General features: G+C 65.2%; 48 protein-coding genes (1 of these 48 running past the window's edge). 28 read left to right on the forward strand and 20 right to left on the reverse strand.

Going from position 1 to position 56,834, the window contains the following annotated elements:
* The 7 genes from LQT98_RS04105 to accD form a co-directional block, all read left to right on the forward strand.
* Positions 1-392: FimV/HubP family polar landmark protein (locus LQT98_RS04105; protein ID WP_331282523.1), on the forward strand; the 392-nt coding region annotated here is incomplete at its 5' end.
* 278 nt (positions 393-670) lie between these two features.
* Complete coding sequence (locus LQT98_RS04110) at positions 671-3,079, forward strand: type IV pilus assembly protein FimV (RefSeq protein ID WP_231461217.1); 2,409 nt, start codon at positions 671-673, stop codon at positions 3,077-3,079.
* A gap of 263 nt (positions 3,080-3,342) precedes the next feature.
* On the forward strand, positions 3,343-4,134 hold the full coding sequence (truA, locus tag LQT98_RS04115; protein WP_048411472.1) for a tRNA pseudouridine(38-40) synthase TruA: 792 nt from the start codon (positions 3,343-3,345) through the stop codon (positions 4,132-4,134).
* 2 nt (positions 4,135-4,136) lie between these two features.
* On the forward strand, positions 4,137-4,766 hold the full coding sequence (locus LQT98_RS04120; RefSeq protein ID WP_231461218.1) for a phosphoribosylanthranilate isomerase: 630 nt from the start codon (positions 4,137-4,139) through the stop codon (positions 4,764-4,766).
* A complete protein-coding gene (trpB, locus tag LQT98_RS04125) occupies positions 4,753-5,955 on the forward strand; it encodes a tryptophan synthase subunit beta (RefSeq protein WP_048411474.1) in 1,203 nt (400 codons plus the stop codon). The genes LQT98_RS04120 and trpB overlap by 14 nt, the downstream gene beginning before the upstream one ends.
* Before the next feature lie 9 nt (positions 5,956-5,964).
* Positions 5,965-6,753, forward strand: a complete 789-nt coding sequence (trpA, locus tag LQT98_RS04130; RefSeq protein ID WP_231461219.1) for a tryptophan synthase subunit alpha — start codon at positions 5,965-5,967, stop codon at positions 6,751-6,753.
* A gap of 74 nt (positions 6,754-6,827) precedes the next feature.
* Positions 6,828-7,697 carry an acetyl-CoA carboxylase, carboxyltransferase subunit beta gene (gene accD, locus LQT98_RS04135; RefSeq protein WP_231461220.1) on the forward strand — a complete coding sequence of 290 codons (870 nt, stop codon included), beginning with the start codon at positions 6,828-6,830 and terminating at the stop codon, positions 7,695-7,697.
* Positions 7,698-7,743: 46 nt separating this feature from the next.
* Here accD and LQT98_RS04140 read toward each other — a convergent pair whose 3' ends face one another.
* The 3 genes from LQT98_RS04140 to tsaD form a co-directional block, all read right to left on the reverse strand.
* A complete protein-coding gene (locus LQT98_RS04140) occupies positions 7,744-8,418 on the reverse strand; it encodes a substrate-binding periplasmic protein (RefSeq protein WP_231461221.1) in 675 nt (224 codons plus the stop codon).
* Between the two features lie 292 nt (positions 8,419-8,710).
* Complete coding sequence (locus LQT98_RS04145) at positions 8,711-10,615, reverse strand: ATP-binding cassette domain-containing protein (protein ID WP_231461222.1); 1,905 nt, start codon at positions 10,613-10,615, stop codon at positions 8,711-8,713.
* 55 nt (positions 10,616-10,670) lie between these two features.
* Positions 10,671-11,699 (reverse strand): tRNA (adenosine(37)-N6)-threonylcarbamoyltransferase complex transferase subunit TsaD, encoded by a 1,029-nt coding sequence (gene tsaD, locus LQT98_RS04150; protein ID WP_231461223.1) that lies wholly within the window; start codon positions 11,697-11,699, stop codon positions 10,671-10,673.
* 121 nt (positions 11,700-11,820) lie between these two features.
* On the opposite strand from tsaD, the gene LQT98_RS04155 reads away from it, so the two are divergent.
* Positions 11,821-12,237 carry an OsmC family protein gene (locus tag LQT98_RS04155; protein WP_231461224.1) on the forward strand — a complete coding sequence of 139 codons (417 nt, stop codon included), beginning with the start codon at positions 11,821-11,823 and terminating at the stop codon, positions 12,235-12,237.
* Here LQT98_RS04155 and LQT98_RS04160 read toward each other — a convergent pair.
* On the reverse strand, positions 12,206-12,664 hold the full coding sequence (locus LQT98_RS04160) for a hypothetical protein (RefSeq protein WP_231461225.1): 459 nt from the start codon (positions 12,662-12,664) through the stop codon (positions 12,206-12,208). The two genes, LQT98_RS04155 and LQT98_RS04160, sit on opposite strands and share 32 nt — an antisense overlap.
* A 192-nt stretch (positions 12,665-12,856) precedes the next feature.
* Between LQT98_RS04160 and LQT98_RS04165 the strand changes: the two genes are divergently transcribed.
* The 3 genes from LQT98_RS04165 (at position 12,857) to LQT98_RS04175 (ending at position 17,221) form a co-directional block, all read left to right on the forward strand.
* On the forward strand, positions 12,857-13,453 hold the full coding sequence (locus LQT98_RS04165) for an Ntn hydrolase family protein (protein WP_231461226.1): 597 nt from the start codon (positions 12,857-12,859) through the stop codon (positions 13,451-13,453).
* Entirely contained in the window at positions 13,450-14,331 is an 882-nt protein-coding gene (gene hslO, locus LQT98_RS04170) for an Hsp33 family molecular chaperone HslO (protein WP_231461227.1), read from the forward strand. Before LQT98_RS04165 ends, hslO begins: the two co-directional genes overlap by 4 nt.
* Before the next feature lie 223 nt (positions 14,332-14,554).
* Complete coding sequence (locus LQT98_RS04175) at positions 14,555-17,221, forward strand: collagenase (protein WP_231461228.1); 2,667 nt, start codon at positions 14,555-14,557, stop codon at positions 17,219-17,221.
* Between the two features lie 54 nt (positions 17,222-17,275).
* Here the strand turns inward: LQT98_RS04175 and LQT98_RS04180 are convergent, their stop codons facing one another.
* Positions 17,276-18,424, reverse strand: coding sequence for a hypothetical protein (locus LQT98_RS04180; protein WP_231461229.1), 1,149 nt, complete (start codon positions 18,422-18,424; stop codon positions 17,276-17,278).
* Between the two features lie 38 nt (positions 18,425-18,462).
* On the opposite strand from LQT98_RS04180, the gene LQT98_RS04185 reads away from it, so the two are divergent.
* Positions 18,463-19,188: a GAF domain-containing protein gene (locus LQT98_RS04185; RefSeq protein WP_231461230.1), complete on the forward strand. Its 726-nt coding sequence runs from the start codon at positions 18,463-18,465 to the stop codon at positions 19,186-19,188.
* A 96-nt stretch (positions 19,189-19,284) separates the two neighbouring features.
* Positions 19,285-19,866 carry a GTP cyclohydrolase II gene (gene ribA / locus LQT98_RS04190; protein ID WP_048411485.1) on the forward strand — a complete coding sequence of 194 codons (582 nt, stop codon included), beginning with the start codon at positions 19,285-19,287 and terminating at the stop codon, positions 19,864-19,866.
* A 61-nt stretch (positions 19,867-19,927) separates the two neighbouring features.
* Here ribA and LQT98_RS04195 read toward each other — a convergent pair whose 3' ends face one another.
* From LQT98_RS04195 to lptF, 5 genes are all read right to left on the reverse strand, one after another.
* A complete protein-coding gene (locus tag LQT98_RS04195; RefSeq protein WP_231461231.1) occupies positions 19,928-20,572 on the reverse strand; it encodes a HugZ family pyridoxamine 5'-phosphate oxidase in 645 nt (214 codons plus the stop codon).
* A gap of 99 nt (positions 20,573-20,671) precedes the next feature.
* Positions 20,672-22,300: a S53 family peptidase gene (locus LQT98_RS04200; RefSeq protein WP_231461232.1), complete on the reverse strand. Its 1,629-nt coding sequence runs from the start codon at positions 22,298-22,300 to the stop codon at positions 20,672-20,674.
* A 443-nt stretch (positions 22,301-22,743) separates the two neighbouring features.
* Positions 22,744-25,317 carry a [protein-PII] uridylyltransferase gene (locus LQT98_RS04205; RefSeq protein WP_231461233.1) on the reverse strand — a complete coding sequence of 858 codons (2,574 nt, stop codon included), beginning with the start codon at positions 25,315-25,317 and terminating at the stop codon, positions 22,744-22,746.
* Between the two features lies 1 nt (position 25,318).
* A complete protein-coding gene (gene lptG / locus LQT98_RS04210) occupies positions 25,319-26,395 on the reverse strand; it encodes an LPS export ABC transporter permease LptG (protein ID WP_231461234.1) in 1,077 nt (358 codons plus the stop codon).
* Between the two features lie 7 nt (positions 26,396-26,402).
* On the reverse strand, positions 26,403-27,503 hold the full coding sequence (gene lptF / locus LQT98_RS04215) for an LPS export ABC transporter permease LptF (protein ID WP_048411490.1): 1,101 nt from the start codon (positions 27,501-27,503) through the stop codon (positions 26,403-26,405).
* 201 nt (positions 27,504-27,704) lie between these two features.
* On the opposite strand from lptF, the gene LQT98_RS04220 reads away from it, so the two are divergent.
* From LQT98_RS04220 to LQT98_RS04235, 4 genes are read left to right on the forward strand one after another with little or no spacing between them, the layout of a single operon-like run.
* The gene (locus LQT98_RS04220) at positions 27,705-29,270 is read left to right on the forward strand and encodes a leucyl aminopeptidase (protein ID WP_048411491.1); all 1,566 of its coding nucleotides are present in this window, start codon (positions 27,705-27,707) and stop codon (positions 29,268-29,270) included.
* On the forward strand, positions 29,257-29,679 hold the full coding sequence (locus tag LQT98_RS04225) for a DNA polymerase III subunit chi (RefSeq protein ID WP_048411492.1): 423 nt from the start codon (positions 29,257-29,259) through the stop codon (positions 29,677-29,679). The genes LQT98_RS04220 and LQT98_RS04225 overlap by 14 nt, the downstream gene beginning before the upstream one ends.
* Before the next feature lie 2 nt (positions 29,680-29,681).
* Positions 29,682-32,159 carry a hypothetical protein gene (locus LQT98_RS04230; protein WP_231461235.1) on the forward strand — a complete coding sequence of 826 codons (2,478 nt, stop codon included), beginning with the start codon at positions 29,682-29,684 and terminating at the stop codon, positions 32,157-32,159.
* Positions 32,152-32,712, forward strand: coding sequence for a cob(I)yrinic acid a,c-diamide adenosyltransferase (locus LQT98_RS04235; protein ID WP_048408591.1), 561 nt, complete (start codon positions 32,152-32,154; stop codon positions 32,710-32,712). Before LQT98_RS04230 ends, LQT98_RS04235 begins: the two co-directional genes overlap by 8 nt.
* A 75-nt stretch (positions 32,713-32,787) precedes the next feature.
* Here the strand turns inward: LQT98_RS04235 and LQT98_RS04240 are convergent, their stop codons facing one another.
* The 6 genes from LQT98_RS04240 to glnE all read right to left on the reverse strand — a co-directional run bounded on the left by LQT98_RS04240 (position 32,788) and on the right by glnE (position 39,280).
* Complete coding sequence (locus tag LQT98_RS04240) at positions 32,788-33,399, reverse strand: hypothetical protein (protein ID WP_231461236.1); 612 nt, start codon at positions 33,397-33,399, stop codon at positions 32,788-32,790.
* A gap of 123 nt (positions 33,400-33,522) precedes the next feature.
* Positions 33,523-34,071 (reverse strand): TetR/AcrR family transcriptional regulator, encoded by a 549-nt coding sequence (locus LQT98_RS04245; RefSeq protein WP_231461237.1) that lies wholly within the window; start codon positions 34,069-34,071, stop codon positions 33,523-33,525.
* A gap of 82 nt (positions 34,072-34,153) precedes the next feature.
* Positions 34,154-35,167, reverse strand: a complete 1,014-nt coding sequence (waaF, locus tag LQT98_RS04250) for a lipopolysaccharide heptosyltransferase II (RefSeq protein WP_231461238.1) — start codon at positions 35,165-35,167, stop codon at positions 34,154-34,156.
* A gap of 138 nt (positions 35,168-35,305) precedes the next feature.
* Positions 35,306-35,506, reverse strand: coding sequence for a zinc-finger domain-containing protein (locus LQT98_RS04255; protein WP_048408587.1), 201 nt, complete (start codon positions 35,504-35,506; stop codon positions 35,306-35,308).
* A gap of 48 nt (positions 35,507-35,554) precedes the next feature.
* Positions 35,555-36,478: a branched-chain amino acid transaminase gene (locus tag LQT98_RS04260; RefSeq protein ID WP_048408586.1), complete on the reverse strand. Its 924-nt coding sequence runs from the start codon at positions 36,476-36,478 to the stop codon at positions 35,555-35,557.
* Positions 36,479-36,583: 105 nt separating this feature from the next.
* Positions 36,584-39,280 carry a bifunctional [glutamate--ammonia ligase]-adenylyl-L-tyrosine phosphorylase/[glutamate--ammonia-ligase] adenylyltransferase gene (gene glnE, locus LQT98_RS04265; protein WP_231461239.1) on the reverse strand — a complete coding sequence of 899 codons (2,697 nt, stop codon included), beginning with the start codon at positions 39,278-39,280 and terminating at the stop codon, positions 36,584-36,586.
* Positions 39,281-39,337: 57 nt separating this feature from the next.
* On the opposite strand from glnE, the gene LQT98_RS04270 reads away from it, so the two are divergent.
* From LQT98_RS04270 to LQT98_RS04295, 6 genes are all read left to right on the forward strand, one after another.
* Positions 39,338-43,198, forward strand: a complete 3,861-nt coding sequence (locus LQT98_RS04270) for a YhdP family protein (protein ID WP_231461240.1) — start codon at positions 39,338-39,340, stop codon at positions 43,196-43,198.
* Positions 43,195-44,004 carry a carbon-nitrogen hydrolase family protein gene (locus tag LQT98_RS04275; protein ID WP_231461241.1) on the forward strand — a complete coding sequence of 270 codons (810 nt, stop codon included), beginning with the start codon at positions 43,195-43,197 and terminating at the stop codon, positions 44,002-44,004. Before LQT98_RS04270 ends, LQT98_RS04275 begins: the two co-directional genes overlap by 4 nt.
* A 14-nt stretch (positions 44,005-44,018) precedes the next feature.
* Complete coding sequence (gene tldD / locus LQT98_RS04280) at positions 44,019-45,461, forward strand: metalloprotease TldD (protein WP_048408583.1); 1,443 nt, start codon at positions 44,019-44,021, stop codon at positions 45,459-45,461.
* Between the two features lie 328 nt (positions 45,462-45,789).
* The gene (locus LQT98_RS04285) at positions 45,790-46,314 is read left to right on the forward strand and encodes an ester cyclase (protein ID WP_231461242.1); all 525 of its coding nucleotides are present in this window, start codon (positions 45,790-45,792) and stop codon (positions 46,312-46,314) included.
* Complete coding sequence (locus tag LQT98_RS04290; RefSeq protein WP_231461243.1) at positions 46,311-47,018, forward strand: SDR family oxidoreductase; 708 nt, start codon at positions 46,311-46,313, stop codon at positions 47,016-47,018. The genes LQT98_RS04285 and LQT98_RS04290 overlap by 4 nt, the downstream gene beginning before the upstream one ends.
* 26 nt (positions 47,019-47,044) lie before the next feature.
* Entirely contained in the window at positions 47,045-48,016 is a 972-nt protein-coding gene (locus LQT98_RS04295) for a polysaccharide deacetylase family protein (RefSeq protein WP_231461244.1), read from the forward strand.
* A 199-nt stretch (positions 48,017-48,215) separates the two neighbouring features.
* Here LQT98_RS04295 and LQT98_RS04300 read toward each other — a convergent pair whose 3' ends face one another.
* Both LQT98_RS04300 and LQT98_RS04305 read right to left on the reverse strand, forming a co-directional pair.
* Positions 48,216-49,148, reverse strand: coding sequence for a LysR family transcriptional regulator (locus LQT98_RS04300; protein WP_231461245.1), 933 nt, complete (start codon positions 49,146-49,148; stop codon positions 48,216-48,218).
* Between the two features lie 41 nt (positions 49,149-49,189).
* A complete protein-coding gene (locus tag LQT98_RS04305) occupies positions 49,190-50,977 on the reverse strand; it encodes an aminopeptidase P family protein (protein WP_231461265.1) in 1,788 nt (595 codons plus the stop codon).
* A gap of 128 nt (positions 50,978-51,105) precedes the next feature.
* On the opposite strand from LQT98_RS04305, the gene LQT98_RS04310 reads away from it, so the two are divergent.
* Positions 51,106-51,300, forward strand: a complete 195-nt coding sequence (locus LQT98_RS04310) for a hypothetical protein (RefSeq protein ID WP_231461246.1) — start codon at positions 51,106-51,108, stop codon at positions 51,298-51,300.
* 296 nt (positions 51,301-51,596) lie between these two features.
* Entirely contained in the window at positions 51,597-51,962 is a 366-nt protein-coding gene (locus LQT98_RS04315; protein WP_048410823.1) for a DOPA 4,5-dioxygenase family protein, read from the forward strand.
* A 71-nt stretch (positions 51,963-52,033) separates the two neighbouring features.
* On the opposite strand, the gene LQT98_RS04320 is transcribed toward LQT98_RS04315, so the two are convergent.
* Both LQT98_RS04320 and LQT98_RS04325 read right to left on the reverse strand, forming a co-directional pair.
* The gene (locus LQT98_RS04320) at positions 52,034-53,212 is read right to left on the reverse strand and encodes an acetyl-CoA C-acetyltransferase (RefSeq protein WP_231461247.1); all 1,179 of its coding nucleotides are present in this window, start codon (positions 53,210-53,212) and stop codon (positions 52,034-52,036) included.
* 312 nt (positions 53,213-53,524) lie between these two features.
* The gene (locus LQT98_RS04325; protein ID WP_374420726.1) at positions 53,525-55,225 is read right to left on the reverse strand and encodes a PHA/PHB synthase family protein; all 1,701 of its coding nucleotides are present in this window, start codon (positions 55,223-55,225) and stop codon (positions 53,525-53,527) included.
* A 343-nt stretch (positions 55,226-55,568) separates the two neighbouring features.
* Here LQT98_RS04325 and LQT98_RS04330 point away from each other — a divergent pair, with 343 nt between their 5' ends.
* The 3 genes from LQT98_RS04330 to LQT98_RS04340 form a co-directional block, all read left to right on the forward strand.
* Positions 55,569-56,225, forward strand: coding sequence for a fumarylacetoacetate hydrolase family protein (locus tag LQT98_RS04330; RefSeq protein ID WP_231461249.1), 657 nt, complete (start codon positions 55,569-55,571; stop codon positions 56,223-56,225).
* Complete coding sequence (locus LQT98_RS04335; protein WP_231461250.1) at positions 56,225-56,626, forward strand: RNA-binding S4 domain-containing protein; 402 nt, start codon at positions 56,225-56,227, stop codon at positions 56,624-56,626. Before LQT98_RS04330 ends, LQT98_RS04335 begins: the two co-directional genes overlap by 1 nt.
* Before the next feature lie 80 nt (positions 56,627-56,706).
* Positions 56,707-56,834 carry the 5' portion of an MFS transporter gene (locus LQT98_RS04340; protein WP_231461251.1) on the forward strand. It continues 1,045 nt past the right edge of the window, so 128 of the gene's 1,173 nt are visible here — the first part of the coding sequence; its start codon is at positions 56,707-56,709; the stop codon falls past the right edge of the window.

The raw sequence follows: 56,834 nt of genomic DNA on the forward strand, positions 1-56,834 counted from the left end.
AGCCGGAAGCGGCGGCCGAGCCGGCCGCGGCGCCGGCGGAGAACAATCTGCTGGACTTCGATTTCAATCTGGACAGCCTGGCGACCGAAGCGCCGGCCGCGGCGGAAACGCAGCCGGCCGCAGCCGCCGAGCCGGCCGGTTTCGAATCGCTGTACGAGGACATGCTGGCCGAAACACCCGCAGCCGCGCCTGCCGCGCCAACAGCGCCGGCGCAAGCCGAAGGGATGTCGGTGCTGGATGATCCGCTGGCCACCAAGCTGGATTTGGCCAAGGTTTATCTGGACATGGGCGACCGCGACGGGGCCAAGGAAGTGCTGCAGGACTTGATCGCCGAGGCGCAGGGGCCGCTCAAGGCGGAGGCGGAGGCCTTGCTGGCAAGCATCAGCGCCTGAGGTGGGCGCGACGGCGCTGCGCGGCGGGACGAGTACTCGTCCCGCCGTTTGAGTGTCTGAGCCGGCATAAATGCCGGGTTCGCGCCGAATGCGCCGCAAACCGCGGCCGAAGTGTGGTTTTTTTGACTATGGCCGCGGTGCAATGGCGCGCAGATGTTTGATTTATCTTCGCTAAGTGGTTGTTGCGCGGTTTCGTTGCAATAATTAAAACGTTGTAAGAGCCTGTTGACGATCTGGCGCCGGCGGCTTCGAAAGAATGAGGATGGGGATAGCCTTCCATGTCTGTTAAGACGCGCATGAGTCATATCGCGGTGCTGCTGGCCGGCCTTGGTCTGGCCGCCGTCGCCTCCGCCGGCCTGGGGCCGATACGGGTGCTGTCCGCCGAAGGCGAACCCTTGCTGGCGGAAATTCCGGTGGTGGACGAAGAGCCATCCGACAATGTGCTGGTGGGGCTGGCGGACCGCAACCGCTATCCCTTGCTGTCCACTTACAGCCCATCCGCCGGCAATCTGCAGTTTTCCATCGTGCGCAAGCCTGACGGCAGCGTTCAGAAAATCCTGGTCAAGGGCGCGGTCGCCTATCCGGAGCCGCTGCTGCGCTTCGCCGTGGACTTGAGCTGGCCGGCCGGCAGGCTGGTGCGTGAGTTCGAGGTGGATTACCGCCGTGACGGCCCGCGCAACAAACCGGCGCCGGCGCGGGAGGATGGCAAGAAGCATGTCGCCAGCGTGGACGCCTCGCCGCGGCTTGACTCTTTGGGCTTGAGCGATGTGCGCTTGCGCTCGCGGCTGGGCGAGCCGCTGTTGCTGGAGCTGACCTTGCAGGGCAGCGCGCTGGAACAGGCCGATCCGCCGCGGCTGGCCTTGTTCGCGGTGGCGGCGCAGGGCGAGCCCAGCGAGCAGCAGGCACGCTTGGTGGCCTCCATTCTTCCCCAGCTCGAAAAAGTGGCCAAGGGCAAGTTCAAGGTGCAATTGCGCACCGAACAGCCGGTGACCGAGCCGATGCTGGCATTCCGGCTGGAAGTCAGCGCGGGCAAGCTCAAGGCGCAAAAGAATTATTCGGTGCTGCTGGATCCGCAGGCGGCGGCCAAGCCGGCATCCGCCAAGCGCGCCTTGAAAGTCTATCGCGTGCTCAAGGGCGATACCTTGTCCGGCATCGCCAGCCGCATGCGCGGCGGCGGCGCGGTCAGCCAGCAACTGCTGCACGATAACCCTGAAGCTTTCATCGACGGCAACGCCAATCTGCTGCGCGCAGGCGTGGCGCTGGAATATCCGGCGGAATGGCGTCTGCGCGGCCAGGCCGGCGTGGCGCCGGCCAAAGCGCCCGAGCCCAAGCCTGCCGCGGCCGAACCTAAAGCGTCCAAGTCCGCTGCGGTCGAGGCCAAGGCGCCCTCGGCGGACAAGGCCAAGGAATCTATGCCCAAGCCCGTGATCGGCAAGGGCGAGACCCGCGCCGCGCCAGCGGAGCCGCCGCGCGCGGTTGCGCCGCCCAAGCCGGCAATGGCCAAGGGCGAGACCGCCACGCAGGCGCCCGCCGAGCGCAAGCCGGGCGCATCGTCGCCGCAGGAGCAGCATTTGCAGCAAATGCTGCAACGGCAGGATCAGGCGCTGAAGCAGGCGGAACAGCGGGCCAAGGCGTTGGAGCAGAAGATACAAGATTACCAGCGCAATCTGGCGGCCAAGGCCGCGGCGCCGGCTTCCGCACCGGCTCCGGCGATGACGGAGAACCGCGTGGCGGCGACCGAGACCGGGCACGAGACCAAGGCGGCGCCCAAGGTGGCCGCGGTCAGCTCTATGCCGGTGGCGGCGTCCGCGCCGCAGGCTGCGCTTGAACACGAGGCGCCGCCCCATGCGGCGGAACCCGTTCCGGTGATCAAGCCGGCGTCCGAGGTGAAGACACCTCCCGTGGAAGCGGCCGCCAGCGGCTGGAGCGATGAATTGGGCGCGATGCTGGCGGATGAATCGCTGCGCTGGAAGTTGGGCGGCGCGGCGGCGGCGCTGGGTTTGGTGGCCTTGCTGCTGGCTCGGCGCAAGCGTCAGCAGGGCAAGGCCGATGCGGCCGTCCCGGTGGCGGGCGCGGCCGTGGGCGGCGCGTCCATGCTGGGGCCGCTGACCACCTTGATGAGCTCCTTGAAGAAGGGCGATGGCATCGATCTGTCCTCGGTGGACCGAGTGGCCGAGGCCGATGTCTATCTGGCCTACGGCCGCGACGATCAGGCGCTGGAGATCTTGCGCGAAGGCCTGGCCAACGAGCCGATGCGGCAGGATTTGCGTTATAAGCTGTTGGAAGTGCTGTCCACCCAGCAGGACAAGCAGCTGTTCATCGCCGAGGCCACCACCGCCAAAGGCGTGTTCGGCAAGGACAGCACTTTGTGGATGCGGGTGTGCGAGATCGGTCAGACCGTCGCGCCCGGCCATCCCTTGTTCGCGATGGCCGCGCCCGTGGTCGCGGAAGTGACGCCCGCCGCGCCGACGGCGCCGGCTGCGCCGATGCCGGCAATGGATGAGCCCGTTGCGGAGCGCGCAAGCGAGCCGGCGGCGCCTCCGCGGCCAAGCGCGCCCCCGCCGCCTGCTCCTCCGTCCACAGCGACCAGCCCGGCCGAGGAAAAAATGGAGCTGGCCAAGCTGTACCTGGAAATGGGCGACAAGGAAACCGCGGATGCGCTGATGAAGGAAGCAAGCGGCGGTTGATAGCCGGGTTTAGGGCCGGATGGAGTCAAGGCGCCGACGCGTTCAAGATGCGTCGGCGCTGTTTTTTTTGCGAAAGTTCGCGAGTTGGGCGCTCATGTTGGCAGGGGTTGGCGGTTTTTCTTGAGAATTCGCAGCAAAAGCCGTGATTGGGGCGTGGCGCAAACCGGGCAGGATAAGGTAGAGTGAGTGCTTTACTGAACTTGGTCGCGTCGACCGGCGCTTGTCGGCGCGGAGCGGCGTGGTGTTTTGATTAAGGTGTGGGCATGAGGATAGCGCTCGGCATCGAGTATGACGGTCGGGCGTTCGCCGGCTGGCAGACTCAGCCGCATGGCAATACGGTGCAGGACAGGTTGAACCAGGCGATCGCGCAGATCGCCGGTGTCGAGGAGGTCGGCACCCTGGCCGCCGGCAGGACAGATGCCGGCGTGCACGCGGCGATGCAGGTGGTGCATTTCGACAGCCCGGCGCAGCGGCCGCTGAACGCCTGGGTGCGTGGCGTCAACGCGGTGCTGCCGGCCGAGGTGGCGGTGGTATGGGCGCGCGAGGTGTCGGACGATTTTCACGCGCGGTTTTCGGCGTTTTCCCGCAGCTACAGCTATTTCCTGCTGACCAGCCCGGTGCGGCCCTGCTTGCTGGCCGGCAAGATGGGCTGGTTCCACCAGCCGCTGGATGTGGCGGCGATGCGGGAGGCGGCGGCTCATCTGTTGGGACGGCATGATTTTTCCAGCTTTCGCGCGTCCGAATGCCAGGCCAAGTCGCCGCTCAAGGATTTGCAGCGCTTGGACATCAGCGAGCAAGACGGCCTGATCCGCTTCGATTTGCTGGCGGACGCCTTCCTGCATCACATGGTGCGCAATATCGTCGGCGCGCTGGTTTATGTCGGCAAGGGCGCTTTGCGCCCCGAGGAGATGGCGGGCTTGTTGGCCGCGCGCGACCGCACCTTCGCGCCGCCCACCTTCATGCCGGATGGTCTGTACCTGACCGGCGTGGGCTATCCGGAAATATACGATTTGCCGTCGCAGGCGGACGCCGCGCGGCTGGCTTTGTGGAGATGAGAGTGGGCGGCACGACCCGAATCAAGATTTGCGGCATTACCCGGCCCGAGGATGGCGCCGAGGCGGCGCGGCTGGGTGCCGACGCCATCGGTCTGGTGTTCTACGCCAAGAGCCCGCGCCATGTCGACGTCGAGCAGGCGCGCGCGGTGATCGCGGCGCTGCCGCCCTTCGTCAGCGTGGTGGCCTTGTTCGTCAACCCGGAGCCGGAATACGTGCGCGAAGTGTTGGCCGCCTGCGCGATCGACATCTTGCAGTTCCACGGCGAGGAAGACGCCGCTTTCTGCCGCTCTTTCCAGCGTCCTTATCTGAAGGCGATACGGGTGAAGCCGGGCGTGGATCTGGCCGAGATCGCCGCGGAGTACCCGGACGCGCGCGCGCTATTGAGCGACGCCTTCGTCGAGGGCGCGCATGGCGGCACCGGCGCCACCTTTGACTGGAAGCTGCTGCCGGAGGCCTTGCCTCTGCCGCTGATCCTGTCCGGCGGCCTGGACGAACACAATGTGGCGGCGGCGGTGGCGCAGGTGCGCCCGGCCGCGGTCGACGTCTCCAGTGGAGTGGAGGCGTCCAAGGGAATTAAAGATGCCGCCAGAATGGCGGCGTTCATATCAGGAGTTAGACATGGATCGTTATGACCTGCCGGACGCCCAGGGCCATTTTGGCCCGCATGGCGGCGTCTATGTCGCCGAAACCTTGATGGCGGCGCTGGACGAGCTGAAAAACGAATACGCTCGCGTCAAGGCCGACCCGTCGTTCTGGGAAGAATTCCGTCACGAGCTCAAGCATTATGTCGGTCGGCCCAGCCCGGTCTATCACGCCAAGCGCTGGTCCGAGCAACTGGGCGGCGCGCAGATCTATCTGAAGCGCGAGGACTTGAACCACACCGGCGCGCACAAGATCAACAACGCCATCGGCCAGGCGCTGCTGGCGCGGCGCATGGGCAAGAAGCGGGTGATCGCCGAAACCGGCGCCGGCCAGCACGGCGTGGCTTCCGCCACCGTGGCGGCGCGCTACGGCATGGAGTGCGTGGTGTACATGGGCGCCGAGGACATCAAGCGTCAATCGCCCAATGTGTTCCGCATGAAGCTGCTGGGCGCCACCGTGGTGCCGGTGGAGTCCGGTTCCAAGACGCTGAAGGACGCCTTGAACGAGGCGATGCGAGACTGGGTGACCAATATCGACAGCACCTTCTACATCCTGGGCACCGCGGCCGGCCCGCATCCGTACCCGATGCTGGTGCGCGACTTCGTGTCGGTGATCGGCGAGGAGGCCAAGGTGCAGATGCCGGAAGTGATCGGTCGTCAGCCGGACGTGGTGGTGGCTTGTGTTGGCGGCGGCTCCAACGCCATCGGCATGTTCTATCCCTATATCGGCGTTGACGGCGTGCGCATGGTCGGCGTCGAGGCCGGCGGCCTGGGCCTGGCTTCCGGCAAGCACGCGGCGCCGATTTCCGGTGGCGCGCCCCTGGGCGTGCTGCACGGCGCCAAGAGCTATCTGATGCAGGATGAGAATGGCCAGGTGGTGGAAACCCATTCGGTGTCCGCCGGCCTGGACTATCCGGGCGTGGGGCCGGAGCACAGTCATCTGAAGGACATTGGCCGCGCCGACTACGTGGCGATCAACGACGACGAGGCTTTGCGCGCCTTCCACGACTGCTGTCACTTCGAAGGCATCATCCCGGCGCTGGAATCCAGCCATGCGCTGGCCTGGGCCGCCAAGGAAGCGCCGAAGATGGGCAAGGATCAGGTGATCCTGGTCAATCTGTCCGGCCGCGGCGACAAGGACATCAACACCGTGGCCGGCCTGGCCGGCATCACCTTGTAAGGAGGCGCTATGTCACGCATCGCCAAATGTTTTGAAGCGCTGGCCGGCGGCAAGGCGCTGATTCCCTTCATCACCGCCGGCGACCCGTCGCCGCAGCTGACCGTGTCGCTGATGCGCGGCCTGGTGGAGGGCGGCGCCGACATCATCGAGCTGGGGGTGCCGTTTTCCGACCCGATGGCCGACGGTCCGGTGATCCAGCGCGCCTCCGAGCGCGCTCTGGTCCACAAAGTGGGCCTGCGCCAGGTGCTGCAGCTGGTGGCGGAGTTCCGCCGCGACAATGATCACACCCCGGTGGTGCTGATGGGCTATCTGAACCCGGTGTTCGCCATGGGCTACCAGGACTTCGCCGCCGCGGCCAAGGCCGCCGGCGTCGACGGGGTGCTGACCGTGGACAGCCCGCCGGAGGAATCGGCGGATTTGTCCGCCGCCTTGAGCGCCAACGGCCTGGACCCGGTCTTCCTGATCGCGCCGACCACGCCGCCGCAACGTGTGGCGGAAATCGCCAAATTGGCGCGTGGTTATGTCTATTATGTGTCTTTGAAGGGGGTGACTGGCGCCGGGCATCTGGACATTGACGACGTAGCGCGTAAAATTGCTGCCCTTAGAGAATATTTGACCGTGCCGATCGGCGTCGGCTTTGGCATTCGCGACGGCGCGACCGCCAAGGCGATCTCTGCTGCCGCTGACGCGGTGGTGGTAGGCAGCCGCTTGGTGCAGGAAATTGAGGCGGCGACACCCGAAACCGCCAAAGAGCGGTTAACCCGTCTGGTGGCCGAACTGAAGGCCGCCATCCGATAGAACGAAGCGGGGGCTCAGCCCCCGTTTTACTGTGTCCGCCGTTTACGCGGCGGGCCATGAATCAAGGAGTCAGCATGAGCTGGTTGAATAAGCTCCTGCCGCCGAAGATCAAGCGCGACAACCGCGCCGATAAACCTTCCGCGGTACCGGAGGGGCTTTGGAGCAAGTGCCCGGAATGCGAAGCCGTGTTGTATTACACCGACCTGGAGAGCAATCTGCAGGTGTGTCCCAAGTGTAATCACCACCATCCGCTGACCGCGCGCGAACGTCTGAACCTGCTGCTGGATGAAGAAGGCCGCCGCGAGCTGGGCGAAGAGGTCAAGCCGGTGGATATCCTGAAGTTCAAGGATAGCAAGAAGTACCCGGACCGCTTGACCGCCGCCAAGACCGATACCGGCGAGGACGACGCGCTGGTGGTGATGCAGGGCAGCATGGAATCGATGCCGGTGGTGGTGGCCGCGTTTGAATTCAAATTCATCGGCGGCTCCATGGGCTCGGTGGTGGGCGAGCGCTTCGTGCGCGGCGTGCGCGCCGCTGTGGAGGCCAAGGCGCCCTTCGTCTGCGTGGCGGCCTCGGGCGGCGCGCGGATGCAGGAAGGCCTGAACTCGTTGATGCAGATGGCCAAGACCAGCGCCGCGCTGCAGTTGCTGAGCGATGCCAAGCTGCCCTTCATTTCGATCCTGACCGATCCGACCATGGGTGGCGTGTCCGCATCCTTCGCCTTCCTGGGCGATGTGGTGCTGGCCGAGCCGCGCGCGCGCATCGGTTTCGCCGGCGCGCGCGTGATCGAGCAGACCGTGCGTGAAACGCTGCCGGAAGGCTTCCAGCGCGCCGAGTTCTTGCTGAGCAAGGGCGCGGTGGACATGGTGGTGGACCGGCGCGAGCTGAAGCGCAAGCTGGCGGAGTTGAGCGCCTTGCTGATGAAGGAGCCGGCGCCGGTCTGACCCGCAGCCTAGCCGTGTTGAAAAGCCGCCAGTGATGGCGGCTTTTTTATTTGGCGCGGCAGGTTTGCACCGCGTGGTTGAACTGTGTCAGGAATTGCGGCGATTCGCGCGCGAGGAAGGCCTTGCCGAAGTAGACGCCGAAGGGCAGGCTTTGCGCCAGTTCGCTGCGCAGCTGCTCCTGCACGCCCATCTTGGCGATCAGCGCGTCAACCACGTAGGCGTTGCCCAGAATGGCATCGACGCGGTGGTTCAGCAGCATCCTGACCAACTGTTCGCTATTGGGCGGGGTGGAGGTGAGCTGGTAGCCATGTTCGCGCAGCCAGTCGTCCATATTGGAGCCATTGAAGGCGGCGGTGCGCGCCTGCAGCTTGAAATCGCCGCTGCTGGGTGACAACGGGTAGTCCTTCAGCAGATACCAGCGCCGCTCATAGGGCAGGATGGAGGCGGACAAGACCGCGTAGCCGTCGCGCTCCGCCGACGGGGTGGCGGTGAAGAAGGCGTCGGCCTGTTGGTGTTGCACCTGCCATTGCGCGCGCGGCCAGGGCAGGAAGGCGATGGTGTAGGTGCGTTGCAGTTGTTTGAGCGCGCATTGCACCACTTGCACCGCCAGGCCGTCGGCGGCGCCGTTGTCCTTGCGGAAGGACAGCGGCGCTTGCTGATGGGTGTTCAGCCGTATCGGCGCGTCGGCGAAGACGGCGCCGGCCAATAGCAGGCCGGCCAAGGCCAGGCGCGGCGTCGGCAGGAGGCGCCTGGTCCTGCGTCGGCTCGAAGGCCGCTGGGTGGCGCTTAAAAAATAGGCGGAGATCATTTATGTTTTGCAATCAGCGGTTTGAAGGCTTTATCCACACTCTGTCACCAGATTTGCTCATCGGCGGAGTGGGAAAGTTCCCTGAATTTGCCTTTTTTATAAGCGTAAGAGGCAAGTGGCTAATTGCAAAAGTTTTTTTGCCTTACGGGCGGGGTTATCCACATAGTTATCCGGTGATTGCTGTGGACAAGCCCGCGCCGCGGCCTTACTCCTCCTGTTCCAGTGCCTCCATCTCGGCCTGGGCTTCCAGCCAGGCTTCCTCCACTTCGGCCAGGCGCGAGCTCACCTCGCCCTGACGGCGCACCGCGTCGGTCAGCCGTTGCCGGTTGGCGTCCTCGTAGGCGTCGGCGGAGGCCATGAAGCCGTCCAGCTCGGCCTTCTCCGCGCTGAGCTGGTCCAGCTCCTTCTCCAGCTTGTTCAGGCGCGTCTGCAGCGGTTTGCGCAGCTGGGACAGCCGCTGCCGCGCTTCCGCTTCTTGGCGTTTCTGCTCCTTGCGATTCAGGCCCTGGGCGTCGCCGGCGGAGGGCTTGCCGGCGTCGGCCAGCTGCGCCAGCCGCCACTGGCGGTAGTCTTCCAGGTCGCCGTCGAAGGGCTGCACCTTGCCGTGGCTGACCAGCCAGAAGGTGTCGGTGGTGGCTTCCAGCAGGCTGCGGTCATGGGACACCACGATCAGCGCGCCGCTGAAGTCCTGCAAGGCCATGGTCAGTGCGTGGCGCATTTCCAGGTCCAGGTGGTTGGTGGGTTCGTCCAGCAGCAGCAGATTGGGTTTTTGCCAGACTATCATCGCTAGCGCCAACCGCGCCTTTTCGCCGCCGGACATCGGGCCCACCGGGTCGGAGGCGGCGTCGCCGCGGAAATTGAAGCCACCGAGGAAGCTGCGCAGTTCCAGTTCGCGCGCATTGGGCGCCAGCCGCTGCATGTGCTGCAGCGGGCTGTCGTCTTCGCGCAGGGTTTCCAGCGTGTGCTGGGCGAAATAGCCTATCTTCAGCGTCTGCGCGGCGATGACCTCGCCGCGCAAGGGTGCGAGATCGCCGGACAGCAGCTTGACCAAGGTGGATTTGCCGGCGCCGTTGACGCCGAGCAGGCCGATGCGGGCGCCGGATTCCACCGACAGATTGAGGCCGCCGAGTATGGTGACGGCGCCATAGCCGGCATCGGCCTGTTCCAGTTTCAGCAGCGGATTGGGCAGATTGTCCGGGCTGTCGAAGTGGAAGTCGAACGGCGAGGCCACATGGGCCGGCGCGATGCGCTCCAGCTTTTCCAGCGCCTTGACCCGGCTCTGCGCCTGGCGCGCCTTGGACGCCTTGGCCTTGAAGCGGTTGACGAAGGATTCCAGGTGGGCGATCTGGCGTTGCTGCTTCTCGTACTCGCCTTGCTGGCGCGCCAGTTTCTCCGCGCGCATCACTTCGTACTGGCTGTAATTGCCGGTGTACAGCGTCAGGTCCTGGTTGGCGACTTCGATGATGTGGTCGCAGACGCTGTCGAGGAAGTCGCGGTCGTGGGAAATCATCAGCAGGGTGCCGGGATAGCCTTGCAGCCAGTCTTCCAGCCACAGCACGGTTTCCAGGTCAAGGTGGTTGGTGGGCTCGTCCAGCAGCAGCAGGTCGGAGCGGCACATCAGCGCCTGCGCCAGATTCAGGCGCATGCGCCAGCCGCCGGAGAAGCTGGCCACCGGCCGCAGCTGGGCGTCCACGTCGAAGCCGAGGCCGGTCAGCAATTTGCCGGCGCGCGCCGGCGCGGCGTAGGCGTCGATGCGCGCCAGTTCGCCGTGCAGATGGCCGATGGCGTTGCCGTCGTGGCGATCCTCGGCCTGTTGCAGCGCTTGCTCCAACTGGCGCAGCTCATGGTCGCCGTCCAGCACGTAGTCCAGCGCCGAGCGCTGCAGCGCCGGGGTTTCCTGCGCCACGTGGGCGATGGTCCAGTGCGGCGGCAGTAGCACATCGCCGCCGTCGGCGTGCAGTTCGCCCATCAATAGCGCGAACAGGCTGGACTTGCCGGCGCCGTTGGCGCCGGTGAGGCCGGTCTTGTAGCCGGGGTTGAGGGTGAGGTTGGCGCTGAGCAGCAATTCTTTCAGGCCGCGGCGCAGATTGAGGTTCTTGAGTTGAATCATAGGAGTCCGAACGGCCGCGCCGGCGCGTGTGGCCGGCGCGGCGCATGGGTGTGGGTCAGGCCGGCGGCAGCGAGCCGAGGTCCCAGCGCGGCTTGATCGAGTAGCTGCCGGGGGCTTGAGCGTGTTGCAGCCGCATCGCGCCGGCGAAGGCGATCATCGCGCCGTTGTCGGTGCACAGCGCCAGCGGCGGATAGAAGACTTCGAAGCGGCGGCGGCGGCGCGCGGCCTCGTCCAGCGCGGCGCGCAGCTGCTTGTTGGCGCCGACGCCGCCGGCCACCACCAGCCGCTTCATGCCGCACTGCTTGAGCGCGGCCAGCGATTTCTTGGTCAGCACTTCGACGATGGCTTCCTGGAAGGCGCGGCAGATGTCCTTGCGCGTTTGCTCGTCGATATGGCCGTCGGCGTCCGCCACTTGCTTGCTCAGCGTCAGCACCGCGGTTTTCAGGCCGGAGAAGCTCATGTCCAGATCGCCGGAATTCAGCATCGGCCGCGGCAGGGTGAAGCGGGTCGGATCGCCTTCCTCGGCCAGCCGCGACAGCAGCGGGCCGCCGGGATAGGGCAGGCCCAGCAGCTTGGCGGTCTTGTCGAAGGCTTCGCCGGCGGCGTCGTCCAGGGTTTCGCCCAGGATCTGGTAGTCGCCGACGCCGCGCACCGCCATCAACTGCGTGTGGCCGCCGGAAACCAGCAGGGCCAGGAAGGGGAATTCGGGCTTGGGCTCGGCCAGCAGCGGCGACAGCAGATGGCCTTCCAGGTGGTGGACGCCCAGCACCGGGATGTTCAGGCCGAAGGCCAGCGCATTGGCGACGCTGGCGCCCACCAGCAGGGCGCCGCCCAGACCGGGGCCCTGGGTGTAAGCGATGGCGTCGAGATCGGCCAGGGTCTTGCCGGCCTCGGCCAGGCAGGCCTCGGTCAGCGGGATGGCGCGACGGATGTGGTCGCGGCTGGCCAACTCCGGCACCACCCCGCCGTATTCGGCGTGCATGGCCATTTGAGTGTGCAATTGGTGGGCCAGCAGGCCGCCGTCGGTGTCATACAGCGCGACTCCGGTTTCGTCGCAGGAAGATTCAATACCTAGTACCAGCATGTTTGGGCGCAGCTCGGATATAGCGGGACAATCTTTCTATTTTACCGGTGAATCTTTGTTCGCCCAAATCCGGATGTTAGGCTAGCCGTTTTCGATAGCGTGATGGTGAAAGGTGGGGGCGATGAAAGCCAGGCTGAAATGGGTGGACGGCGTGTGTTTCCTGGGCGAGAGCGGCAGCGGCCACGCGGTGGTGATGGACGGCGCGCCGGAGGGCGGCGGCCGCAATCTGGGGCCGCGGCCGATGGAATTGCTATTGCTGGGCACCGCCGGCTGCACCAGTTACGACGTGATCACCATTCTGAAGAAGTCCCGGCAGCAGGTCAGCGATTGCTGGGTGGAGATCGAGGCCGAGCGCGCCGAGGAAGAGCCCAAGGTATTAACCCGCATCCATTTCCACTTTGTGGTGAGTGGGCGCGAACTGAAGGCCGATGCGGTGGAGCGGGCGATCAAGCTGTCGGCGGAGAAATACTGCTCAGCGTCCATCATGCTGGGCAAGACCGCCGATATCAGCCACGATTTCGAACTGCGCGACGCCTGAGGGCGGCGGGCGGCCCGGCCAGCAATTCCGCCGCCAGGCACAGCGCGGCATCGTGGTCCGGCTGGTGGCGCAGCGGATAGCCCCAAAACTTTTCGAAGCGCGGCGCGAACTCGTCCAGGTCGCGCTGTTGCTCCGGTCGCGGCGCGATCACGATGGTGGCGCGAATCAGCTGGCGGATCTGCAGGCGGTTGTCCTTGACCCATAGCGCCGCCATCTTGCGGACGATGCGCGCGTGCAGGTCGAGCTCGGTCGGCGCCGGCTCGCGGGCGATGAACACGAAGGGCCGTTGCTGGCTCAGCAACTGGTCCAGGGTGGCGAAAATATCGGTGGGCTGCTGTCCATCCGGGCGGTGGCGATCCAGCCAGACGATGGGAAAGTCCTGAGCGTGGAATTGCATGGTTTCTTTGTAAATGAGAATCAATATCATTGTATCGTCATGTGTTCACCTTGTCATCCGTCCCGGCTTGCATGGCCATCATTGAAAACCGTCCGCCGGCCCCCATCTAGCCGACTGGCCCAGCTTGCGGCGCTGGGCTTGGGTTGCCCGGCGTAAGCCGATACAATAGACGGTTTTGCGCGGCCTCACGCGGGCGCCGCGATACGACGAAAAGGCGCGGGGATGACTACCATCGTGGCGGTAAGAAAGGGCGATCAGATTGCGATCGCCGCCGATAGCCAGACCACTTTTGGCGACGACCAGAAGCTGTTGGCCGACTACGACTGTTTTCACAACAAGATTTTCCAGCACGGCGACAGCTATCTGGCCATTTCCGGCTCCGCCGCGCACGACCTGGTGCTGCAAGGCGCGTTGAAGGAATTGAAGAAAAAGGACCTGAGCAGCCGCCAGGGCATTTTCGAGACCTTCCGCAAGCTGCATCCCAAGCTGAAGGACGGTTTCTATCTGCGTCCCGAGGAGGACGAGGAAGACCCGTACGAATCCAGCCAGATGATGGTGGTGATCGCCAACCGTCACGGCATTTTCGGGGTTTATCCGATGCGCGAGATCTATGAGTTCTCCCGCATCTGGGCGATAGGCTCCGGTCGCAAGTTCGCGATGGGCGCGATGTACGCGGTTTACGATCAAGCGCTGAGCGCGCGCGAAATCGCCGAAATCGGCGTGCGCGCCGGCTGCGAGTTCGACGTCAGTTCTGCCATGCCGATGACGGTCTATACCGTAGAACTGGCGGCGGACAAGGACAAGAAAGACATAGCATGAGCACACAAGACAGATTGCAACGGTTTTTATTCGACGGCGCGCCGGTGCGCGGCGCCCTGGTGAGGCTGGACGGCGCCTGGCAGCAGGTGCTGGCTCGGCGCAGCTACCCGCCGGCCTTGAAGAAGATCATCGGCGAGATGATGGCGGCGGCCGAACTGATGGCCGCCAACCTCAAGTTCGACGGCGCGCTGATCCTGCAGATCCATGGCACCGGGCCGCTGAAGCTGGCGGTGGTGGAGTGCAATAACGATCGCACCATCCGCGCCACCGCCAAATGGGATGAAGCCATGCCGGAGAACGCGCCTATCCAGACGCTGCTGGGCGTCAACGCCCGCTTCGTGGTGACGCTGGAGCCGCGCGTGGACAAGGCGCAAACCTGGCAGGGCATTGTGGCGTTGGAGGGGGATAGCGTCGGCGAGATGCTGGAAAACTACATGCGCCGTTCCGAGCAATTGGAAACCCGGCTGATCCTGGCTTCCAGCGACGACACCGCCGCCGGCATGCTATTGCAGAAGCTGCCGGAAGGACATGGCGATCCGGAAGGCTGGGAGCGCATCCAGATGCTGGGCGCCACCCTGCGGGAAGATGAGCTGTTGGGCTTGCCGGCGGAAGATATCCTGCATCGCTTGTTCCATGAGGAAACGGTGCGGGTGTTCGATCAGGAAACGGTGAGCTTCGCCTGCAATTGCAGCCGCGAGCGCGTTGGCGACATGCTGAAGATGCTGGGCGGGCAGGAAGTGGGCGAGGTGCTGCTGGAGCAGGGCAGCGTGGAAATCGTCTGTGATTACTGCAACCAGCACTATGTCTATGACGAGGACGATGCCAATCGCTTGTTCGACTACGATGTGGTCGCCGCGGTGCGCGAGGCCCGGCATTGATTCCATGTCATTAGTTTGGCAACAAACTATCAATGAGCCGCGCAAGCGGCTTTTTTTACGCCTTTTTCTTGGCAAAAAACAGGGTAAAAATACCAATGTTGTAATTATGGTTTAAATTGAACGTTTTATTTTAAACTGAATTCTCATGACGATGGCTATTCGATATGATTTGAAATGCGCATCATATTATTGATAACGCATCAACAATGAATTGGATAGCGTCATGATAAAAACAGTTTCGCTCAGCGGCGCGCGCGCGCTGAGTCTTTCCGTGATGACCGCCGCCTTATTGGCCGGCTGCGTCAGCGATTCCGAAAAATCCGCGCTCAACCAGCCGGCGCCGCAGGCCAATCTGCCGCAGGCCAGCCATTCCGCGCACTCTCCGGCCTTGTCGGAAAAGCCGTCCTACCCGCACGGCTTGCCGCCTGGCGCGCCGGCCGACGCCGCCGGTCCGGGCGCCAAGCCGCAAGGTCCGATGCAGCAGACCGGCGTGCGCCGCGCCAAGGAAGCCGTGGCCGCGCCGCAATACGCCACCTGCGACGAGACCAAGCTGGGCCAGTTGTCCGGCGCGGCCTTGGCGCGCTATGTCGCCAGCGTGCAGGGCACGTGTCTGAACCGCCTGTTCCAGGCGGACGCCTTCAGCTACCGGGTGGTGTCGCCGGCGAATATGCGTGAAGTGGCGGCCGAGGCCCGCGCTCGCGCGCAAGGCTGGGACGGCAAGAGCGCCAATGGCTTGTGGCCGCTGGCGGTGTTCCTGAAAGCCGGTTACTTCACCCAGTACAGCCACGCCGCGGAAGTGGGTGATTACGGCCGTCCGGTGGATGAGCCGGTGATGCAAGTGGTGAGCGCGCTGGCGGAAAACCCGGCGCTGTGGAGCGAGCCGGTGCGCGATGGCAGCGGCGACCGCGACGCCTGGTACCTAGCGACCGATCTGCGTCAGTCGGTGGCGGAAACCATGATCCTGGCGGATTCGGTGCGCAAGCAGGAATACGCCTTGCCGCTGCTGCAACGCTTCTTCGGCCGCTACAACGCCGCGGCTAAGAACAACTGGGCGCGCATCGCGCTGCATCCGATGCAGACCACCCTGTTCAATATGCATTACACCGAGGGCTTCGCCGCCAAGGCGGGCGCCGGGCAGCTGGATGCGCTGGTGTCCAGCCTGGCAGGGCTGACCCGCGCCGGCCAGCCGGCCTTCGCCGATGAACAGATGTATCTGAACACCGTGCGCGAAACCGGCCGCTTCATGCAATACCCGCGCACCGCCAAACTGGCGGAAGACGCGGTGGCCGGCCTGCTGGGCGGCGAGAAGTTCGGCCCCTCGTGGGCGGAAGCGGTGTACGCCTTGAAGAAACTGGGCAAGGTGCCGTGCGAGCGTTACGGCATCTGCCAGGCGGAGCAGGAGCTGAAAGCGCATCTGTTCCCGCATAGCTGGAGTTTCGATAACGGCAATCTGGTGTTCGAAACGCCGCTGGCGCTGGCCGAAGTGGAGCCGCTGTACTACGCGATGAAGCAGGTGCAGGCGCAACTGGGCCGGGTCAGCGGCATCAGTCAGCCGGTGGCCGGCGACACCAACGCCAAACTGCGCATGGTGATCTACGGCAGCAAGACCGCCTACCAGCGCTTCCAGGGCCTGCTCAATGAATTGTCCACCGACAACGGCGGCATTTACATCGAGAAGGACGGCACCTTCTACACCTTCCAGCGCGAAGTGCCGCGCGAGAGCTATCTGAGCCTGGAGGAACTGGTGCGCCACGAGTACGTGCACTATCTGTCCGGCCGCTTCATCCAGCCGGGCATGTGGGGCAGCTCGGAGTTCTACCGCGACGACCGCCGCATGGCCTGGTATGACGAGGGCTTCGCCGAGTTCATGGCCTGGAGCACATCGCGCGACGGCATCAAGGTGCGCGGCCATGTGGTGGACGTGGTGGCCAACGGCTGGCCGCAAAGCTATCTGGAACCGTCTCGCATCATGCGCTCCAGCTATAGCGACGGCTGGGACTTCTACAGCCATTCCGCCTTGTGGTTCTACTACCTGAACCAGCAACAGCCGGGCCGCATCGCCGAGATCCTGGCCGCGCTGCGCGCCGACGACGTCAAGCGCTTCGACGCACTGGTGGTGGAAATGGGCCATGACGCCGGCCTGGTGCAGGGCTTCCACGACTATGTGGGTCGCCAGGTGGAGGCGCAGCGCGCCGGCCAACTGGGCAATACCTCGACCGAACAAGGCGTGGATTGGCTGAAGCAAGCGCAGTGGCAGGCCGGCGAGATCGGCGCGATAGAAGGCGCGATGCGCCGCTACCTGCCGGTGGCGTGCCGCGTCTGGGCCGACGGCGAACGCAGCGCTCTGCGCCGCTTCGAATGCGACGGCGTGTTGCCCTTGCGCTCCGGCACCGCCACCATGGCGCGCCAGGAGCTGGACAAGACCCTGGACTCCGCCTTGCAGAACCTGCTGCGCGGCAGCGGCATCAACAATATGATGGCGCTCAACTGCGCGGCCACCGACTACGACTTCAAGGCCAAGCGCGCCGCGCTGCGCTGCGAAGGCCCGCTGGGTCCGGCCGCGTCGCAGCCGTCGCAGCCGGGCGGCGGCGACGCCCAGCTGGGCTTGGCCAAGCTCAGCTATTCCAGCCCTGTGCGCTGCCTGCGCGGCCAGCTGCAAGGCGTGGGCGAGCCGGACGGCTATAGTCTGGTGAGCGGTCCCAAGCTGGGCCGCGCCGTCATGGCCGACCACGGCGCGTTCAACTACCGCCGCGACCAGGACCAGCCGGGCGTGGCCGACCAGATCACCGTGCGCGTGCGCAAGGGCGCGCAAACGCGGGATGTGGTGGTGCAGTTGCTGGCGACGCCGGTGAATATGTCGGACGAGGCGTGCTGGGCCCGCGCCGGTTGAGGCGTGTCTGAGGCATGAATGAAAAGAGCCGGGAGATTCCCGGCTCTTTTTGTTTTAGAGCGCTTGAACCTGGCCCAGGTCCGGCCGCTCCAGCCACGCCATGAAGGCGTCGCCCAGCCTTTGGCTCTCGGCGGTGGCCTGGCGCCAAACCTGTTGGCGCTGAGCGTCCCGGCCCAGATAGCGGTGGAAGTCCTGACGGTCTGGTAGCTTGCCGCCGGGCAGCCGCGCCAGATAGTCGCGCGACGGCGCGATCAGCACGGTGTTGGCGTGGTGGGCCGGGCTGGAGCCGCGCCAGGGCAGGAATTTGTCGAACCAGCCGGGCACGATGCGCTCGGTGAAATGAGGGTAGAGCACGATGTCGTCGCCGTGGGCGAAGGGGAAATCCAGATGGTAATCGGTCAGGCCGCCATCGCGATAAGTGGCCGCCGGCGCGCCCGGCAGTTGCACGCCGCTGAGCACGCCGGGAATGGCGATGGTGCCCATCAGCGCGGCATCCAGATTGTCCATTCCCAGCGGCTGGCACAGCGTGGGGATGCTGTCCTCGGGCTTGAAGCGCAAGTCGCTGCGCGGATCGTGGCAGATCACCCGGCTGAAGGCGTGGCGCAGCAAGCCGCGCGACAAGGTGTTGAGCGCGGCGCTCAGCGCCAGGCCGCCCAGCAGCGCCGCGCGCGCCTCGCTGGCGAGCATGCCGTGGGATCGCACCAGCAACAGGCTAAGCTGATAGTGCGGATGATCGATCAGCGCGGCGCGCGCTGCCGGTGACAGCACCTCGTCCAGCATCAGCCGGGTCTGGCGGGTGATGTCGGCGACGCCGATCTTGGTCGCGTAGGTTTCGTCGGTGTAGCGCTCCGCCAGCCGGGCCAGCGCCTGGCGCGGTTCGGCCTGCATCGCGCAGGCGAAACGCCAGCCGCCGATGGAGGCGCCGACCAGCTCGCGCCGACGCGGGCTGCGGTTCAGCCATTCGAACACCGCCTGGTCCAGGCCGGTGATGCCTATCGCCTTGGGACCGCCGGCGGCGCCGGGCAGGGTGGTCACGCTGGCGGCGGGCAGGCCCTGGCGCGCCAGCAGCTTGCGTGCGTGCGCGCCGGCCTTGATCACGAGGGGCGGGTAGGGAATATGGATGGCGGGCATGGTGTCGTATTCTGGACTGGGGTTGGCCAGCGCGGGGCGGTTTTTGGTATCCTGCTGGGCTTTGATATTCATTCGCATCGGGCGGCGGCGCCGCCTTCAGGAGCACAGTCATGATACCCGTAAGCCAACTGTCCGACTATCTGCGCGAGCAGAGCCTGGAACTGGATCGCACCGAGCTGCAGATCGCGGTGCTGACCCTGTCCGCGGTCTTGAGCGCGGACAAGCCGGCGGCGCGCCAGGACCTGTACCGCTACCGGGTGCCCAAATTGAGCGAGGACGGCAGCTGCTCGCTGTTCGAGGAGCTGGCGGAGGAGCCTTATGATCTGGCGCCGCTGTTCGGCGGCGAAAGCCCGGAGGCGACGGCGGCACTGCGCAATCTGCTGGCGCTGGTGGAGTCGGTGAACCTCAAGGTGGGCGCGGACTGGTTGGGCGTGTACCGCAAGATAGGCAAGGGCCAGCAGGCCAAGCTGGTCAAGCTGGCCTATCAGGGCGTGCCCAGCCGCGCCGAGTTTCCTCTGACCGAGGCCTTCGCCGAGTACAGCAACAATAGCCGGGTGGGCCTGACCGGCTGGGCGGTGCTGATCGAGGACGTCAAAGCCTGGCGTGCCGAGGGCGGCGGCTATTACGAGTGCGACCCCAAGGTGATGAGCGAGGTGTGCCTGCCGGTGCTGGGCCAGGACGATAATGTGCTGGGCATTCTGGACGCCGAGGCGTCCAGCGCCGGATTCTTCACGCCGGAGCGGCTGGTGTGGCTGGCCGCGTTGGCCATCGTGCTGGCCGAGCCCTTCGCCGCCTTGCCGCTGGCGCTTGAAAATCCGGAAGCCGACCACAGTTAATAAAGATTATCGCGCGCGGATTCAGGCGCGCTTACCAGGTTTAGCGGAGAAACAATGTCATTGCCTGCTGTCGAGCTCAGCGTGGATGAGCCGAGGATGGAATACGTCGCCAGTTGCAAGCTGCCCACCCCGTGGGGTGAGTTCACCATGCATGGTTTTGAGGAAGTGGGTGGCCGCGAGCATGTCGCGCTGACCCTGGGCACGATAGACGACGGCGAGCCGGTGCTGTCGCGCCTGCATTCGGAGTGCTTGACCGGCGATGCGCTGTTTTCCTTGCGCTGCGACTGCGGCTTCCAGCTGGAAGCGGCCTTGTCCGCCATCGCCGCCGAAGGCCGCGGCGCGCTGCTGTATCTGCGCCAGGAAGGCCGCGGCATCGGGCTGATCAACAAGATCCGCGCCTACCAGCTGCAGGACGGCGGCGCCGATACCGTCGAGGCCAATGAGCGGCTGGGCTTCCCCGCCGACATGCGCGATTTCCGCATCGCCCGTCATATGCTGGACCAACTGGGCGTGTCGCGAGTGCGGGTGATGACCAATAATCCGCGCAAGATCGAAACCCTGCGCAGCGCCGGCATCGACGTGGTGGAGCGGGTGCCGCTGGAAGTGGGGCGCAATCCGCACAACGACCGCTATCTGGACACCAAGGCCAGCAAGCTGGGCCATATGTTGTTCAAGTGAGCGGCCGCGCCGGAACGGCGCAGTCGGGGATGTACGAACGGGAGCCCATGGCTCCCGTTTTTCATGCCAGCGCCGCGCAGAGTTCCTGCCAGCGGGCGGTCAGTTCGGCTGCCGTCAGCGCATCGGGAAAAGCCAGCCGTCGGCGCGTGGCGGCGATTTCGTAATCGATGCCGTGGCAGTCGACGCCCAACAGCCGGATGCCGGCGGGCACGGCGGCGCCTTGCGCCAGCAGCTCCGCCTCTTGCTCCGGCTCCAGCGTCGCGCCGTCCAGCCACTGCTCGGCCTCCAGCCAGCCCATGCGGCCGAAGCCCTCGATATAGCGCAGCCGTTGCGGCCGCAGCCGGTAAAAGCCGAAGTCCAGCTGCAGCCAGTTCTCGGCCTCAGGCTGGTAGCGCAGATGGCGCGCCAGCTCCAGCGGCGTGGGTTGGAAGGCTTCCATGTCGCCCAACAGCGTCAGGCGCGCGCCACTCTGGCTGGATGCCGCCGCCGGGTCCAGCAGCGCCACGCTGCAGCGCGGATCGGCCTGCAGGTTCTTGCTGTGTTCGGCCAGCGCGCTGAGGCAGAGCATGGGCCGGTGGCGGGCGTCGGGCACGCAGGGTATCGGCGTGGCGTAGGGGTAGCCGGCCAGCTGGGTGCTGTGGCTGGCCAGGCTGGCGTGGACGCAGCGGTGCAGCAGATGGATGGCGGCTGAGGGCGGGATTTTCATGTTTGGTTTCCGACGCGAAGTGGGCTCATCTTAGCCGGCGTCGCGGCCAGGCGCAAAAAAGCCCCGGCGTAGCGGGGCTCAAGGCGAGAGGGCGCTGCTTTAAAAACCAGGGGTCCGCGCGATGAAGGCGTTCAGATTGGCGATGTTCAGGCTGCCCCAGCCGGTGGTGTAGTCCCAGCCCTTGGCGGCGCTGTAGGCGCCGTTGCTGCCGCTGGTGACGTCATGGTACAGCGAGGGATTGGCCTTGAAGTATTTGTAGATCGACGGCGCCGGCGAGTTGATGTTGTTGCCGTTGGCCGATTCGATGCGCGCCCAGAAGCCGGTGAACAGCGGCGCCGCCAGGCTGGTGCCGCCGATCTGCGAGGTGCTGCCGTTGACCAGCACCAGCGCGCCGCTATTGGGGTCGGCGTCGAAGGAGACGTCGGGCACGCCGCGCTTGGTCTTGGAAATGGTCAGCACGCCGGCGCTGGTCTGCCAGGCAGGAGCGCTCTCGGTATAGCTGGGGCCACCGCCGCCGCCGTTCCAGGTGCTTTCCGACAGATAGCCGGTCTGGCCGCTGGTGGACAGCGTGGTGCCGCCCACCGCGATCACGTACGGCGATACCGCCGGATAGCTCTGGCGCGCGGTGCGGCCGCCGCACTCGTAGGAGCCGGAATCGCCAGTGGACACCGAGAAGGTCTGGCCCTGGGCCACCGCCGCCTGGAAGATCTGGTCGGCGCTGGCGGTCATGCCGTCGCTCTGCGCGCTGGTCTCGCATTCGCCCAGAGAAACGTTGACCACCTTGGCGCTGCCGTCGCTGACCGCAGCGTTGAAGGCGGCGGTGATGTCGGCATTGGTCATCGACGGCGCGACGTAGAAGTTCATCTGCTGCACCGCGCCGCCGGCGGCGGCGAGAATGTCCTGGCTGTCCAGGTTCCATTCCTCGGTGCCGGAGGTGTCGCTGGTGGGCGTGCCGCTATTGATCACCGAGGTGGCCACCGTGCCGTAGCCGGCGCCGCTGGCGAAGTCCTGCAGATCGCTCAGCGTCTGGGTCAGGTCGCCCTCGGCGATGATGCCCACCGTGGTGTTGCTGGCCGGCGGCAGGCTGTTCGCGTTGTAGATGGACGGGAAATCGGTGGGGGAATGGCCGCTGACGCTGGCGGTCTTGAAGGCCTGCGGCGTCGGGTGGCGCAGTGCGGTGCGGAATTGATGCACGTTCTGCAGGCCGTGCACCGCCAGCACGATGTCGGCCAGTTGGCTGGGCACCTGGGCGTTGGCGACATTGGCGAAGGCCTGGCGGCCGTTGATGTTGTAGCGGTGCAGCGAGGTCTGGAAGCCGGCCTTGACCGTGGCGGCGCTGCCGTCGGCGGTGATCAGCAGGCGGTTGGGCGCCACCTTGATATTGCGGAAGCCGCTGGCCTGCAAATGCTTGACCACGGTCTGCGCTTGAGCCTCGGTGGGCGAGAAGCGGTTCAGGAACTCGGTCTTGCTCAGGTAGTGCTTGCTGCCGCCTTGCAGAATGCTCTGCGTCAGCGCGTCCAGCTGTGCCTTGTTGCGTACTTTCAGCGCCACTGCGATGTGCACGCTCTGGCCGGCCGCGACTTCGCCGCTGTCTTGCGCTTGCGGGATCAGGCTTTGTACCGGATGGGCCAGGGTGCTGGTGGATTGCCAGTTGAGGGTTGCTGCTTGCGCCGCGATGCTGAAGAAGGCGGCGGACACCAGTGCGGCCGTGTATTGCTTGGCAAACATTCACTTCTCCTTTGAAGAAGTACCGCGCGGGCCTGCGGTTAGGCAGAGCCCTTGGATCAGGCTTGTAGTCGCTCGATGGCGAGCCTTTGATCCAGGTTGGTTGCCCTTGGTGCGGAAGGGCTGCTCCCGATGGGGAACGCTGAATGTGTAATCCCAAACCGCAAGTGATGACAAGTAAATTATTGATCAGCGTCAAATCTGTATGCAAAACGCAAAAAAAAATACAAGAGCGATGAGTTTGTTTGATGGTGGCAATGAGTATGCCTAATGGATTTGAGCTTGCGCTTTGGATGTATGCAAGGCCTGTCGCGCATGAGCGGAGAAGTAGCGAGCAGTTTTGCTCATGGAGCGCATGAGTATTTTAAAGAGGGCGGGAACTGGACAGCCGTCATGCGCGGTAAGCGCTTTGTATCGCCGAAGCGCAGCAGGCTTTGAATGGGTTCTTACAGCCGCAAGGCCGCCAGCAGCGCGCTCTCCAGCGCCAGCACGGTCTTGTCGTCGCCGAGGCCAGGCCCGGAAATCAGGAAGGAGTCCTCGGCGCGGCTGCCCAGGGTCATGATCTTGGCGGACTGCACATTCATCCGGTAGTCGGACAGCACCTTGGCGATGCGCGCCAGCAGGCCGGGACGGTCGCCGGCTACGATGGACAATACGTAGAAGCTGGCCTTGTCGTCCGGGCGGATCAGGATTTGCGGCGTGATCGGGAAGTGCTTGAGATGGCGGCTGATGCGGCCTTGGGCCGGCAGGCTCAGCTCGCCTTCCTGGCGCAGGCACTCCGCCAGCTCGAATTCGATGAAGTTGATCATGTCGCGGTAATCGCCGTCATGATGCTCGGGCACGAAGACGTGGAAGGTGTCCAGCGCGTAGCCGTGGCGAGTGGTGTAGACCTTGGCGTCGGCGATGCTGTAATGGGTACGGCCGAAGAAGGCGCAGGCGCGGGCGAACAGCTCCGGGCGGTCGCGGGTGTAGATCAGCACCTGTATGCCTTCGTGGTCGTCGGACAGCCGCGCGCGCACCAAGGGCTGCTCGGCGTGGACGAAGCGGTTGAGCAGGCGCGCGTGCCAGGCGATTTCCTTGGCCTCATGGCGCAGAAAGTAGACGGTGTCCAACTGCTGCCACAAGGCGGCTTCCACGCCATTAGGTACGGCGTGCAGGCGCAGCAGCGTCTGGGCCTGGTGCTTGCGTTCCTCCAGCTCCGAGGCGACGTCCAATTGCCCGCCGCGCACCAGTTGGCGCATTGCCGCGTGGTAGAGGTCCTCCAGCAGCTTGGCCTTCCACGCATTCCAGACCTTGGGGCTGGTGCCGCGGATATCGGCCACGGTCAGCAGGTAGAGCGCGGTCAGCCTGCGCGGGGTGCCGACCAGTTCGGCGAAGCGGCTCACGGTTTCCGGGTCGTAGATGTCCTGTTTCTGCGCGACGCTGGACATGGTCAGGTGCTGGCCCACCAGCCAGGCCACCAGCTCGCCGTCTTGCGGCGGCAGGCCGTGCTGGCGGCAGAACTCCAGCGCATCGACCATGCCGAGCGCCGAGTGATCGCCGCCGCGGCCCTTGGCGATGTCGTGGAACAGGCCGGCGAGGTACAGGGTTTCCGGGCGCTCGAAGTCGTTGATCAATCGCGACATCAACGGATATTCGTGGGTGAAGGCGCTGCTAGCGAAGCGGCGCAGATTGCGCACCACCATCAGGATGTGTTCATCCACGGTGTAGACGTGGAACAGATCGTGCTGCATCTGGCCGACGATGTGGCCGAAATTGGGCAGGTAGCGGCCGAGCACGCCGTATAGATTCATCCGCCGCAGGCCGCGGGTCAGGCCATTGGGCTCGCGGAACATCTGCAGGAACAGTTCGCGGTTGCGCGGATTGGCGCGGAAACGCTCATTGATATGGCTACGCGCATGCCACAGCGCGCGCAGCATGCGCGGCGCGAAGCCGCTCAACTCCGGGTGGCGCTGCAAGGTCAGGAAGGCTTCCAGAATCGCGGACGGGTGTTTTTCGAACACATCGGGCTGGCGGATGCCCAGCATGCCGTTGACCGAATAAAAGCGCTCGTTCAGGTTCTGGGTGACGCGCGGTACCTGGGAGTAGATGCGGCCGCGCAGATTGGGCAGCAGGATGCCGTTAAGCTGATTGACGGTCTTGGCGGCGCGGTAATACAGCTGCATCGCCTGCTCGCTGGCGCGCTTGGCCGGCGTGTCCTGCAGGCCCAGCGCGCGTCCCAGCTGCTGCTGCAGATCGAAGATCAGCCGGTCTTCGCGCCGGCGCGCCAGCAGGTGCAGCTCGATGCGCAGGCTAAGCAACTGGCGTTCGCTGTGCTTGATCAGCCGCGCCTCGGCCAGGGTCAGGATGCCGCGGCGCACCAGCGCGTCCCAGTTGTCGCCCAGGCCTATCGCCTTGCTGATCCATAGAATGGTGTGCAGATCGCGCAGCCCGCCCGGGCTTTCCTTGAGATTGGGCTCCAGATTGTTGCCGACGCCGAAGTGGCGGGTATGGCGCTGCTGCTGTTCCAGGGTCTTGCCCTCGAAGAAGGCCAGCGGGTCGCGCTGGCGCTCCAGCAGCGCGCTCAAGCGCCGCCATGGCGCGGCATCGCCGGCGATCAGCCGGTTTTCCAGCAGATTGGTCTCGATGGTGATGTCGCCGCTGGCCTCGGACAGGCATTCGTCCACGGTGCGCACGCTATGGCCGATTTCCAGGCCCACATCCCACAGCAGGCTGATGAAGGCGCCGATGCGCTCGCCCAGTTCCGATGACGGCGCTTGGGAAAGCAGCACCAGCAGATCGATGTCGGAATAGGGGAACAGTTGACCGCGGCCGTAGCCGCCCACCGCGATCAAGCTGGCGGCGCCGTCCAGGCCGGACTGCGCCCACAGCATTTGCAGCATGGCGTCCACCGCCTGGCTGTGGCGCTTCAGATACTCCTGCGGATTATGTTGCTGGCGGTATTGTTCCGCCAGCGCCTGACGTTTGCCGACCAGGTCCTGGCGCCATTGGGCGAGGGCTTCCGCGGTCGGCAAGCTCATGTCAGCGCCTTTCCTGTCTGGCGATGATGGCGACGCCGGCTATCAGGAACAGCAGGGTGGGCAAGGTGGCGGACAGGATGGGGTTCCAGTCGTAGAGCAGGCCCAGATGGCCGAACAAGCGGTTGACGAAGTGGAAGGCTACGCCCAGGCAGATGCCGGCGAATAGGCGGATGCCCAGTTGGCCGTGGCGGCGTTGCTGCGGGGTGAAGGCCAGAGCCACCAGCGCCATCGAAATGCAGGCCAGCGGATAGAACAGCTTGCTCCACAGCGCGATCTCGTAGCGCTGGGTCTGCTGTTTATTGCTGCGCAAGTGCTCCAGATAGGTCAGCAGCGCGGTGGCCGACATCTGCTCCGGCACCACCAGCAGCACCGACAGGATTTCCGGCTCGACGATGGATTTCCACGCCAGCGACGGATAGTGGCGGCTGACCGTCTGTTCGGCGCCCAGCGTGGTTTCGCGCACATTGATCAACTGCCATTGCTGCTCGTCCTTGGAGAAGGAGCCGCGTTCGGCGTAACGGGTGCGCACCAGGCGGAAATTGTCGTCGTAAGTGTAGATGCGCACGCCCAGCAAGGAGGTGTCCGGCAGCATCTCGTGGACATTGATGAAGTTCTGATTGTCCTTGACCCAGATGCCGGAACGGAATTCCTGCGCCACCATGGAGTGGGTGGCGGACAGCTTCAGGCTTTGCGCCTGCTGGCCGGTGCGCGGCGCCACCACCTCGCCCAGCAGCACGGTGAGCAGTGCGAAGCCAAGGCCGAATTTCAGCAGGGTGGCGGCGATTTGCGGCAGTGTCACGCCACTGGTGCGGATCACCGTGTATTCGCTGCTGGTGGCCAGTTGGGTCATCGCCACCATGCCGCCGATCAGCACCGCCAGCGGCATCAATTCATAAGCGTGGCCGGGGATCAGCAGCGCGACATAGCCCAGCATCTTGGCCAGGGTATAGCTGCCCTTGCCCAGGCTGGGGACTTCGGCCAGCAGGTCGAAGAAGCCGTACAGGCCCAGCAGGGCCAGCAGGGTGAACAGGGTCGCCTGGCTCAGGGTGACGACGATGTAGCGATGAATCAGTTTCATGACGGGATCAGGATTTACGGAACAGCAGGGACAGGGCCTGGCCGATGGGGCGGGCGGGTCGGTTGCGATAACTCAGCAGCGCCAGCGCCAGCGCCAGCATGGCCAGGTGCACCAGCAGCACCAGCCAGACGCCGGCCTTGCCCTGGGCCACCCAGTTGCGAGCCACGGTCAGCCCGTTCTGATAAACGAAGAAAACCAGCAGCGCCAGCAAGAGATTGTAGGTTTGGCCGCTGCGTGGGTTGAAATAGGACATCGGTATCGCCAGCAGCGCCAGGATCACGCAACTGATCGGCATTGACAGCCGCCACGCCAGTTCGGCGCGGTAGTCGGCGGAGTCCTGGCTCAACAGTTGAGCGGTTGGGATGGCCTGGCGGTTGCCGGACGGTCCCGGCATTTGCTGGCTTTCGCCGATGCCGGCGGTGTAGCGCTGGAATTCCGCGACCTCGTAATTGGCGCTGCCAGGCTCGCCGACGTAGCGCTGGCCGTGCTCCAGCACCACCACGCGCTCGCCGTCCGGCTTGGTGGTAATAAAACCAGACTTGGCGAAAATCGTCGCCACTTTGCCGTCGGTGATTTCCTGCATGAAGATATTGGTGGCCGCGCCGTGCTCGCCGGAATAGTTCTCGATGAAGTACACCTTGTTGGACGAGGACGATTCTTTGAACACACCGGGGGAGATTGCTGAAACTTCTTCGCGCCGTTTGATCTGTTCGGCATAGTCCTGGCTGCGCTGGTCCGCCCATGGACCGATGAACAGGGTGACGCCGGCGATCAGCGCCGCCAGCGGCAGGGTGAAGCGCATCACCGGCCATACCCAGTCGCCGAGAGACAGGCCGGAACTGAGCCAGACCACCATCTCATGATCACGCCAGATACGGGTCAAAACCACCAGAATGGTGGCGAAAACCGTCAAAATCATCAATACCGGGAAGAAGCCCAGCGTAGTGAAACCCAGCACCGCGGCAACGGCTTCGTTGGCCATCTGCCCTTCGGCGGCGCGCCCCAGCAGATTGACCGCCTGGGTGGAAACGATAATCGCCAGCAGCACGATGAAAACGCCTAATGCGCTCAAAGTCAGCTCGCGTGTCAGGCTTTTTTGAAAAACCATTTATTCAGTGCCTTTTTGACTTTTCATGAAAAGCATTGTGATAATTCCGGGGACCATCCAGAAACGTCAAAATTGGACGATTTCGGAATCAACAACAAAATCCGTCTTCACCGGAAGGCCGGGCCGTCAGGATTCTACCCGTGCATCGACGGCCGGTTAAGAGGTGGAGCAACAGACACTCGCTCTACACGGGAGTTCTCAATGGAATTTAACATAAAAAGCGGCAGTCCGGAAAAGCAAAGGGTTGCTTGCGTTATCGTCGGCGTATACGAATCCCGCAAGCTGACCTTCGCCGCCGATCTGCTGGATCGCATCTCCAACGGCTTTATCAGCGAAGTGCTGCGCCACGGTGATATGGAAGGCAAACTGGGCAGCACGCTGGTGCTGCATTCGGTGCCGCACACTCTGTGCGACAGGGTGATGCTGGTGGGCCTGGGCAAGGAGCGCGAGTTCCGCGCCAAGGAATACCGCGAGGCGGTGCGCGCCTCGATCAAGGCCTTGACCCAGACCTCGGCGGTGGAAGCGGTCAGCTACCTGAGCGAACTGACAGTCAAGAAGCACGATGTCGAGTGGATGATTGAGCAGGCGGCGGTGGTGACGCTGGACGCGCTGTACCGCTTTGACCGCTTCAAGAGCAAATCCGAGGAGCCGGTGCGCGAGCCGCGCAAACTGACGCTGGCGGTGCCGCGCCGCAGCGACTTGGCCGACGGCGAAAAAGGCCTGCAGCGCGGCCTGGCCATAGGCGGCGGCATGAAGCTGGCCAAGGACCTGGGCAATTTGCCGGGCAATGTCTGCACCCCGAGCTATCTGGGCGAAGAAGCGCGCCAGCTGGCCGCGGCCTTCGGCGCCGACGCCGAGATCCTGGGGCCCAAGGAAATCGCCGAACTGGGCATGGGCTCCTTCCTGTCCGTGGCCAAGGGCAGCGTGGAAGAGGCGCGGCTGATCGTGCTGCGCCACCACGGCGCCAAGGACAAGGCCGACAAGCCCATCGTGCTGGTGGGCAAGGGCATTACCTTCGACTCCGGTGGTATCTCGCTGAAACCGGGCGAGGGCATGGACGAGATGAAGTACGATATGTGCGGCGCGGCCACGGTGCTGGGCGCCTTCCGCGCGGCGGTGGAAATGAATCTGCCGCTGAACCTGGTGGCCATTGTGCCGACTTGCGAGAACATGCCCAATGGCAATGCCTTGAAGCCGGGCGACATCGTCACCTCCATGTCCGGCCAGACCATCGAGATCCTCAATACCGACGCCGAGGGCCGGCTGATCCTGTGCGATGCGCTGACCTATGCCGAGCGCTTCGATCCTGCGACGGTGATCGACGTGGCCACCTTGACCGGCGCTTGCGTGATCGCGCTCGGCCACATCGCCACCGCGCTGTACAGCAATCAGGACAGCCTGGCGCGCGAACTGCTGGCCGCCGGCGAGGAAGTGGCTGATCGCGCCTGGCACATGCCGCTGTGGGATGAATACCAGGACATGCTGAAGAGCCCGTTCGCCGACATGGCCAATATCGGCGGTCGTCCGGGCGGCAGCGTCACCGCGGCCTGCTTCCTGTCGCGCTATGCCAAGGCTTACGACTGGGCGCATCTGGACATCGCCGGCACCGCCTGGAAGGGCGGCAAGGACAAGGGCGCCACCGCGCGTCCGGTGCCGCTGCTGGTGCAGTTCCTGCAGGATCGCGCGGATATCGCCTTGGGCAATGTGGTGCGTCGCGGCCGGCCTCGCCGCGAAGCCCCGGAAGCGGTGGACGATGAGCAGGATTGATTTTTACACCAAGGTGGCCGATCCGCAGGGCTTTGCCTGCCTGCTGGCGGCCACGGTGATGCGCAAGGGGGAACGGCTGCTGATCTGGTTCGACAGCGAGCAGCAGCTGGAAACCTTCAGCCGGCAGTTGTGGAGCTTTGGCGATACCCGCTTTGTTCCGCATTGCCGGCTGGGCGCCGACGAGGCGGCGGACACGCCGATCTGGCTGACCGCCCGCCTGCCGGACACGCTGGAACACCCGGTATTGTTGAACCTGGGTTCGCATTTGCCGGAGCGGATGGAGCGCTTTGAGCGTATTCTGGAGATAGTCGGACGCGATGAGGCGTCACTGGCCACGGCGCGCCAGCGGTTCAAGGCGTATCGCGAGCGCGGTTATGCAATCGAACATCACGACATGAGCAATAAGTGACCATGAGCGAGCCGTCAAAGCCCAAAGAGCCTGATTGGTCCGGCCTCAACCTGCCGGTGTTGACCGAGGTGGTGGACGAGTCGCAAGTGCCCACCTTGGGCGACGAAGTCATCGACATCCCCGATTTTGATTTTTCCAGTGAAATGGACGCGCTGGCCGACCAACTGGGCGCGCAGCGCGAAGAACTTCCCGCCGAGCTGGAAATTCCCGAACTGAGCCTTGAAGACCTGATCGCGGAAGCGCCCGCCAGCGAGGAGCCCTTGCTGGACCTGACCTCGCTGCCCTCGCTGGACCTGAGCGATGTTTCCGCCTCCGAGCCGGGCCTGGACCAGGCGCTGCCGGGCTGGGACGCGCCCGCGCCGACAGAGGCGGCGGATTTCGAGTTTTCGCTGACGCCGGCGGAAGAGGAACTGGCCACGGCAAGTCCGGAGCCACGGCTTGAGCAGATAGTTGAACCGCCGCTGGCGGCTGCGGCTGAGCCCGTATCGGCAGTCGCTGCCGACTTTGAGCCGCTGGAACCGCTGGGGGACGCTGCCCCCGTCGCCTCGCCGGATGTCGCGGACGCCGCTGCACCGCAAGCGGAAGCGGCGCAGCTCGCCGACGCTGCGTTCGACCAAGCCACCGAGGTCCAGCCAGAGTCCGAGCCAATGCCGCCGGCCGCGACGCCGTTTACCTCGATTTCCCTGGATAGCCTGCCCACCGGCGTGCTTGGCGGAGGGGTGGGGCCGGAAACCAAGGTGGACAGCCTGCTGCCGAACTGGCCGGAAAGCGCCGGGTTCGAGCCGGCCGCGCCGCAAGCTGTTGCTGAGGCCGCGCCGGCCTTGTCGCTGCAGCCGGAGCAGGAGCCGGAATTGGGGGTTCCCGAGGCGCTTGTCGGCGTGGAAACGCCGGCCGCCGAGCCGGTGCTGGATATGCCAGCGGCGGGTTTTGCCGCGGAAGAACTGGCGCTTGAAGCCGAGCTGGAACCGTCGGAAACCGCTGTTGCTGTTCAGGAGCCGGTGCCGGATACGGTATTGGAGATGCCGGCCGCGGACTTTGCCGCCGAGCCGTCAGCGGTGGAGCAAGCGCTGGAGCAGATCTGGGAACAGCCGCAACAGGCGGCGGAGTTACCATTGGCGGAGCCTGTTCAGGAGTCGCCCGAGTCAGCCGTCGCCGCCGAGGCATTGGTGCCGGAAGTCGCTGCCGAGGAATCGCAGGCCGAGCCATCGGCCTTGTCGATGGAAGATCCCGTTCTGGAACTACCCGGGCCCGCCGTTGCAGCCGAGGCATTGGTGCCGGAAGTCGCTGCCGAGGAATCGCTGGTCGAGCCATCGGCCTTGTCGGCGGAAGAACCGGCTCTGGAACAGCCTGAGCCTGCCGCCGCAGCCGAAGCATTGATGCCGGAAGTCACTGCTGAGGAATCGCTGGTCGAGCCATCGGCCTTGTCGGCGGAAGAACCGGCTCTGGAACAGCCTGAGCCTGCCGTCGCAGCCGAAGCATTGATGCCGGAAGTCACTGCCGAGGAATCGCTGGCCGAGCCATCGGCCTTGTCGATGGAAGAATCCGCTCTGGAACAGTCCGAGCCCGCTGTTGCCGCCGAGGCGGGGGAAGCCATGACGGAGCTGCTGGCAGAGCCGAGCCTGGAGCCTGTTGCGCCTGATTTCGTCGCCGAGGAACTGGCGCCGGAGGCGGTGTCGGCTATTCCCGCTACGGATTTCATGGCGGAGTCGCCTGAATTGGCGCAGATCTGGGCGCCGCCGCCGGAGGGGGAGCTGGAGCTGCCCGAGGCCGCTTTCGACGCTGAGGCGTTGGCGCAGGAGGCTGTGCCGGATACCGCCGCCGCGGCTTCGCTGGCGGAGCCGCCGATGCTCGAGCAGATCTGGAAGCCGTCGCAAGAGGTGTTTGAGGCCGAGCCCGCTACCGGCGCGCCCGCGCTGGCGGAGGAGCATGTGCCTGAGCCTGGGCTGGAGTCGTCGGGCCAGGATATTCCAGAGCTGGCCTTTGCCGCGGAGGAGGCCGTTGCGGATGAAGTCGCGACTCCCAAGCCGGACACGTTGGAGAGCGCCGCTGTAGTGGGCGCTGGCGTATTGGCGGCCGGTGTGGCCGCGGTGGCGATGTCGTCCACGGCTGAAGCGGAACCGGCGCCAGCCGCGCCGCGCGCGGTGGAAGTGCTGAATGTGTCCGAAGTGGCGTCGGCCGCCGCTGCTGCCGCGATGATGGCGCCGCAGGCGGTCAATGCGCCGCCGGGCACTGTTGCAGTGATAGACGAGCAAGCCTTATTGCAGTCGATGTACGAGAAAATGCTGCCGCGCATGAAGGTGGAGTTGTCCTTGTGGCTGCAGGATGCGTTGGAATTGCAGGCCAAGCAGATGCTGTCCGGGGTGATGCATCAGCTCAAGGAGGATTACGAGATGCTGTTCGGCGAAGCCTTGAAGGAGAGCTTGCGCCAGACCATCAATTCTTTGGGCAAGATTGAAAAGGATGGAAAACGCGATGAGTGATAGGTTGTCGCATATCGTCACCCGTACCGGCGACGACGGCAGCACCGGTCTGGGCGACGGCAGCCGGGTGGGAAAGGACAGCTTGCGCATCCGCGCGCTGGGCGAGGTGGATGAACTGAACTCGGTGCTGGGGGTGTTGCTGGCGGAAACGCTGCCGGACGAGGCCAGGGCCTGGCTCTCCGAGTCGCAGCACGATTTGTTCGATCTGGGCTCGGAGTTGGCGGTGCCCGGCTACAGCGCTTTGGGCGCCGAGCACGTGCAGGCGCTGGAGGCCGTGGTGGCGTTTCTGAACGAGGACTTGCCGCCGCTGCAGGAGTTCATCCTGCCCGGTGGAACCCGGGCGGCGGCGTTGACGCACCAGGCGCGCTCGGTCTGTCGTCGCGCCGAGCGCGCGGTGGTGGCGCTGGCGCAGCAGGAGGCGGTTTCCGATGCGGCACGTCGCTATCTGAACCGCCTGTCCGATCTGCTGTTCGTGTTGTCACGCTATCTGAACCGCCAGGCCGGCGTGGCGGATGTGTTGTGGCGGCCAGGGCGCAAGACCGACCAGGCTTGAAAGCAAAACGGCAATCCGCAAGGATTGCCGTTTGTATTTAGCGCTCACGAACTGGAGCGCATCATGAACCGTGTCTTAAGCGACTTCCGATACCCGTGGCTTATTGGTGCTGCTCTGCAGCAGCGACTGGGTCGCCTGATACTGGGTCACCGCTAATTGGCCGCTAGCGTTTTGCTGCTGCGAGCGGGTCACCGCGCTGGCGGCCTGGTCGTTCTGCTGTTCCGCCTGGTTGTTCACCGCCTGCTGCTCATTGGCGGCCTGCACCGTTGCGGTGCTGGGACGCTGCTGAGCTTGCGGCGGCGGCGCGCTGGCTGCGCGGTTGGCGCTGGCCGCTTCCGCGGCGCGCTGTTGAACCTGGGGCGCATTGCTGGCGGCGTTGTTGGGCACCGCTGCCGCGGTGCTGGCCAGGGTGGCCGCCTGGGCCTGTTCCTGTCCAACGCGTTGCTGCTCGCTGTTGCGGGTTTGCGCGGCATTGGTCTGCGCGGTGTTCAACTGCCGCTGCAGCTGCTGTTCGACGCGCGCGGTGTCGGGATTCTGCCGGACCGCGGTCTGGCTGACGTTTTGCTGTGAAACCGCTGGAGTGGCGGAGCGCGGTTCTTCCAGCGTTCTTTGCTCAGGCCGCGTGTTCTGCAGCGATTGCAATTGCTGCAGAGAGTTGAGGCTGCCTATGCTGCCAGTGCTTGCCATGTCGCTCTCTCCAAACCGTGGATACTGTTGCCGCCGCCCAGGACGGTATAGAGCCCAGTTGCCCTATATCGCTGATTCTAGAATCTTTTTCGGTCGATTGCCGAATTTTTTCTGTCCCAAGGGTCAGGTTTGTGGCAGCAATACCAAATCCAGCATGTGTTCGGCCAGTTGATCCACGCTCAGCGCTCCCTCGGAGCGATACCATTGCACCGACCAATGCAGGCTGCCCAACAGGGTGCGGCGCAGCAGCGCGGTGTCGCGCTTGATCAGGCCGGCGGCGGCGGCTTCGTCCAATACTTGCTGCCACAGCGCCTCGTAGCGGTCGCGCAGCACGATCAGGCCGGGCCGGGCGGCGGCGGACACGCTGCGCCATTCGTAGAGCATCACCTCCAGCGCCGCCTGGTTGTCCCCCAGCAGCGAATTGAGATGGACGCGGAACAGCGCGGCCAGTTTGGCGCGCGGGGTGATGGCTTCGTCAATGGCGCGCTTCAGTTGCTCGGTGGTGCTGGTGATGCCGAGCGCCATCACCGCGACCAGGATCTCCTCCTTGGTGCGGAAGTGGTAGAACAGGCTGCCGGACTGTATGCCGACCGCATTTCCCAGATCGCGCACCGTGGTGCGCTCATAGCCCTGGTCGCGGAACAGCATCGCCGCGGCGCGTATCAACTCCATGCGGCGGCTGTTTTCTTCGGCGGGTGCGGTGTGGTCTGTGGTCATTATTATTGGGCTTGTAGTGAGGGCTGGAGGGCTGTGCTTAGGGCAGCAGCGGTTGCGCGGCCTGCCAGACGCGCTCGGGTTCCATCTTTTCCAGGCAGTCAGTGTGACCGTAAGGGCAGGTCCGCTCGAAACAGGGGCTGCAATCCAGGTTGAGGGAGACGATGGCGGCTTGATCCGACAGCGGCGGGGTGAAGTCGGGGCTGGAGGAGCCGTATAGCGCCACCAGCGGCTTGCCCAGCGCCGCGGCCACGTGCATCAGCCCGGAGTCGTTGCAGACGGCGAGCGTGCTCAGGCCCATCAGGTCTATCGCTTCTTCCAGGCCGGTGGCGCCACAGAGGTTGACGGCCAGGCCGCCGGACAGGCGGCTGATGTCGTCGCCGACTTCGCGGTCCTTGGCGGAGCCGAACAGCCACACCGCGTAGCCGGCGGCGTCAAAGCGGCGCGCCAGTTCGGCGAAGTGCCTGGCCGGCCAGCGCTTGGCCGGGCCGTACTCGGCGCCGGGACAGAAGGCGACCGCCGGGCGGCTGGCGTCGAGCTTGAGCTTGGCCAGGATGGCCTGCTGGCTGGCGGCATTGGTGGCCAGCCGCGGGTGACTGAGCGGCCGCGGCAAGGCCGCGCCCTTGTCTTCCGCCAGCGCGCAGAAGCGTTCCACCATCATCGGCAGCGCCTGCTCGTCCAGTTCGCGCGCGTCGTTGAGAATCCAGTAGCGCGATTCGCCGAGGAAGCCGGTGCGCAGCGGGATGCCGGCGAACAACGGGATCAGCGCCGATTTCAGCGAGTTGGGCAGTACGATGGCCTGATCGAAGCGCTCGGCGGCCAGCTTGCGCGCCACTTTCCAGCGTTCGCCCAGGCGCAGCGCGCCATGGCCGAAGGGGTTGAGGTGGGCCTTGGCCACTTCCGGCATCCGCGCCAGCAAGGGCAGGGTCCAGGCTGGCGCGAACACGTGCAGTTCCAGCTCGGGATGGTGTTGGTGCAGTCTTTGGTACAGCGGTTGCGCCATGACGCTGTCGCCGACCCAGGAGGGGCCGATGACCAGAATTTTCTTCTTCATTGCAGATGTTCCGATTGCAAACCGAAACCGGGTCGCGACAGGGCGGCCCGGCTTGGGTTTGCCGACGAAGCGGGCCGGCAAGCAAAAAAGGTGCGGCTCGCGCCACACCTTAGCTGCGTTGCCGGCGCGGAGCCAGGCTTAGTGGTGGCTGCCTGCCGGGCCGTTCAGCTTGTAGCGGGTGCCACAGTAGGGGCACAGCGCTTCGCCGGTCTTGTGCACGGGCAGGAACACGCGCGGGTGGGAGTTCCAGGACACCATGTCCGGCATCGGGCAATGCAGCGGCAGGTCGTGCTGGGTGACTTCGATCACGCGTTGGGTGTTTTCTTTCAGTTCAGCCATTCTGTATTCCTTGCGGGCCGCTCGCGCGGGCGGGCGGCTTCGCTTTTCTCAATTGACGTAGGTCAGCCAGTGCTGGTGTTCGGCATCCAGTCCTTTGACGATGTCGAAGTAGCGCTTCTGGATTTCGGCGGTGATGGTACCACGATTGCCGTCGCCGATCGCGCGTCTGTCGAGCTCGCGGATCGGGGTCACTTCGGCGGCGGTGCCGGTGAAGAAGGCTTCGTCCGCGCTGTAGACCTCGTCGCGGGTGATGCGTTTCTCTATCAGTTCCAGCCCCATTTCCTTGGCGATCTGCACCACGGTATCGCGGGTGATGCCCTCCAGCGCGCTGGTCAGGTCCGGAGTGTACAGCTTGCCCTTGCGGATGATGAAGATGTTTTCACCGGAACCTTCCGCCACGAAACCGTCCACGTCCAGCAGCAGCGCCTCGTCGTAGCCGTCGGCGGTGGCTTCGTTGTTGGCCAGGATGGAGTTCATGTAGTTGCCGTTGGCCTTGGCCTTGCACATGGTGATGTTGACGTGGTGGCGGGTGAAGGAGGAGGTCTTCACGCGTATGCCTTTTTCCAGGCCTTCGTCGCCCAGGTAGGCGCCCCAGGGCCAGGCGGCCACGATCACGCGCACGTCGTTCTTCAGCGGCGCCACGCCCAGCTTGCCGGAGCCGTAGAAGGCCATCGGGCGGAAATAGCAGGATTTCAGGCCGTTGGCCTTGACCACGTCCAGATGGGCCTGGCTGATCTGCTCCGGCGTGAACGGCAGCTGCATGCCCAGGATCTTGGCGGAGCGGAACAGCCGCGCGGTATGGTCTTCCAGACGGAAGATGGCCGGGCCCTTGGGGGTTTCGTAGGCGCGCACGCCTTCGAACACGCCCATGCCGTAGTGCAGGGTGTGGGTCAGCACATGGGTGGTGGCGTCGCGCCAGTCAACCAGTTTGCCGTCATACCAGATATATCCGTCACGATCAGCCATCGACATCTTGGTGTTCTCCAATATTGTGTTTTCGTTTTGCGGGTTGGGCCGGATGCGGTCCGGCCTTATCCAATGAGTTTATCTCGCCGCCATGACGCTGTGAACCGTTTGTCAGGAAAAATTGAGCGCTTGCTCGAATACGCGTTGCCACAACGCTCGGCATTGGCTGTAGTCCTCCAGCAAGGCGGCGTCCGGCGCCACGGTCTGGCGTTCGTTGAGCCGGGCGGCGTGCTGTAGCCGGCGGTAGTGGCGGTAGGCGTTGCGCGCGGCTTCGGCGTCGGCGGCGGGGATCAGCCCGGCCTCGGCGGCGGTGGCCAGCAGCGCGATATTGCCGGCGTTAGCGGTCAGCGCCGGCAGCGCGTGGGCGTGGGCCAGAATCAGGTATTGGACGATGAATTCGATGTCTATGATGCCGCCGCGCGCGTTCTTGGGGTCTTCATCGCGGGAGGGGTGGCTGTCCAGCATGCGCTGGCGCATCGCCAGCACCTCGTCGCGCAGCGTGGAGAGATCGCGCCTGCGGGTCAGGATGGCGTGGCGCTCCTGCTCGAACTGGGCGCCGACTTCGGCATCGCCGGCCACGTAGCGGGCGCGGGTCAGCGCCTGGTGTTCCCAAACCCAGGCCTGCTGCTCCTGATACTGGCGGAAGGCGTTGACCGAGCTGACCAGCAGGCCGCTGGCGCCGTTGGGGCGCAGCCGCAGGTCGATGTCGTAGAGCACGCCGGCGGCAGTGGCGCTGGTCAGCCAGGTGGACATCTTGCGCGCCAGCCGCGAGTACAGCTCGGCGGCGTCCGGATGTTCGTCGTCGTAGAGGAAGATCAGGTCCAGGTCCGAGGCGTAGCCCAGTTCTTTGCCGCCCAGCTTGCCGTAACCGATGATGGCGAAGCGCGGCGTGTCGCAGTGGCGGCTGGGGATGTCCAGCCAGGCGTGGCGCAGCGTGGCCGCCAGCACGATGTCGGCGAGCAGCGACAGTTGGTCGGACAGCGCCTCCACCGTCCACATGCCGGCCAGGTCCTGCGCCACCAGGCGGAAGGATTGCGCGTGCTGGAAATGGCGCAGCGCGTCCATCTTGGCTTCCACGTCGCCGTCGGCCTGGCTCAGTTGCTGTTCCAGTTGTGCTTCCAGCTGCGGCCAGTCCGGCGTGGCGTAGAGCACGCGCGCGTCCAGCAGTTCGTCCAGCAGTATCGGGTGGCGGGTCAGATAGCCGGAGACCCAGGCGCTGGACGAGTAGAGCGAGGCCAGCCGCTGCAGGGTCTGCGGGTATTCGGTCAGCAGCGCCAGGTAGGAGGCGCGGCGGCTGATCGCTTCCATCAGCGCGATGATGCGCGCCAGCGTGGCGTCGGCGTTGTCGAAGCGGGAAGCGACCTCGATCAGCGCCGGCATCAATTGGTCGAACTGCTTGCGGCCGTTCAGCGGCATCTGCTGGTAGCGCTGTCCCTGAGCCAGGCTTTGCAGTTGGCGCGCCACTTGTTCCGGTTCAGAGAAGCCCAGCGCTTGCAGTTTTTCCACCGGCAGGCAGTCGGCGATGTCCAGCCATAGTTCGGAGAGCGGATGATCGGCGGCGCCCTCGGTGGGCAGGATGAACACTTGCTCGAAGTGGCGGGTGACCTTGCGGCGCTGCTGGTTGAGCCGATTCATGAACTGCTCCCAGTCGGCGCAGCCCATGCTGGCGGCGATGCGGGCGCGGTTGTCCGCGCCGCTGGGCAAGGTTTGGGTTTGTTGATCGTCCAGATATTGCAGCCGGTGTTCCAGATTGCGCAGAAAGGCATAGGCCTCGAGCAACTCGGTGACGGCGGCGGGCTCCAGCAGCCGCAGTTCGCCCAGCCGGCGCAGCGTTTCGCGAGTGCCACGCAGTTGCAGGCTGCGGTCGCGGCCGCCGCGTATCAGCTGGAACACTTGGGCGATGAACTCCACTTCGCGGATGCCGCCGGGCCCCAGCTTGATGTTGTCGGCCATGTCGCGGCGCGCCACTTCGCGGCGAATCTGCGCATGCAGTTCACGCATCGCGCCGTAGGCGCTGTAGTCCAGGTATTTGCGGTAGATGAAGGGGCGGGCCATGTCGGCCAGCGCCGCCGCGTCGCCGCTGAGCGCCCTGGCCTTGATCCAGGCGTAGCGCTCCCATTCCCGGCCCTGGCTCAGCAGATAGTTTTCCAGCGCGGCGAAACTCATCGCCAGCGGGCCGGAGTCGCCGTAGGGCCGCAGCCGCATGTCGACGCGGAACACCTGGCCGTCGGCGGTGACGTCGTTGAGCAGGGCGATCAGCTTCTTGCCCATCTGAGTGAAGTATTCGTGGTTGCTGATGCTGCGGCCGCCATGGTGGCCGCCGTCGGTGTCGCCGCTCTCGGGGTAGATGAAGATCAGGTCGATGTCGGAGCTGACGTTGAGCTCGCCGCCGCCCAGCTTGCCCATGCCGATGACGATCAACTGCTGGACCTCGCCGCTATCCTCGCCTATCGGCTGGCCGTAGTGGGCGAGGCCGGCGCGCGCAGAGGCCAGCGCCCGTTCTACGGCGAAATCAGCCAGCGCGCTGACGGTGGACACCACCTCGTCCAGGCTCGCCAGGCCGTTGAGGTCGCGGCAGATCAGCCGCGCCACCACCGCCTGGCGCAGCCGCCGCAGCGCCGGCGCCAGCCCTTCGGCGTCGCTCAGCGCCTGCCAGTCGGCGAAGGCTTCCATCTCAGCCGCGTCAAAAGGCTGGCCTAGCCGGGCTTGCAGCCGCTCCAGCTCCTCGGGGCGGGCGGTCAGCAAACGCTGCAGATAGTGGGAGAACTCGCGGCTGCGGGCAATGGCAGCGGCCGTGTTTGCTGGCATAATAGGCCTCTACGGCATGTCAATTCTTGATGGCCACATTGTAACGGTTTGCCGCATTTGGAAAAGCTATTCTCCGTTCTGTCCCATATCCATGTGATCAAGGTCCTGAAACGGACCTGTGCGCTGTTGGGAATGGCCATCGCCGCCGCCTTGACGCTGCTGCTGGTAGCGTTCTGCGCGTTCACTTTCTGGGTGCTGCCCAATCTGGACCAGTTTCGCCAGCCGCTGGAGCGCTATCTGAGCCAGTCGCTGGGACGGCCGGTGCAGGTGGCGGCCTTGTCCGGCGAGTGGCTGACCGTGGGGCCGCGTTTCGAGCTGGGCGGCGTCACCATCGCCAATCCGCAGGACGGCAAGGCGCTGACCTTGCGCCAGGTATCGCTGGAGCCGTCGTGGCGTTCCTTGCTGGCCTTGGAGCCGCGGCTGGCCAGCGTGGTGGTCAAGGGGCCGACGGTGGAGCTGCTGCGCTCGCGCCAGGGCGTGATCTATCTGAACGGTTTCGATCTGACTTCCGGCCCGTCCGACAGCGGCCTGGGCAATTGGCTGCTGCGTCAGCCCAGCCTGGAAATCAGCGATGCGCGGCTGAGCTGGCAGGATGAGCTGCTGGGCCTGCCGCGGCTGGACCTGAGCCAGGGCCAGCTCAAGCTGAGCGCCGGCCTGCTCGGTCACAACCTGAAGCTGTCGGGCCAGCCGGCGGCGTCCTTGGGCAAGGGCTTTGATCTGACTGCGTCCTGGCGCGGCGACGACATCGCCGCCTGGCAGCAGTGGTCGGGCTCGCTCAAGGTGGCGCTGGACGGCGCCAAGGTGGGCTCGTGGACGCGTTATCTGCAGCAATTGGGCATGCTGCGCAGCGGCGAGGGCAGTGGCACGGTGGAGATGTCCTTCTCCGACGGCGCCATCGATGGGCTGACCGCCAATGTCAATGTCCACGACGCAGCGTACACGCCGCCGGATTCGCATGAATTGGTGCTGCCGCGGTTGCAGGGCGAATTGCAGCTGACGCGCCAACTCAGTGGCAGCTACAAGGTCAAGGCCAGCCGGCTCACCCTGGCCAGCGCCAGCGGCCTGGCCTTCGACAACTCCAATATCGACGGCGAGTGGCGCTATGGCGCGCAGGGTTTCGGCCAGCTGACGCTGGACAATGTCGATCTAGGTCATCTGACCCCCTTCATTCACGCGCTGGGCGCCGATCGCAACCCGCTGTTCGCGCGTTTCTCGCCCAGCGGCGCCTTGCGCGACCTGACCGTCAGCTGGAAGGGCGCGCTGGAAGCTCCCAAGGCGTTCAAGCTCAAGTCCCGCTTCGAGAAACTGGCCTGGCAGCCTTTCGATGGCCTGCCCGGCGTGGCTGGCGTCAGCGGCGCGATCAACTTCGACGAAAACGGCGGCCGGCTGCAGCTGGACACCGGCAAGTCCCAGGTCAGCTATCCCTCGGTGTTCGTCGCGCCGCTGGCTTTCGACAAGCTGACCGCCGATGTGGGCTGGCAGCGGCAGGGACAGGCCGTGACCTTGGATTTCCGCCGGGTCGATTTCTCCAACGCCGAGCTGTCCGGCAGCCTGCAGGGCAGTTACCGCCATCAGGGCGAAGGCGCCGGCGTCGCCGATTTGCGCGCCAGCATCGCCGGGGTGCCGGCGGCCAGGGTGGTGGATTATCTGCCGACCGAGGTCGGCGAACACACCATGCGCTGGCTGCGCCAGGCGCTACAGGGCGGGCAGCTGCGCCAGGCGACAATGAAGCTGCGCGGCGATCTGGAGCAGTTTCCCTTCGTCGGCGGCAAGGGCGGCGAGTTTCTGGTGGAAGCCGAAGTGGAGCGCGCGCGTCTCAGCTATCAGCCGGGCTGGCCGCGCATTGACGACATTGATGCCCAATTGCTGTTCCACAATGAGCGCATGGAAGTGAACGCGCGCCATGCCAGCACCGTGGGCGTGCCGCTGAGCGGCGTCAAGGCGGTGATCGCCCATCTGGGCGCCGAGGTGCCCATGCTGACGGTGGAGGGCCGCGCGGCCGATCGCCTGCAGCGCATGCTGGCCTTCACCACCCAAAGCCCGGTGGATGGTTGGCTGGACGGCTTCACCGGCCAGATCGAGGCCGGCGGCGACGCCAGCCTTGATCTGAAATTGACGATACCGCTGGCCGGAGAGCAAGGCGTGGCGGTGCGCGGCGATCTTCACTTCGCCGACAACGCGCTGCGCTTCAAGTCCCTGCCGATTCCGCCGCTGAGCAAGACGCGCGGCCGGCTGACCTTTACCGAGCGCGGCGTGGACAGTCCCGGCCTGCAGTTCGTCGGCTTTGGCGGGCCGTTCCAGCTGAAGGCCAATACCGGCGTCGATAAGCGCATGCGTTTCGAACTGACCGGCCAGGCCGATTCGCGCCAAGTGTTGCAACAATATCTGCCGGCGCTGGCGCCGCGGGCGGCGGGCAAGTCAGGCTACCGCGCGCAGTTCGTCGTCAAGCAGGGCCTGGAAAGCTTGGCCGTGAGCTCGGATCTGCAAGGCACCGGCTTCGATTTGCCAGCGCCGCTGGCCAAGGCCGCCGCCGCGGCGCTGCCTTTGCAATTGCAGCTGCGGCCGCAGCAGATGCGCGGCGTCCAGACCCAGCGGCTGGAGTTCAGCCTGGAGGGCATGCTCAGCGGCCGCTTGCGGTTGGACGAGCACGGCGAGTTGCAAGCCGGCGCGCTGGGCGTCGGCCGCGCGCCGGGAGAGCCGGTGGCGGCCGGGCTGGCGGTGCGGGTGGCGCAGCCCAAGGTGGTGCTGGAGGATTGGCTGAAGCTGGCCGACGGCGCTCAATCCGCGGGCGGAGAGCCGGCGGCGCTGCCGGCGGTGCAGCTGGAACTGGATACGCCGGAGCTGGTGTTGCCCGGGCTGAGCCTGCATAAGGTGAACGCCAAGCTGGGCAACCGCGAATTGTCCAAGGCCTGGACCATACAGCTGCGTTCCAATGAGATGAGCGGCGATGCCAGTTATCGGCCGGAAGGCGACGGCCTGCTGCAGGCCAATCTCAGCCGGCTGGCCTTGAGCCTGCCGGCGGACAAGAAGGAGGGCGCGGCTGACAGCAAGGCGACGGACGAGGCGTCGATGCTGAACCGCAAATTGCCGGACATGAAGGTGCGCGTCGGCGAACTGGTGCTGCAAGGACGCTCGGTGGGCCGGCTGGAGCTGGAGGCGCGCCGCGACGGCAGTGTCTGGCAGATGGCCCCGCTGCGGCTGACCACCAACGACGGCACGCTGAAGGCCACGGTGCGTTCGGACGCGCGCGGCGCCGGCAATGTCGACGCCCGTTTCGAACTGAATGTCAGCGATGCCGGCAAGCTGCTGACGCGGCTGGGCCAGGGCGAGATTTTCCGCAACGGCCAGGGCACGCTCAGCGGCCGCTTGAATTGGCCCGGCGGCCTGGGGGATCTGGATTTGGCCAAAGTGTCCGGCGAATTGGCGCTAGACTTCAAGGATGGACGCTTCGCCAAGGTGGATCCGGGCGTGGTCAAGCTTTTGGGCGCGCTCAGCCTGCAGTCGCTGCCGCGCCGCATCCGCCTGGACTTCACCGATGTGTTCAGCGACGGTTTCGCCTTCGACACCCTCAAGGGCGAGGCGCAGGCGCGCAACGGTCTGTTCACCTCCCCCAAGGTGGAGATGAAGGGGCCGGGCGCGGAAGTGACGATTTCCGGAGTGCTGGATCTGGGCAAGGAGAGCCAGGCCTTGAAGGTGCATGTGCTGCCGCGCTTGGCTGAGAGCGTGGCGCTGGCGGCGGGCGCGGCCCTGCTCAACCCGGTGGTGGGCATCGCCACGCTGGCGGCGCAGAAAGTGCTGCGCGATCCGGTGGGCCGCATCCTGTCGGTGGATTACGAAGTGAGCGGCTCGCTGCGCGATCCCAAGGTGGTGCGCACCGCGATCGGTCCGATACAGCAGAACAAAGGGGGAAAACCATGAAGCAGAAATTTTTGGCGGCGGCGGTGCAGATGGTGTCCGGCTCCGACGTGGACGCCAATGTACGGCGCGCCGCGCATTGGGTGGCGGAAGCCGCGGCCAAGGGCGCGCGGCTGGTGGTCCTGCCCGAGTATTTTTGCCTGATGGGACGGCAGGAAACCGACAAGGTGGCCGTGTGCGAAGCCTATGGCGACGGTCCCATCCAGCAGGCGCTGGCGCGGATGGCGCGGGAGAACCGCGTGTGGCTGGCCGCCGGCACCGTGCCGCTGCGCAGCCCGGAGCCGCAGCGGGTGTTGAACACCACCTTGCTGTTCGACCCGGACGGCGAGGTGCGCGCGCGCTACGACAAGATCCATCTGTTCGGCTTCTCCGGCCTGGGCGAGAGTTATTGCGAATCCAACACCATCCGTCCGGGCGAGCAGCCGGTGAAAGCGGACCTGGGCTTCGCCGAGATGGCCTTCGGCATCTGCTACGATCTGCGCTTTCCCGAGCTGTTCCGCCAGTTGTCGCCCTATGATCTGATGATTTTGCCGGCGGCCTTCACCGCCACCACCGGCGAGGCGCATTGGGAGCCCTTGCTGCGCGCGCGCGCGATAGAGAATCAGAGCTATGTGCTGGCCTCGGCGCAGGGCGGTGAACACGACAACGGCCGCAAGACCCACGGGCATTCGATGATCATCGATCCCTGGGGCCGCGTGCTGGCCGAAATAGACAAGGGCGAGGGCGTGATCCTCGCCGAAATCGACCCGACATTGATCCAGTCGGTGCGCACCCGCCTGCCGGCGCTGGCGCACCGCGTACTCGCGTGAAAGAACCCGACACTATGCAAGATGCTTTCTCCGCGGCAGACAGCCTGCTGCTCAAGCCTTACGGTCTGGACGAGGCGGCTTTGGAAGCCACGCTGGCGCGCATGCGCCACCACGCCATCGACTACGCCGACCTCTATTTTCAATACACCCGCAGCGAGGCCTGGAGCCTGGAAGAGGGCATCGTCAAGTCCGGCAGCTTCAGCATCGATCAAGGCGTGGGCGTGCGCGCGGTGGCCGGAGACAAGACCGCCTTCGCCTATTCCGACGCCATCAGCCTGGAGGCCCTGAGCCGCTCCGCCGATGCGGTGCGCGCCATCGGCCAGGCGGGCGGCGACGGTTCCGCCGGCGCGCAGACCCTGCGCGCGCCCAAGCCGCTGTATCCGGCGCTGGACCCGTGTCACAGCCTGGAAGCGGCGGCCAAGGTGGCCTTGCTGGAAAAAGTGGAGCGGATGGCCCGCGCCTTGGACCCGCGGGTGATCCAGGTGATGGCCGGCATGGCCAGCGAATACGATGTGGTCTACGTGGCGCGCCACGACGGCGTGCGCGCCGCCGATGTGCGGCCGCTGGTGCGGCTGTCGGTGTTGGTGATCGCCGAACAAAACGGCCGCCGCGAGCAGGGCTCCAGCGGCGGCGGCGGCCGCTTCGACCTGGCCTACTTCGACGACGAGGTGTTGGAGCGCTATGCGCGTCAGGCGGTGCATCAGGCGCTGACCAATCTGGATTCGCGGCCGGCGCCGGCCGGCCAGATGACCGTGGTGCTGGGGTCGGGCTGGCCCGGCGTGTTGTTGCACGAGGCGATAGGTCATGGCCTGGAAGGCGATTTCAACCGCAAGGGCACTTCGGCCTTTTCCGGCAAGATCGGCCAGCGGGTGGCGGCGAAGGGCGTCACGGTGGTGGACGACGGGGTGATGGAGGAGCGGCGCGGCTCGCTGGCGATAGACGACGAGGGCAATCCCACTCAGCGCACCGTGCTGATCGAGGATGGCGTGCTCAAGGGCTATATGCAGGATGCGATGAATTCGCGCCTGATGCAGGTGGGCGCCACCGGCAACGGCCGTCGCGAGTCCTACGCCCACATCCCGATGCCGCGGATGACCAACACCTATATGCTGGCCGGCCAGCACGATCCGCAGGAAATCATCGCCTCGGTCAAGGACGGCTTGTACGCGGTCAATTTCGGCGGCGGTCAGGTGGACATCACCAGCGGCAAGTTCGTGTTTTCGGCGTCGGAAGCCTGGCGCATCGAAAACGGCAAGCTCAGCTACCCGGTCAAGGGCGCCACCCTGATAGGCAACGGGCCGGACGTGCTCAACTACGTCAGCATGATAGGCAATGATTTGCAGCTGGATCAGGGCGTCGGCGTCTGCGGCAAGGAAGGCCAGAGCGTGCCGGTGGGCGTGGGCCAGCCCACGCTGCGCATAGACGGAGGGCTGACCGTGGGCGGCACCGGCGGCTAAGAACCTGTTCAAAGTCTGCTACGCTTCGGCGATACGGCGTTGAAAACGAGCTCAAAATGCTCATGTACCACTTGTACATTCCGCTTTTTCACTCGTTTTCGCCTTGTCTCGCTCTTGCTCGCGAGACTTTGAACAGGCTCAAAGAACCTATGTAAACAGGTTCTTTGAGAAAGGCGAAGCGCTGGAGCTTCGCCTTTTTTTACGCCTATTTTCAAATTGAACAAGCAGATCATCCAAATTTAAAGCCAATTATCAAATTCCTTGGGCGGCGACACAATGCGCAGGTCCGGTGTCGCCGTGTTGGCGACGCCGCAATCGGGAGACGATGATGAAAGCTTTGACCTTGGCGCTGGGCTTCGGCCTGGCCTTGACCGCGGCCTTCGCCGGCGCGGCGGAAAACCTGCCGCAGCCGGCGCGGGTGTGGGCGGACCGCCCGGCCGGCAGCGTGGCGGCGGTGAAACTGGCCGCATTGCGCTACGCGGCATTCTGGAACAGCGGCGATCCGCGCTACGCCGAGCTGGCGCTGGACCCCGACTTCATCGACCGCACTCTGCCCGCCGGCCGTCAGCAGGGCGTGGCCGGGCCCTTGCAGGCTTCGCGCCAGTTCCGCGCCGCGGTGCCGGATTTGAAGGTGGACGTCACCGATATGGTGCTGGCCGGCGACCGCGTCGCCTTGCGCCTGCATTTCCAGGGCCATTTCAGCGGCCGCTTCGGCGATGTGCAAGGCCAGGGCCAACCGGTGGAGTTCCAGGCCTTCGACCTGTACCGCGTCAAGAACGGCCGCATCGCCGAGAACTGGCATCTGGAAGACAATCTGACCCTGATGCAGCAACTGGGCGTGGTGAAGCCATGAGCGCGGCGGATTTTTCTTTCCACGGCCAGGTCGTGGCGGTGCTGGGCGGCGGCTCCGGCATCGGCCGAGCGGTAGCGGACGCGGCCGTGGCGGCCGGCGCGAGGGTCTATGTGCTGGGACGTAGCGCCCAATCCGAGGCGGATCGCGAAGGTATACAGGCGGACATTACCGACAGCCGGGCATTGGCCCGGGCCTTCGCCGACATCGGCCGCATCGATCACCTGGTGCTGACCGCAGGCGCCCGGGTCGGCGCGCCGGCCTTGGCCGAGTTGAGCGAGGAGGCCTTGCGGCAGACTTTCGACGTCAAGCTGTTCGGCAGCCTGCTGGCGCTGCGCGAGGCCTTGCCCTATCTGGCGGAGCGGGCGTCGGTGACCTTCACCTCCGGCCTGTTGGCGCGCAAATTCTCCAGCGGCGGCCTGCTGAAAAGTACGGTCAACGCCGCGCTGGAAGCGGCGGCCAAGAATCTGGCCAAGGAGCTGGCGCCGCGCCGCGTCAACGTGGTCAGCCCCGGCGTGGTGGACACCGAGCTATGGGGCGAGGCCGGCTCGGCCGCGCGTCAGGCGACGCTGGCCCGCATCGGCCAGGGCCTGCCCGTCGGCCGCGTCGGTCAGCCGCGGGAATTGGCGCAAGCCTATCTGCTGGCGATGGCCAACGGCTTCATCACTGGCGCGGTGCTGGACGTGGAGGGCGGGGCCTTGTTGTAGGCCCGCCCCAAGAGAGAGGACTCGAGATGTCCGATACCCTACCCATCAATCGTCGCCAGTTCCTGGCCGGCGCGGCCGCGGGCAGTACCGCGCTGATGCTGGCGCACGGCGCGGCGCTGGCGGCGACAGGAGCAAGCAAGATGACGGCAACTTCAACAAGCGGCGGCGCTTTCTGGCCGAATGGCGCCCGCCTGGCGATTTCGATTTCCATGCAGTTCGAGGCCGGCGCGCAGCCGGAGCGCGGCGCCAGCGGGCCGTTTCCGCCGCTGGACCCCAAGTACGCGGATCTGCCGATGCAAAGCTGGTACGACTATGGCGTGAAGGAGGGCATTCCGCGGCTGCTGGATTTGTGGGACCGCACCGGGGTCAAGGTGACTTCGCACATGGTGGGCCAGGCGGTGGACCGCAGCCCGCGGCTGGCGCGCGAGATCGTGGCGCGCGGCCACGAGGCGGCGGCGCACGGCCAAACCTGGGAGCCGCAATACCCGATGACGCCGGAGCAGGAACTGGCGGCCTACAGCGCCAATATCGCCAGCATCGAGCGCGCCACCGGCATGCGGCCGGTGGGCTTCAACGCCTTCTGGCTGCGCGGCACGCCCAATACCCTGAGCATTCTGCAGCAGCTGGGCTTTCTCTATCACATCGACAACGTCAGCCGCGACGAGCCGTTCACGGTGGCGGTCAAGGGCAAGCCGTTCGTGGTGGTGCCCTATACCTTGCGCAACAACGACATCGTGCGTTTCGATTCGCCGGCGCTGAGCAATGAGGCTTATCTGTCGGATCTGAAGGCCGAGTTCGACGTGCTCTACGCCGAGGCGGGTTCGCGGCGGCGGATGATGTCGATCAGCACCCACGACCGCATTTCCGGCTCGCCGGCGCGGGTCAAGGCGCTGGAGCAGTTCATCCGCTATGCGCAGGGCCATGCTGGCGTCGCCTTCATGCGCAAGGACGAGATCGCGCGCTACGCGCTGCAGGCGGACAAGGTGCCGGCAGACTGAGTTCTTGAGTCGCGTTCCACAACCGCGGCACGGCCATTGGCCGCGCCGCGGTTTTCTTAGAACCTGTTTACGATCTCGCGAGCTAAGGCGAGACAAGGCGAAAACGGTTGAAGAAGCGGAATGTACAGGTGGTACATGAGCATTCTGAAAGCGTTTTCAACGCCGAATCGCCGACGCGCAGCAGATCGTAAACAGGTTCTTACAATTGGGCGCCGGCCTCCGGCAGCAGGGCGGTGGCCGGCAGCGTCGACAGCCGCTCGCGCAGGAAATCTATCAAGCGGCGGATGCGCAGCGGCTGGCCGCGCTGGCCGGCGTAGAGCAGGTGCAGCGGCGCGCTGTCGGTGAAGTATTCGTCCAGCACCGTGAGCAGGCGGCCCTGGCGCAGGTCGTCGGCGATGTCCAGCAGCGATTTGTAGGCGAAGCCCTGGCCTTGCAGCGCCCAGCGGCGGATGACCTCGCCGTCGTTGCTCTGCTGCGCGCGCTCCAGCCGCAGCGCGCGGCGCTGGCCGTGCTCGCGATAAGGCCATTCGTGCATCGGGCCGTCGCCGGTGACCAGGGTCAGCGTCGGCAGTTCGGTCAATTGCCGCGGATGGCTGGGCATGCCGGTGCGCGCCAGCAGCGCCGGCGCGGCGCAGACCACGCGGCGGCTGGCGGCCAGTTCGCGCGCGATCAGGCCGCTGTCCGCCGGCTGGCCGTAGCGGATGGCGATGTCGATGTCCTCGCCGATCAAGTCGGCCGGGGTGTCGTCCAGCTGCAAGGCGAAATGCACCGCCGGGTGCAGGCGGCGGAATTCGTCCAGGCAGTCCAGCAAGGCGTGGCGGCCCAGGTCCGAAGGCGCCGACAGCCGGATCAGGCCGCTGAGTTCGCTTTGCTCGCGCTGCAGCCGGTCCTGGCCTTGCTGCAGGGTGTCCAGCGCGCGCTGGCAGTGGTCGCGGAACACTTCGCCGGCCTCGGTCAGCCGCAGCTGGCGGGTGGTGCGCTGGAACAGCCGGCTGTCCAGCGCGGCCTCCAGCCGCTGGATGCAGGCGCTGGCGGCTGCGGGGGACAGACCTTGCTTGCGGCCGGCGGCGGAGAAGCTGCCCAGCTGGGCGGCGTCGAGGAAGAGGCGTAGGTCGTTGAGTCGATCGAGCATGAGCATGGCCCGGGCGCGGCTGCGCCCGGGCGGGGAGGGGTTTAAATGGTTTCGGTATTGGCCAGCAGCCATTCGCGCGCCGCGCCGTCCACCAGCGGCAGCAAGCGTGAGCGCACTTCCTCGTGGTATTGGTTCAGCCAGTCCACCTCGGCGCGGGACAGCAGGTTGAAGTCCAGGCAGCGGGTGTCGATAGGGCACAGGGTCAGGGTTTCGAAGCGCAGGAAGTCGCCGAATTCGTTCTGCGACGAGGCCACGTTCAGCACCAGGTTCTCGATGCGCACACCCCAGCGGCCCGGGCGATAGACGCCGGGTTCGATCGAGGTGACCATGCCTTCCTGCATCGCCATATTGGCGTCCGGCACCGCGCGGGAAATGCTTTGCGGGCCTTCGTGCACATTGAGGAAATAGCCGACGCCGTGGCCGGTGCCGTGGCCGAAGTCGATGTCCTGCTGCCACAGCGGCGCGCGCGCCAGCGCGTCCAGCATAGGCGACAGGGTGCCGCGCGGGAAATGGGCCATGGACAGGCCTATGGTGCCTTTCAGCACCAGGGTGAAGTCGCGCTTCTGCTCGGCGGACGGCGCGCCGACCGCCACCACGCGGGTGATGTCGGTGGTGCCGCCCAGGTATTGGCCGCCGGAGTCTATCAGCAGCAGGCCGTCGCCCTTGATCTCGCTGTGGGCGGCTGCGGTGGCGTGGTAGTGCGGCAGCGCGCCGTTGGCGTTGAAGCCGGCGATGGTGCCGAAGCTGGGCGACACGAAGCCGGGCCGGCGCGCGCGCGCGGCGGTGATTTCCTCGTCTATGGTCAGCTCGGTGACGCGGCTGCGGTTGACCTCGCCTTCGAACCAGGCGAAGAACTCGCACAGCGCCGCGCCGTCCTGTTCCATCGCGCCGCGGATGTGGGCGGCCTCTTCCTCCGTCTTGCAGGACTTGAACAGGGTGCTGGGATTGATCGCCTCGATCACGCGGGCGGCCGGATTGACCGCCTGGCGCAGGCCCAGGGTCACGCGGCGCGGGTCCAGCAGCAGGCTGGCTCCGGCCGGCAAGGCGGCGAGCGCCGGCTTGGCCTGGGCGTAAGGCCGCACTTCGACGCCGTCGGCCGCCAGTTGGGCGCGCAGCTCGGCGGAAACCTTGCCTTCGCCGACGAAGAGGGTGGCCTGCTGACGGCTCAGCAGCGCGTGGCTGATGAAGACCGGATTGTAGTTGACGTCGCTGCCGCGCAGATTGAAGCTCCAGGCGATGTCGTCCAGCGTGGACAGGAAGTGCCAGTCGGCGCCGGCCTCGTCCATGGCGGCGCGCAAGCGCGCCAGCTTGTCGGCGCGGCTTTGCGGCGCGAAGGCCGATTCATGTTGATAGACCGGCGCGTCCGGCAGCGGCGGGCGCTGCGGGTCGATGGCGTCTATCAAATCCAGGTCGGTGCGCAAGCGGGCTCCGGCCTGTTCCAGCGCGGCTTGCAGCGCCTTGGCCGCGGCCAGGCCCAGCGAGTCGCCGTCCACCGCCAGCGTTTGGCCGGCGCTCAGGGTCTTGGCGATCCAGCCCAGGTGGTCGGCGCTGGCGGCGCTGATGATTTTGACCAGCTGGATGCCGCTGCCGGCCAATTCGGCCTCGGCCTGCACCCAGTAACGGCTGTCGGCCCAGACGCCGGCGAAGTCGCGGGTGACGATCAGCGTGCCCATGGAGCCGGTGAAGCCGGACAGCCATTGGCGGGCCTGCCAGCGCGCCGGCAGGTATTCCGACAGATGCGGGTCCGAGGAGGGCACCAGACAGGCGTCGACGCCGGCGTTCTTCATGGCGGCGCGCAAGGAGGCGATGCGTTGCGGAATGGTGTCCAATTGCGGGGTTGCGAGGGTGTTCATGCCGGCTCCGGGGGATGTATCCATGCATTCTGTGGCTAATGAAACCGGGGCGCAAGAGTATGAGCATAGCTGATGATTGCCATGTCATTTTTTGAGCCGGCACGATGGCCGCCGACAGGTCTATACTGGAGCCGGCATCGGCGCCGCCGATGCACGCCAAGGAGCTGATCATGAGTAAATCAAGACACAGCAGCAAGGAAGCCAAAAAACAGCCGTTGCTGACGCCCAAGGAAAAACGGGCAGCCAAGCATCAGAAGAAACACGGGCCGGATGGCGCGCCCATCATTGTGCCTCACTAAGGCGAGCGCCGCGGCGATGCGGCTGCCTTGATGTGCTGAGCGCCTCGCTGATTTTGATCCGTGCGCTGTTTCCCTTCACGGTCCATGCGACCGTCCACGCCGGCCAGCGGGCCGGCCAATCGCCCAAACCTCCTGCCGCTGTGGTCAGGAGGTTTTTGTTTGCTGCGTTGAGTCAGGGCGAAGGCATGCACGCGCGGCCAAAATATGCTTCCTTGATTTTTTGCGGCGGAGACGATAGCTTTACTGGCTTTATTCGGGGCCGGCCGCAGTGAGCGCGGCAGGAGCAAGGGAAAGAGATGCAACAAGCCATCGAGGCGGCGGGTTATCACGCCCATGTGTATTTCGACACGGCGCAGCAAGCCGCGGCGCGGCGGCTGCGCGAGGCGGTGGCGCAGCGCTTTGCCGTGGAATTGGGACGCTGGCGCGAGCAGGCTTACGGGCCGCATCCGGTGGGCGCGTATCAGATCGCTTTCGCGCCGGCCTTGTTCGGCCAGATCGTGCCGTGGCTGATGCTGAACCGGGAGGGGCTGAGCGTGTTGTTGCATCCGCTGACCGGCGACGATGTCGAGGACCACAGCGATTTCGCCATGTGGCTGGGCGCGCCGCTGGAATTGAACATGGACTTTCTGCGCCAGCACGGCGACAACGGGCGCTCGGGCTAGTCCGACGGGCGCGGCCAAAACAAAACCCACCGGCCTGAGCCGGTGGGTTTTGTGATTGACGGGTACCGGTTTTAGCGCCGTTCCACCGCCAGCGCCACGCCCATGCCGCCGCCTATGCACAGCGTGGCCAGGCCCTTCTTGGCGTCGCGACGCTGCATTTCATGCAGCAGGGTGACCAGCACGCGGCAGCCGGAGGCGCCGATCGGGTGGCCCAGCGCGATGGCGCCGCCGTTGACGTTGACCTTGTCCGGGCCCCAGCCCAGTTCGCGCGCCACGCCCAGCGCCTGGGCGGCGAAGGCTTCGTTGGCTTCCACCAAATCCAGCTCTTCCACGGTCCAGCCGGCCTTGTCTAGCGCCTTGCGGGTGGCGGCCACCGGGCCTATGCCCATGATTTCCGGCGCGCAGCCGGTCAGCGCGTAGCCCTTGATCGCGGCCAGCGGCTTCAGACCCAGCTGGTCCGCCTTCTGCGCCGACATCAGCAGCACCGCGGCGGCGCCGTCATTGATGCCGGAAGCGTTGCCGGCGGTGACGGTGCCTTCCTTCTTGAAGGCGGCGCGCAACTTGGCCAGGCCCTCGGCGCTGGCGTCGTGCTTGATGAACTCGTCGCTGTCGAAGGCCAGCGGATCGCCCTTGCGCTGCGGCACCAGCACCGGCGTGATCTCGTCCTTGAACTTGCCGGCTTGCTGCGCGGCGGCGGCGCGTTGCTGCGAGGCCAGCGCCAGCGCATCCTGCTCTTCGCGGCCGATGCCGTACTTTTCCGCCACGTTTTCAGCGGTGATGCCCATGTGGTAGGCATTGTAGGCGTCGGTCAGGCCGTCGTTGACCATGGTGTCGATCAGCTGGGCGTTGCCCATGCGGAAGCCGTCGCGCGAGCCGGGCAGGATGTGCGGCGACAAGGACATGCTTTCCTGGCCGCCGGCGATGACGATGTCGGCGTCGCCGTTGGCGATGGCCTGGGCGCCCAGGTGCACGGCGCGCAGGCCGGAACCGCAGACCACGTTGAGGGTGGTGGCCGGGGTGGTGACCGGCAGGCCGGCCTTGATCAGCGCCTGGCGCGCCGGGTTCTGGCCGCTGCCGGCGGTCAGCACTTGGCCGAGGATGACTTCGCTGACGTCTTCCGGTTTCAGGCCGGTTTTGGCCAGCAGCGATTTGATGACGGTGGCGCCCAATTCCGGGGCCGGGATCTTGGCCAGCGCGCCGCCAAAGCTGCCGATGGCGGTGCGGGTTGCTGCGACAATCACGACTTCCATGTTTTTCTCCGTCTCTCTCTTCAATGTGACCGCGAAGGTCGGTGTGCCGGCCAGCGCGCCGGCGGCGGGGCGGGGAGACCGCTAAAGCGCTTCGAAGCGGCTTTCAATCCCTTGCCCAAGCATCCCGCCGAAGCGCGGCAGACTTTGAACCGTTTTTCTTAGAGCCTGTTTATGATCTCGCGAGCTAGGGCGAGACAAGGCGAACACGAGCGAAAAAGCGGAATGTACTCGTGGAACATGAGCATTTTGAGCTCGGTTTCAACGCCCATGTCTATCCATCCCGCCGACGCGCAGCAGAGCGTAAACAGGTTCTTATTGCAGGCTGGCCACCACGCTGGGCATGGCCTTGGCCAGCACATAGCTGCCCGGCGCCGCTTGCAGCGGCGGGAAGTCCTTGCTGCCCAAGGCCTTGGGCGCTGCGACTTTCTTGCCGGATTGCGGCGCCAGCCAGGCATCCCAGTCCTTCCACCAGCTGCCGGGGCGGCTTTCCGCGGTTTCCAGCCAGGTGTCGGCGTGTTCGGGCAGCTTGTCGTTGACCCAGTAATTGCGCTTGTCCTTGGTCACCGGATTGATCGAGCCGGCGATGTGGCCGGAAGCGCCCAGCACGAAGCGCCGCGACGGCGCGCCGGTCAGGTAGTGGATGCCGGAGTAGGCCGAGCTCCACAGCACGATGTGGTCTTCGCGCGCAGCGAAGATATAGACCGGGATATTGATCTTGGAGATGTCGATGGGCACGCCGCACAGGGTGATGGAACCCGGCTTGGTCAGCGCGTTGTTCATGTAGAACTGGCGCAGCAGGAAGGTGTGCATCGGCAGCGGCAGGTCCACCGCGTCGTTGTTCCAGTAGAGCAGGTCGAACGGCGCCGGCGTCTTGCCCAGCAGATAGTTGTTGACCACATAGTTCCACACCAGATCGTTGGCGCGCAGGCTGGCGAAGGTGCGGCCTATCTCCTTGCCGCTGATGATGCCGCCGGCGGCGATCTTGGCTTCGCGGCTGGCCACCAGGTTCTCGTCGATGAAGTAGGAGATCTCGCCCGGCTCGGCGTGATCTATCAGCGAGGTCATGAAGGTGGTGGAGTCGAAATACTTGAGCCCGCGCGCCTGCAGCACGCACTGGGTGGTGGTCAGGATCACGCCGCCGACACAGAAGCCCAGCGCGTTCATGCTGTCCTGCTTGCTGATCTTGCGCACGGTTTCCGCCGCGGCGATCACGCCTTTCTCGATATAGCTTTCCCAGGTGAAGTGCTTCATCTCCGGTTCCGCCGAGCGCCAACTGATCAGGAACACGCGGTAGCCCTGGGCGACGAAGTGACGGACCATGGAGTTGTCCGGCTGCAAGTCCATCAGGTAGTACTTGTTGATGCAGGGCGGCACGATCAGCAGCGGCTTTTCATAGACCTGGCCGGTGGTGGGGGTGTACTGGATCAGTTCGATCAAGTCGTTGCGGAACACCACCTCGCCGGGGGTGACCACGATGTTCTTGCCAATCTCGAACTGACTTTCGTCCGACATCGAGATATGGCCCTTCTGGAAGTCCTCCAGCATGTTCTTCATGCCGTCGACCAGGCTTTCGCCCTTGGTCTCTATCGCCCGTTTCATCACGTCCGGGTTGGTCAGCATGAAGTTGCTGGGGGAGACCGCGTCCAGGTATTGGCGGGTGGCGAAGGCCAGCTTGTCCTTGGCTTCTTCCTCCAGCTGGGCGTTGTCCACCAGCTCGGTCATCCATTTGCTGGTGAGCAGATAGCCTTGCTTGAGGAAGTGGTAGAACGGGTGCTCGTCCCATTCCGGCGAGGCGAAGCGGCGGTCGCCCTTTTTCGCCGAGGCGTCGCCGTTGGCGGCGGGCGCCTGGCCCAGGAATTGCGACCACAGATTCATCTGCTGCTGATACAGGCTGCTTTGCCAGGCGAACAGCTGGCCGGCGTTGCTGAGCATGGCGCCCCAGGCGTTGGCCAGCGGCAGTTCAGCATTTCCAGGTTGCGGCGGCAGCGGCAGGTTGTTGACGAACTGCTGCATCCATTGTTGGTTGGCCTCGGATAGGCTGGAGAAGAAACTATCCAGCGGATTTGTACTTTCTTGGGTCAAAGCTGTCTCCTGAAACGTGCCGAAGCGTTATCGAAGCTTTCCTGCATTGGACCGTGTAACAAAATGTGCGGTCGCAAGGTACGCCATGACTGTAACAGGGTTGCATGACATTTTCACCGGGAGGAGGACGATAAGGCGCGTCGAAAGCCGCATCTTGTTGCCGCGGTGCACAATCTGCCTAGCTGTCCTTTTGGCCTGGCATGCCGAGGGGGTGGAATTTATGGGATAATCGCGAAGATTCGATTGGGGTTGAACAGAACGGGAAAGGATAGTCATGCTGGCATTCAAGGCGCGTTTGGGCGATCAGGAAGTCGCGGTGGGCAATGTCTTCTGCATCGGGCGCAATTACGCCGCGCACGCGGCGGAGTTGAACAATCCGCTGGAAGACGAGCCGCTGGTGTTCCTGAAACCGACGTCGGCGCTGGTCGGCGAGGGCGAGCCCTTGAGGCTGCCCGATTATTCCAGCGACGTTCACCACGAGTGCGAACTGGTGCTGCTGATAGGCAAGGACGGCCGCGATATCGCGGAAGCGGAAGCGCTCGGCCATGTGGCTGGCTACGGCATCGGCCTGGACATGACCGCGCGCGACGTGCAATCGGCGGCCAAGAGCAAGGGCCATCCGTGGACCAAGGCCAAGGGTTTCCCCACCGCCGCCAGCCTGTCGCGCTTGGTTCCTGCGGAACGAGTGGCCGATCCGCAGCGGCTGAGCTTTGAATTGCGCGTCAACGGCGAACTGCGCCAACAGGGCGACACCGGCTTGATGCTGTTCCCGGTGGCCGCCATCATCGCCTATCTGTCGCGGACCTATGGCCTGCAGGCTGGCGATTTGATTTATACCGGCACGCCGGAGGGCGTGGCGGCGGTGCGTTCCGGCGACCGGCTCAGCCTGAAGCTGGAGGGCCTGGCCGCCGCGGAATGGAGCGTGCTCTGATGGCGGTCGGCGCCGAGGGCGACGGCAAGGTCCGTCTCGACAAATGGCTGTGGGCCGCCCGTTTCTTCAAGACCCGGCAGCTGGCGCATGAGGCGTTGGAGCTGGGGCGGGTGCTGGTCAACGGCGACCGGGTCAAGGCGTCGCGGGTGGTCAAGGAGGGCGACCAGCTGGCGATGCGCATCAATCAGCTGGAGTACCGTGTCGAGGTGCTGGCGCTGAGCACCCAGCGTCGGCCGGCGCAGGAGGCGCGGCTGCTCTACCGCGAGGAAGAGGCCTCTCAGCGCGCGCGCGAAGAGCAGGTGCTGCTATTGAAGGCGGAGCGCGCCAGTTTTCCGCATGGCGATGGCCGCCCCACCAAGAAGGCGCGCCGCGAGATCAGCAAGTTCAAAGGGCAATTTTAAGAGGCGGTTCAAAGCCCGCCGCGCCCCGCGCGCCATTCACGTTTTCAACCAGGAGCCCGTCTAGGGCCGAGCTTCAGATCATGTCGTCTTCCGCGTCACCCGCCGTATCCCTGCTGCCGTTCAGCCTGTTCTATTTCAGTTATTTCGCCTTCCAGGGCCTGTTCAGCCCGTTCTGGGGACTGTATCTGCAGTCGCTGTCCTTCTCCGC

It is taken from the genome of Chromobacterium aquaticum, from assembly GCF_021129195.1.
In the GTDB taxonomy this organism is placed as follows: Bacteria; Pseudomonadota; Gammaproteobacteria; order Burkholderiales; family Chromobacteriaceae; genus Chromobacterium; species Chromobacterium aquaticum.

Excerpts from the sequence above, each read along its gene's own strand:
- LQT98_RS04110 (WP_231461217.1), top strand. The coding sequence starts at position 671 with ATGTCTGTTAAGACGCGCATGAGTCATATCGCGGTGCTGCTGGCCGGC.
- truA (WP_048411472.1), top strand. The coding sequence starts at position 3,343 with ATGAGGATAGCGCTCGGCATCGAGTATGACGGTCGGGCGTTCGCCGGC.
- trpB (WP_048411474.1), top strand. The coding sequence starts at position 4,753 with ATGGATCGTTATGACCTGCCGGACGCCCAGGGCCATTTTGGCCCGCAT.
- trpA (WP_231461219.1), top strand. The coding sequence starts at position 5,965 with ATGTCACGCATCGCCAAATGTTTTGAAGCGCTGGCCGGCGGCAAGGCG.
- accD (WP_231461220.1), top strand. The coding sequence starts at position 6,828 with ATGAGCTGGTTGAATAAGCTCCTGCCGCCGAAGATCAAGCGCGACAAC.
- LQT98_RS04145 (WP_231461222.1), bottom strand. The coding sequence starts at position 10,615 with ATGATTCAACTCAAGAACCTCAATCTGCGCCGCGGCCTGAAAGAATTG.
- tsaD (WP_231461223.1), bottom strand. The coding sequence starts at position 11,699 with ATGCTGGTACTAGGTATTGAATCTTCCTGCGACGAAACCGGAGTCGCG.
- LQT98_RS04155 (WP_231461224.1), top strand. The coding sequence starts at position 11,821 with ATGAAAGCCAGGCTGAAATGGGTGGACGGCGTGTGTTTCCTGGGCGAG.
- LQT98_RS04160 (WP_231461225.1), bottom strand. The coding sequence starts at position 12,664 with ATGATATTGATTCTCATTTACAAAGAAACCATGCAATTCCACGCTCAG.
- LQT98_RS04165 (WP_231461226.1), top strand. The coding sequence starts at position 12,857 with ATGACTACCATCGTGGCGGTAAGAAAGGGCGATCAGATTGCGATCGCC.
- hslO (WP_231461227.1), top strand. The coding sequence starts at position 13,450 with ATGAGCACACAAGACAGATTGCAACGGTTTTTATTCGACGGCGCGCCG.
- LQT98_RS04175 (WP_231461228.1), top strand. The coding sequence starts at position 14,555 with ATGATAAAAACAGTTTCGCTCAGCGGCGCGCGCGCGCTGAGTCTTTCC.
- LQT98_RS04180 (WP_231461229.1), bottom strand. The coding sequence starts at position 18,424 with ATGAATATCAAAGCCCAGCAGGATACCAAAAACCGCCCCGCGCTGGCC.
- LQT98_RS04185 (WP_231461230.1), top strand. The coding sequence starts at position 18,463 with ATGATACCCGTAAGCCAACTGTCCGACTATCTGCGCGAGCAGAGCCTG.
- ribA (WP_048411485.1), top strand. The coding sequence starts at position 19,285 with ATGGAATACGTCGCCAGTTGCAAGCTGCCCACCCCGTGGGGTGAGTTC.
- LQT98_RS04195 (WP_231461231.1), bottom strand. The coding sequence starts at position 20,572 with ATGAAAATCCCGCCCTCAGCCGCCATCCATCTGCTGCACCGCTGCGTC.
- LQT98_RS04200 (WP_231461232.1), bottom strand. The coding sequence starts at position 22,300 with ATGTTTGCCAAGCAATACACGGCCGCACTGGTGTCCGCCGCCTTCTTC.
- LQT98_RS04205 (WP_231461233.1), bottom strand. The coding sequence starts at position 25,317 with ATGAGCTTGCCGACCGCGGAAGCCCTCGCCCAATGGCGCCAGGACCTG.
- lptG (WP_231461234.1), bottom strand. The coding sequence starts at position 26,395 with ATGAAACTGATTCATCGCTACATCGTCGTCACCCTGAGCCAGGCGACC.
- lptF (WP_048411490.1), bottom strand. The coding sequence starts at position 27,503 with ATGGTTTTTCAAAAAAGCCTGACACGCGAGCTGACTTTGAGCGCATTA.
- LQT98_RS04220 (WP_048411491.1), top strand. The coding sequence starts at position 27,705 with ATGGAATTTAACATAAAAAGCGGCAGTCCGGAAAAGCAAAGGGTTGCT.
- LQT98_RS04225 (WP_048411492.1), top strand. The coding sequence starts at position 29,257 with ATGAGCAGGATTGATTTTTACACCAAGGTGGCCGATCCGCAGGGCTTT.
- LQT98_RS04230 (WP_231461235.1), top strand. The coding sequence starts at position 29,682 with ATGAGCGAGCCGTCAAAGCCCAAAGAGCCTGATTGGTCCGGCCTCAAC.
- LQT98_RS04235 (WP_048408591.1), top strand. The coding sequence starts at position 32,152 with ATGAGTGATAGGTTGTCGCATATCGTCACCCGTACCGGCGACGACGGC.
- LQT98_RS04240 (WP_231461236.1), bottom strand. The coding sequence starts at position 33,399 with ATGGCAAGCACTGGCAGCATAGGCAGCCTCAACTCTCTGCAGCAATTG.
- LQT98_RS04245 (WP_231461237.1), bottom strand. The coding sequence starts at position 34,071 with ATGGAGTTGATACGCGCCGCGGCGATGCTGTTCCGCGACCAGGGCTAT.
- waaF (WP_231461238.1), bottom strand. The coding sequence starts at position 35,167 with ATGAAGAAGAAAATTCTGGTCATCGGCCCCTCCTGGGTCGGCGACAGC.
- LQT98_RS04255 (WP_048408587.1), bottom strand. The coding sequence starts at position 35,506 with ATGGCTGAACTGAAAGAAAACACCCAACGCGTGATCGAAGTCACCCAG.
- LQT98_RS04260 (WP_048408586.1), bottom strand. The coding sequence starts at position 36,478 with ATGTCGATGGCTGATCGTGACGGATATATCTGGTATGACGGCAAACTG.
- glnE (WP_231461239.1), bottom strand. The coding sequence starts at position 39,280 with ATGCCAGCAAACACGGCCGCTGCCATTGCCCGCAGCCGCGAGTTCTCC.
- LQT98_RS04275 (WP_231461241.1), top strand. The coding sequence starts at position 43,195 with ATGAAGCAGAAATTTTTGGCGGCGGCGGTGCAGATGGTGTCCGGCTCC.
- tldD (WP_048408583.1), top strand. The coding sequence starts at position 44,019 with ATGCAAGATGCTTTCTCCGCGGCAGACAGCCTGCTGCTCAAGCCTTAC.
- LQT98_RS04285 (WP_231461242.1), top strand. The coding sequence starts at position 45,790 with ATGAAAGCTTTGACCTTGGCGCTGGGCTTCGGCCTGGCCTTGACCGCG.
- LQT98_RS04290 (WP_231461243.1), top strand. The coding sequence starts at position 46,311 with ATGAGCGCGGCGGATTTTTCTTTCCACGGCCAGGTCGTGGCGGTGCTG.
- LQT98_RS04295 (WP_231461244.1), top strand. The coding sequence starts at position 47,045 with ATGTCCGATACCCTACCCATCAATCGTCGCCAGTTCCTGGCCGGCGCG.
- LQT98_RS04300 (WP_231461245.1), bottom strand. The coding sequence starts at position 49,148 with ATGCTCGATCGACTCAACGACCTACGCCTCTTCCTCGACGCCGCCCAG.
- LQT98_RS04310 (WP_231461246.1), top strand. The coding sequence starts at position 51,106 with ATGGCCGCCGACAGGTCTATACTGGAGCCGGCATCGGCGCCGCCGATG.
- LQT98_RS04315 (WP_048410823.1), top strand. The coding sequence starts at position 51,597 with ATGCAACAAGCCATCGAGGCGGCGGGTTATCACGCCCATGTGTATTTC.
- LQT98_RS04320 (WP_231461247.1), bottom strand. The coding sequence starts at position 53,212 with ATGGAAGTCGTGATTGTCGCAGCAACCCGCACCGCCATCGGCAGCTTT.
- LQT98_RS04325 (WP_374420726.1), bottom strand. The coding sequence starts at position 55,225 with ATGCAGCAGTTCGTCAACAACCTGCCGCTGCCGCCGCAACCTGGAAAT.
- LQT98_RS04330 (WP_231461249.1), top strand. The coding sequence starts at position 55,569 with ATGCTGGCATTCAAGGCGCGTTTGGGCGATCAGGAAGTCGCGGTGGGC.
- LQT98_RS04335 (WP_231461250.1), top strand. The coding sequence starts at position 56,225 with ATGGCGGTCGGCGCCGAGGGCGACGGCAAGGTCCGTCTCGACAAATGG.